The sequence below is a fragment of the Euzebyella saccharophila genome (assembly GCF_014855495.1).
Lineage (GTDB): Bacteria > Bacteroidota > Bacteroidia > Flavobacteriales > Flavobacteriaceae > Euzebyella > Euzebyella saccharophila.
Window position 1 is genome coordinate 230,687 of sequence record NZ_JACYFJ010000001.1, and the last position, 57,671, is coordinate 288,357.

Consider the following 57,671-nt stretch of genomic DNA (forward strand, 5'->3'; position numbering starts at 1 on the left):
GATACCAACTTTTCATGCCGCCATTATCGCTCATAAAAAGAATCATGGTAGTTTCTAAAAGTTCTGATGTTTTAAGAAACTTCATAACCTTACCAATATCATCATCTACATGGCCCATTGCCGCCGCAAACTTACGCCTGGATTCATTTTTAATATCGCTATATTGATTTATCCATTCCACTGGTTCTTGCAATGGAAAATGAGGTGCACTATAAGCTACTTGCGCAAAAAAAGGTTTATTTGTATCTCTTTGCTTTCGTAACCACTCTATGGTTTCAGTGCCTATTAAATCTGTAGCATGCCCTTCCTCATTAATAAACTGGCCATTTCTATGCCAGCTTGCATCCCCATTTTTGTACTCATGTGAATATTGGTCGATTTGGCCATGCAAAAAGCCGTAAGAATAGTCAAACCCGTAAGTTTGCGGACCATTTTCAGGTTTTAAACCTAAATGCCATTTACCAAATAGTGCCGTTTCATACCCTCTTTTGGATAAGGCCATGGGCAAAGTAATCAAATCACTTGGTAACGTTTTTTCACTTTTACCACTAATTGGGGCTAGAATACCCAATCTACTGGCCGGCATACCTGTAAGAAGAGCTGCCCTTGTGGGCGAACAAGTAGGAGCTACGTAAAATCGATTAAGAATTACACCGTCTTTGGCCAATTGGTCTATGTTGGGGGTATTAATTTCCGAACCATTGTAACCCACATCATTCCAACCCGCATCATCCAAAATAAAAAAGAGAATATTGGGAGGTATCGTTTTTACTGCCTCCGTCTCTTTCTCTTTTGGCTTACAGCCAATAATGATGAATGTAAAAAGGGTAAAGAGCCCAAGCACTCCACAGCTTGAAATCCTCACCCTTATTTTACTCTGGAAATTCACTTCTTAACTTTAGTTTTCTCCAAAGATGGGTCCGTCTGTCTTCACCTCATTTTCATAAAACTGAATGGCGCTATCGTTCATTTTAGGGAAACTGTTCTGTAGGAGAGCAATCATCTCCGCCCCAGCTAAAAGAACTGGTCCATAACCGTGGGCGGCGTATACATTAACTGGTCTGTAGTAGTAAAATGCAGGATCAAAACCCATTCCCGTTCCAACACAAGTTCCTTCAACCTGTCCTTTTTCATTCACTTTTTCGGTGATGGCGTTCCAAGCCAAGGTAACGGCAGGACCGTAGGCTTTGGCATCTACGTAGCCTCTATTGATGGCCCTAGCGATGGAATAAGTATAAATGGCACTTGCCGAAGTTTCCAAATAAGAATCGTTTCGATCTAAAAGCTGATGCCATAGCCCTTTCCCTGATTGCAATTTGGTGAGTCCGTCTATATGCTTTTTCAAAAGTGTTAATACCTCTTCCCTCCCCTTATGGTTTTCAGGAAGCACCTCTAACAGCTCCACCATGGTCATGATGGCCCAACCATTGGCACGGCCCCAGTAAAATTCCGGGTGCTGTTCACAATCTACAATGTAAGCGTGCATGAACAGCCCCTTTTCATGGTTGAACATGCGATTGGCAAATTGAAGTACCTGCTTTACGGCATCATCAAAATAGGTGTTGTCCCCGGAATATTTCCCCATTTGGGCCAAAGCTGGCACACTCATAAAAAGGTCATCTAACCAAAGAGAGTTTTTCATAGGTCTATTTCGTGCCAGAGTACCATCGCCCAACCGGTACTGTCCATTGCTTATATAGTCCATAAAGTTTTGAATGAGCGGATCCAAATCAGAAGTTGCCCCTTGTGCGGTAGCTTTGATCATGGCCGCACACACTGCTCCGGAATCGTCCAAGGCATGTGGGTGCAATACGCGCTTCATAGGATGTTTGGCATCCGGATTGTTCTTTTCAAAATCGGCGTAAAAAGGACGAATATCCGCCAAGAAATTCAGTCGATCGTTGGTGTATTTGGAATACTTTTGATCCCCGGTGTTTTCGGAGGCCAATAGCATCCCAGCGTAGGTAACCCCCCATTCATAACTGGTAAGCCTAAAATCACCAGATTGAAAGGAAGTTTCCTTGGCCTTTTTTATTTTTTTGTAATCTGAAATGACCGTGCCATTTTCATCTACTATCGCTGCAGGGGTCACGTCATTCAAATAAGTATATACACGGTCCAAAACCTTCGTTATTGTTTCCTTCGTGGGTACTTCATACGGAGTTTCGTAGTTGGGTTTCATTAAATGCAAGGGTGCCGTAACGTCATTTGCCGGTTGTTGGCCACGAAGTGGGAATGTTCCCAAAAATACGAGCAATAGCAGGAGGTGCGGATTGATAAAAAGTTTTTGGTAAGTGAGAGTTTGAGTTGTTTTTGTCATTTTTGAATAGTAGTAAAATTGATAATTGTATTAATAGACTACCTCCAATTCATGGGTTGATGAGTTAGTTAACCCTGGAATTCCGAGTAATCGATTACAATAATATGGGTTATTTTCATTATCCGTGTCTAAAATTGGGACTTTCTTACCGTTTACCAATAATGATTTTGGTTTATTCCTTGCATGTAGAAGTACCCTATACGTTAAAGCATCCGTCTTATAATTGCCCTCAGGCTTATCAATTTTAATTTTCATTGAATTCCCCGAATCCTTCATTTCCAATAAGCTAGTAGCAAATTCTCCTTTTAAATATCCATGGCTTCTACCATCATCATGATACAGTTTAAAACTACTTTTTGCACCTGGATACACGTGCAAGTCATATTTGGTAATTTCCTTTTCACCTACATAATTCATCACTTCTTGCATGGGTACCACTGCACCTGCTTTTATAAAAATGGGCATCTGGTCTATGGGAGACAACACACTTATATGTCTTTGCCCCTCAAAGGTTTCGCCTGTCCAATAATTTACCCATTGTCCCTTAGGCAAATAAACCACGCGTGTTTTTGCCCCTTTGGTGGTTACCGGGCATATCAGCAAATTATCTCCCAATAAATATTGATCCGTAATACCGTAGACATTTGGATCGTCCTGATAATCCAAAACCAGCGCTCGCATAATTGGTTTACCGGTCAAATGATTTTGATAGGCCGTACTGTAGAGGTAGGGAATCAACTGATAGCGGAGTTGGTCGTATTTTTTAAAAATGGTTTGCGCTTCCTCTCCATAATTCCATGGTTCCTTGTAGTTGGGATGCTCCATCCCGAACAAGTGGGCGATGGGACTCATCAATCCAAATTGGGTCCATCGAATGTATAGTTCAGGGTCTGCCACATGCTCAAAACCTCCCATACAATGGGACCAATTACCCACCCCGGAAAGACCAATATTCAATCCTGCTTTTATAACAGGTTCAAAATACTGCCATTCGCTGGGCCAGTCTCCGGCAAAAATGTAGGGATACCGCTGTATACCGGCATATCCTTCCCTAGTTTGGTTCATGCCACGCATTTGATTGTATTCAGAAAATTTTTCAAAAGGGGCTTTGGCATACGCTATGGGAAAGAGGTTGTGAAGGGCTTTTATTTCTTCTCCTTGCGGACCGGTTTTATCACTTTCGTTCGCCTTATGACCAAATGCACTTCCTTCATCGGTCTTTAAAAACATGGCACCTTGGTCGGCCACTCTCTTCACCCCGTTCTTCCACCACCAGTCCACGGATTGTTCATCAAAAAAATTAACAAACTCCCCTTGATTGTTCTCTTCTGGATAGACATACCCTTTTTTTCGAGCTTCATCCAAGAGCTTTAATTCCTTACCATTGTCAAATCGCGGTCGCAAGTGTAAACCCACCATATTCAAATTGAGGTCATATAAATCCTTGAACATGGATTCCGGGTCTTTAAAAGTTTCTCTCCATTCAAAGGAAGTGGCACCCGTACCTCCATTCTCCCCAAAAACGCGCCAAGTAGAATCTAAATGAAGTACATCTAGCGGAATATTCAACTCCCTGAACTTTTTTGCAAGTTTCACTACATAATCCGTGGAAGTTTCGGCTTCATGCCCCCACGTACCACCACTATAGGTTCCCACATGAAGGCCCATGGCAAATTTGGGCAATAGCGGAGATTTGCCGGTGATATTTGTATAGCCGTCCAGAATAGACGAAAAATCTGGACCATAAATAAAATAATAATCGAGCTCCCCGCCTTCGGCCGAGAAAGAATACCAATCTTGAGAGGTATAGCCCATGTCCCAATTGGTGGGGTGCGCATTATGAAAAAAGATTCCATAGCCCCTGGTACTCATAAAAAAAGGAACTGGTGAATAATTGGCCTGCAACACATCATAAGCACCCACAATATGGGGTCTTCCCTGTCCACGACCTACATTCAAACGCAACTTTTTACCTCGTCTATCCAAATAATCCATTCGCTCCCCAAAACCAAAAAAATGTTCATCTTCAAACAGCTTTTTGGATGAGAATACGACACCTTGATCTACAACCGAACCCAGATCGGAAGGTTGTTCAGAACTATCTGTATTAAGAATTTTCCCTTCTTTATCCCTTATGGTAATTGTAAATGGAGCTTTTTGAAGGTTAACAGTCAAACTGTTGGTGTTCAGAACAATTTCCGTATCGGATTCATTAATGGTGTAGTTCACTTTTGGCCATTCATATTTTACCACCATCCATGGTTCATTAGCTTCAAATTCACTGCTCCAACTGCTGCGAAAGCGAAGTATTTTCGAGGTACAGAATTCTACTTTCAAAGTAGCGTTATCGGTTTGGATTGTCACCACATTTCCCTCTTCCGATAGGATGCCTTTAAAATTACCGATCGAAGTTTGAGCTCCTATTCCAACAGAAAAAAATAGGGAGGTAATAAATAATATTCTTCTTAGCATTTGCATTTCTATATATTTATACTGGCCTAAAATTAAAGTAGCTACCCGGTTCTGGCATCCTGTTCCATACTGCTCATAGTATATAAAACAGCATAGCACAGGATGCCAAAATGGTTGTCACCTCTTATTTTTAGCCTTAATTCCCTGATATGAAAGTGAAACCGATTAGATTCAATTATAAAACATTTGTCCCAAAAGTGCAATCGATTGTATTGTGGACAGTAATTTTTTCTACTTTTTCCCTCTTTTCCCAACAAAATGAGGCAAACCCTTGGCCCGAAATAAATCAAACCCACAAACCATGGACGCGGTGGTGGTGGATGGGAAATGCGGTAGACAAGGAAAATATTCAACTTCAATTGGAAAAAATATCCAAAGCAGGCCTTGGAGGGGTTGAAATTCAACCTATTTACGGCGTAAAGGGAGAAGAACAAAATTATTTGGACTACCTATCTCCAACATGGCTGGCCAATTTGGACCATACCATAGAAACAGCCAAGAAATTAAATATGGGAGTAGATATGACCCTTGGTACCGGCTGGCCTTATGGCGGACCACAGGTCTCGACGGCCCATGCGGCCACAAAATTGGTTGTTGATAGCTTAAAAGTTCAAAAAGGAGAAAAAATACAATTGACCTTAATTCCGGAAAAGGAAAAGGACCGAAAAAATGCTCGATTGCTGAAAGTATTGGCCTTCAATGAAAATGGAGGTTTTGAAAACTTGACATCTTTAGTAGAAAATGACCAATTAAAGTGGAAGGCCAAAAAAAGAGATTACACCCTGTTTATGGTCTACGAAGGCAAGACCCGCCAACAAGTTAAAAGAGCAGCTCCGGGTGGTGCGGGCTTAACAGTTGATCATTATTCCAACAAGGCCTTTGAAGCGTATGTAAAGCCCTTTAACGAAGCCTTCTCCAAACACGGAAAAGAGCTCAGAACCATTTTCAATGACAGTTATGAAGTCTATGGAACTGATTTTACTCCAGCATTTTTTACGGAGTTTGAAAAGCGAAGAGGATATTCCCTGGAACCTTACCTCAACTATCTTTTTGATGGGGACAATGAAAAAGCCAACCGCATCCGAAGTGACTACAGGGAAACCCTTTCAGACTTATTGCTAACCGAGTTTGACCGCCCTTGGACGGCCTGGGCCAATAATAAAGGCTATCAAACACGGCTACAGGCCCATGGTTCCCCCGGAAATTTAATTGATATGTATGCTTCCGCGGATATCCCGGAATGCGAAACTTTTGGATCCATGCCCTATGATATTCATGGTTTCCGAAGGGAGATGGAAGATATAAGAGAAGGCGATGCCGATGCCGCCATGCTTAAATTTTCATCTTCCGCCGCACATATTGCAGGTAAGCCGTTGGTTTCTTCGGAGACTTTTACTTGGTTGCGGGATCATTTTAAAACCGCCTTGTCGCAAACCAAACCGGAAGCAGAGGACCTTTTGTTAAACGGTGTCAACCATATTTTTTTGCACGGGGCCACCTATTCCCCAGAAAGAGCGGAATGGCCTGGATGGAAGTTCTACGCATCCGTGAATTTTAACCATACCAATACCGTTTGGGAAGACGCACCAGCGCTCTTTTCGTATATCACAAATTGCCAAAGCCTGCTTCAGGAAGGAAGACCGGACAACGACGTGCTGCTCTATTGGCCTATTCATGACGTTTGGCAAAGCTATTTAAAGGCCTCTTTGTTCTTTCAGTTTAAAATCCACTCCTTGGATGAGTGGTTATTGGATACACCCTTTTACAAGACAAACAAGGATTTAACCGAAAAAGGTATTTCTACCGATTTTATTTCGGACCGGTTTATAGAAGAAGCTAAGGTTGTTGACCAACAAATTCAAATGCCGGGTGGCACTTATAAAAGCTTGGTCGTTCCCACTACTAAACATATGCCTTTATCCACGCTTCATAAACTCATTCAATTAAAGAAACAAGGGGCACATATTATCTTTAGGGGAGTGCCTGAAACCGTTCCAGGATTTTTGGACTATCAGAAAAAAACGAAAGAGTTGCAGCAGCTTCTTACCGACCACCAAATAAAGAAAACGGACGATTTTTTTACAGCACTCGAAAATTCAGGAGTTGAACCGGAACATTTGGTGGAAACCGGACTTAAATTCATTAGGCGAGATGTGAATGGCGAGAAAATCTATTATTTGGTAAATCATACATCCGAAGAAATTGACTCTTATATTCCTTTATCCACAAGAACGGATGAGGTGCTATTACTTGACCCCTTGACCAAAAAATTTGGCAAAGGACAATTACAAGAGAACGAAAACGGTATAAAAGTTAAAGTTCAAATACCCTCGGGAGGTTCTTTATTCCTAAAAACCGGACCAACGAGCAATACGCCCAACTGGACTTACTTTAAATCGATACAAGATAAACTTCCGCTGAAAGGCAATTGGAAATTAAGCTTTGTTAAAGGCGGGCCACAATTGCCTGATTCCGTCAACTTAGAATCACTATCCTCATGGACTGAAATATCAAAAGATGCAGCATTTTTCTCGGGAACGGGAAGGTATGAACTGGAATTCAATAATCCGGATGAATCCAAAAAAGACTGGCAATTGCATTTGGGTGATGTACGGGAAAGTGCCAAAATTTGGATCAATGGCATCTATAAAGGTACCCTTTGGGCCAACCCTTTTGTAATAAATATCGGTTCCTTAAAAAAAGGAACAAACACTATTAAAATAGAAGTCACCAATTTACCCGCCAATAGAATCCGGGCTAAAGAACTTCGGGGGGAAGAATGGAAAATATTCCACGAAATTAATATGGTGAACAAAGACTACAAAGAGTTTGATGCGACCCAATGGCAACCCATGCCTTCTGGTTTAACGGAAACTCCCTATTTGCAACCTCTTGCGAAAGAAACACTCAACTAACAACAACATATCATGAAAAAATTACTCTTAGGAACGCTCTTCCTGTTTTCCATGGCAAAAATGACCGCCCAACCTTTTGACCGAGAACAAGTCTTGGAAAAAATGGAACTCGCCAATGCCTATTTTATGCAGAAATGGCCCGATGTAGGCAAAACTATTATTACCAATAAAGAACGACCTAGCAATATTTGGACCCGTGGGGTCTACTATGAAGGTCTTATGGCACTGTACCAAATTTGGCCCAAGGAAGAATATTACCAATACGCCTATGATTGGGCGGAGTTTCACGAGTGGAGTTTTAGATACGGCACGGCTAACCGCAACGCAGATGATTATTGTGCGGCACAAACCTATATTGACCTTTACAATCTAGAGCCAAAACCGCATAAATTAAAACCTACAAGGTCTACCCTCAACATGCTTTTGAACACACCTCAAGTAGATGATTGGTGGTGGATAGACGCCCTGCAAATGGGCATGCCGGTGTTTGCAAAAATGGGCGTTTTGGAAAGTGACGAGCGGTATTATGAAAAGATGTACGCAATGTACATTTACACCCGAAATGAGCACGGGGAAAACGGACTTTACAATCCTGAGGACGGATTATGGTGGCGAGATGCCGATTTTGACCCTCCTTATAAAGAACCCAATGGGGAGGACTCCTACTGGAGCCGGGGCAACGGTTGGGTCATTGCCGCCTTGGCAAAGGTACTTTCTATCATTCCGGAAAGTGCACCCCACCGTGAACAATATATAGATGATTTCAAAGCCATGGCGCAAGCCTTGGTACCCATTCAAAGAAAGGATGGTTTTTGGAACGTAAGTCTACATGACCCCAAAAACTATGGGGGTAAAGAACTCTCGGGCACTGCTCTCTTTACCTATGCCATGGCCTATGGGGTAAACCAAGGTATTTTAGATAGGGAAACCTATCTACCAGTCATTAAAAAAGCTTGGAATGCCATGATCAAAGAGGGGCTGCACGACAACGGTTTTTTAGGTTATCTGCAATCTACTGGAAAGGAACCCAAAGACGGACAACCACTTTCTTATGACAAAGTTCCAGATTTTGAAGACTATGGATTGGGATGCTTTCTCCTGGCAGGAAGTGAAGTATATAAAATGAAATAGACTGTTTTCAAAATTCCAGAAGTATACTATTTTGTTATAGCCTTTGCAAGTGTTCACGGATTGCGGCTCAATCCGTATTTTTGTGGTTCGCAAATTTGTAAACCATGGATAAGGGATTCCCAAGACTTTTATACAAATACCTATTGGAATTGGGCATGACCGAAAATTCGGCTGCCTACCTCAATATGATTATCCTAACGGTAGGCGCCCTAATTTTAGCCGGACTTTTAGACATGATCATCTGGAAGGTCCTGCGCTCCATTTCGGTTCGATTGGCTCGCCAGTCCAAAACCAATTATGACAATTTTTTGGTCGCAAATAAAGTCCCGAGGTATGTAGCCCATTTTATTCCCTTGGCCCTCCTTTTCGAAATCTTGCAATTTGCCTTTATAGATTTTGAATATGCAGGGAACATCGTGTTCAAAATATTGAGCATCCTGTTCGTGTTTCTTACGTTATTTACAGTTAAAAGTATTTTTAGAAGTACCAATGATTACCTGAAAACAAAACCTAGGTTTAAGGACAAACCTATGGACAGCTATATTCAGGTGTTCATGATTTTCGCTTGGTTCATAGGAATTTTGACCATCATTGCGATACTTACCGGAGTAGAATTTATTAAATTCTTTACAGCCCTGGGTGCCGGATCGGCGGTAATCCTTTTGATCTTCAAGGATTCCATTCTAGGGTTGGTAGCGAGCATACAGGTGAGCATCAACGATATGGTGCGCATAGGTGACTGGATTACCTTTGAAAAATATGGCGCCGATGGCGATGTTATTGAGATTACCCTTGCCACGGTAAAAGTGCAGAATTTTGATAAGACCATTACCACCATACCTACCTACTCCTTGATTTCGGATTCATTTAAAAACTGGCGAGGCATGCAAGAATCGGGTGGAAGACGCATCAAACGCTCCTTGATCATTAGCCAGAAGAGTATTCGGTTTTTAACCGATGAAGATGTAGAAAACCTTAAAAAGATTCAGTTGATCGCGCCCTATCTCCATACCCGAAGCGAACAAATAACAGAACACAACACCAGCAACCAGATTGATAAAAGCTTGGCCATTAACGGTCGTAACCTCACCAATATCGGCGTTTTTAGAAAGTATATTAATCAGTATCTTGAAAACCATTCGGCAGTCAATAAAGATATGACCCTCATGGTGCGTCAATTGGCACCAACCACCCAAGGAATTCCCTTGGAGATTTATGCCTTTAGTTCCGATAAACGTTGGGAAAACTATGAATATATTATGGCCGATGTTTTTGATCATCTTATTTCGGCAATGCCTTATTTTAATTTGGAACTGTACGAAATTCCGGTGTCCGTAACGGCTATTCCTTCCACCTAAACCCTAAAAAATGAATATGACCACCACTCCTTTACATCAACTGCTTTTCTTTCTGGCTATACTTTGCTTTGTACCGGGCTCGGCCCAAGAAAGCATTATTCTCTGGCCGAACGGTGCCCCAGATGCTCTTGTGGATAACGACTTTAAGGAAGAAGTGCAATTTGACACTCAGGGTAAAGTGCGTGGCTACAGCAAAATTTCTAAAACAGAATTAAGCATCTATTTAGCCGAGGAAACCCTCAATACTGGAACGGCCGTTATTGTATGCCCCGGTGGTGGCTATTCTCATTTGGCCATTGAAAAGGAGGGGCATAAAGTGGCCCGTTGGTTCAATTCCTTGGGAATTTCGGCATTTGTTCTTAAATACCGGATGCCCAATGACCGTACCATGAAAAATAAGACCGTCGGTCCTTTGCAAGATGCTCAGGAAGCCATGCGAATGGTACGTTCCAAAGCAAAGGAATGGAATATAGACCCTGCTAAAATAGGAATTATGGGTTTCTCGGCCGGAGGTCATCTGGCTTCCACCCTATCTACCCATTTCGATGATAAGGTGTACACTTCCGACTATTCCGTAAGTGCGAGGCCCGATTTTTCGATTCTGGTCTATCCTGTGATTTCCATGGATGAGAAAATCACCCATATGGGTTCCCGAAAAAACTTATTGGGAGAAAACGCAAGTGCTGTAAATCTTAAAAAGTACTCCAATGAAAAGCAGGTAAACGCCCAAACACCTCCTACTTTTCTAATCCATACCACGGTAGATAAGGCCGTTCCCGTAGAGAACAGTATTAATTACTATTTGGCCTTAAAAAATCATGAGGTGGATGCCGAAATGCACCTGTACGAAAAAGGCAGGCACGGTATGGGCCTGGGCGTTGAGGGTACCAACCAATACTGGCCCAACGATTTGGAAAATTGGCTGAGGGCGCTCCAATACATTCCTGAAAAAGAAACGTATCTATTCTCCTATTTTAAGGGGAACGGGGAAGACGGTCTCCATTTTGCCCATAGTGAAGACGGTTACCAATGGGAAAGCTTAAAAAACGATGAATCGTTTTTAACACCTCTGGTGGGGAAGGATTCCCTAATGCGTGACCCTTGTATCATTAAAGGTGGTGATGGAAAATACCATATGGTCTGGACGGTGAGTTGGACGGACCGTGGCATCGGATACGCCAATTCCGAAGACCTTATTCACTGGTCTCAACAGCAATTTGTACCGGTTATGGCCCATGAACCCAAAGCCCGAAATACGTGGGCCCCGGAAATCACTTATGACCCCGCCACTGAAACCTATATGATCTATTGGGCCAGTACCATTGAGGGGAAATACCCGGAAACGCAATCGGACAAGGAAAGCGGATACAACCACCGCATGTACTACGTGACCACCAAAGATTTTAAAGAATTTAGCGACACCCAACTGCTGTATGAACCCGGTTTTAACGTCATTGACTCCAGCATCCAAAAATACGGCGACCAATTTGTAATGTTCTTAAAAGATGAAACCCGAGAACCTGCCGAGAAGAACATAAAAATCGCTTATGCCAACCAATTGACCGGCCCTTATAGTGCCGCCAGCGCGCCTATAACTGGAGATTATTGGGCGGAAGGCCCCACCGCAACTATGGTAGATGGACATTGGGTTGTATATTTTGACAAATACACAGACCACCAATACGGCGCGGTACGTTCCAAAGACCTAAAAACTTGGGAAGATATAAGTGACCAAATCAGTTTTCCGGAAGGCACCCGACACGGCACCGTATTAAAAGTGCCTCAAAATGTGGTGGATAAATTAAAGAGGGAGTGAAATTTAGACTATCAAAAGAAATAAATGAGAACTATCATTTTACTTTAGATCTCTTCTAATTGAAAATACTTCTATCTAGATAGGGTATGTTACCAATAGGGTTATTGTAATAACATCCGCCCTGGGCCATTTTTAGATTTTTCACATGAATTCCGATTAAAGCTGCTAACAATTTTGGTTACAGAATTTTAAGTATAATCTTTTTGGAGTTCAGCCCTTTATAAAACCATAGTTTAAAATACGGTATTTCAATTCATGAAGGAGCCCACTAAAAATACTCCAACAGTGCCACGACCCCATTATAGGAAATAATACATGCAAAAATCAAGGCCAACAACAGGCCCAGATTGATGATTTTTGGGGTTTGATGCCCTTTCATCAGTTCTTCTTTATTGATAAGAATCAAAATTCCAACAATAACCAAAGGAAGAACAAAAACATTGAAAACTTGCGACAATATCTGCATTTCCACGGGGTTGGACCCAAAAATAGGTACGATCAGGGCGAATAGACAGCCAATGGCGGTAATCCCCTTAAACTGTTTGGAACTGGTATCCAATGCACCGGATTGGTAATCGGAAATCAAAATTGGAACAATCAACAAAATAGGAAAGATGGAGAAAGGGACATGTATTGCCAGAAAATGTGAATCGCGATTTACCCTTGGCCGTGAAAGCCATTCAAGACACCGGTCTTAAGCATAGCCTTATAACAACAAGCGTATTGGATGCCCAAAACGAACTGGAGCAGACTATTCTCCAAGCCGCTAGTCGACTGGGAATTAAACATTACAGGACTGGTTGGTTATCCTATTCACAAGAAAAGCCGATTCTCGATCAAATGAATATCTTTAAAAGCAATTTGTAACATTGAACCAAATCAACAAAGAATTAGATATAAAAGGTTCTTATCAAAATCACTTTGGAAAACATGTAGGAGCCCCCATTTGGGATTCTTATGAATTGCTTAAAGACCTTACTTCTGAACACTTGGGAATGCAGTACGATATAAGACATGCGGTGGCTGAAGCAGGCGGAAGTTGGGAACTCGGTCTTCACCTAATTAAAGACCATATCAATACCATCGTTATAAAAGATTTTAAATGGGGACAAAAAAACGGGAAATGGAAACCTATCAATACCCCTTTAGGGGAAGGAATGGGGGATTTTAAACGCTACTTTTCATTACTCAAAAATATGGTATTAATGTACCTGTTTCATTGCACCTAGAATACGACCTAGGTGGTGCTGAACATGGTGACACAAAGCTGAGTATTGATCATAAGGAAGTTTTCAAGAGGATGAAAAAAGATTTAGTTTTTCTTAGAAAAACATGGGAAGAGGCCTCCTAGTGCTACCAAATAAGGCGCAATCTAGCCTAAAGTCAGGACAAGCTTGAAAAACAAAAAATCCGACACTTTACAGTATCGGATTTCTATTTAGCTCCCCCTCTTGGGCTCGAACCAAGGACCCTCTGATTAACAGTCAGATGCTCTAACCAACTGAGCTAAGGAGGAATATTATATATACCTTTTAATTAGTTTTTCGCTAATCTCAGAATATTTTATCAAATTTTGAAAATATTCTGCTTTTCAAAAGAACTTTTTCACTCTGCCTCTAACCTCCCGATAGCTATCGGGATGAGCTAAGGAGGAATTTCAATCACTTTAATCGCTTAAAGCGGGTGCAAATATAATCGTTTTTTTATTTGTGCCAAACAATTTTTTCAAACTATTTTCCGCTTAACCAGCGGTACAAATCATTTCCGTTGGCAAAGAGAATTAAAGCCAATAATAAAAAGAAACCTACCATTTGGGCATATTCCAAAAATTTATCGCTTGGCTTGCGTCCCGTCACCATCTCATACAGCAAAAACATCACGTGTCCGCCATCAAGTGCAGGTATAGGTAAAAGGTTTAGAACTGCCAACATAATGGATAAAAATGCAGTGGTACCCCAAAAGATTTCCCAATCCCATGTTTCCGGAAATAATCCTCCAATAGCTGCAAATCCTCCCACGCCTTTATAAGCGCCTGTATCTGGGTTAAAAATTTTCTTCAACTGTTTTAAGTAGCCCGTTACCGTATTGACTCCTTTGTCAAAACCCGCTGGAATGGCCTCCATGAAACTATACTTACGAGTCTCTATTTTAAAATATCCCATACGCTCATACTCCTTCATAGTGGCAGCAATGGCAATACCCAATTTGGCATCCTCATTTACCTGAGCCTGTAAGGTCTTGGTTTGCCCATTTTCACGCTTTACGGTAATACTCACTTCCTTACCCTTATAGGCTTCCAAGATAGGAACCACCTCATCCATATAAGAGGCACTCTGTCCATTAATGGACACAAGCACATCATTCTTTTGAAGGTCAATACCTTTGTTAGGAGAATCCGGTGCTACTTCTTGAACTATAAAAGGCTGGCGAAAACTCAAAAACCGGGCCTTTTCCTTATCATCGATCAAGGTGGAAATAAAATCGACCGGTATTTCACGTTCCATTACCTCCCCATCCCTTTCGATGGTGATACTGTTACCATTTACGATTTCAATAAAAACGGTGTTGAAATCCTCAATTTCATTGCCATCAACCGCTAAAATCTTATCTCCGGTTTTAATCCCTAGTTGGTCTCCAATTTCAGGAACTACCACCTGCACACCGTCCTTTAAGCTATCCGCAGGGATGATTTGGTCCCCATAGACAAATGCCATTCCAATATAGATGATAAACGCCAGGATAAAATTCACGGTTACCCCGCCAATCATAATGATAAGACGTTGCCATGCCGGTTTGCTTCTAAATTCCCATTCCTTGGGTTCTTCCTTCATAGCTTCGGTATCCATACTTTCGTCTATCATACCGGCTATTTTCACATAACCTCCCAACGGCAACCAACCAATACCATAAACGGTTTCGCCTATTTTCTTTTTAAAAAGGGAAAACTTGACATCAAAAAACAGGTAAAATTTCTCCACCCTTGTTTTAAAAAGTTTCGCCGGAACAAAATGTCCTAGTTCATGAAGAACGATCAACAGGGAGAGACTTAAAAAAAATTGAATGGTCTTGATCAGTATAGGATCCATCTAGGTTTTCTAAAATTAAACGCACAAAAGTAAGGTTTTACACCCTCTTAAAAAAAGAAAGTTGCCGCCCCATATCATTTTAAGAAACTTTTAGTAAGCCCCTTAACTATCGCATCTTGATAGCTTTGATGTACTAACGTATCTTTGCAAAAAAGATTATGCGCTCGTTTTTTGCCCAGTTCAAAATATTTGGTGCGGTTTTGTTGGTTCTATCGGCCGTAATCGTCTATTTATTCTATAATGCACTTCAGCCCAAAGAAATCCTAACTATTTACCAACCCTCTATGGTAAATCCGGAATTGGTGGATAGCACCTTACAATACAAAAAAAAATATCACACCATTGCAGATTTTTCACTTGTAAACCAAAATGGCGAAACGGTCACACAAAAAGAGTATGAGGATAAAATTTATGTGGCCGATTTTTTCTTTACCACTTGCCCTACCATCTGCCCTATCATGACCAAGAATATGGCGGAAATTCAAGAAAGAATTAAAAACGAAACAGACGTGATGCTGCTCTCACATTCGGTCACCCCTCAAATTGACTCCGTAGCACAACTTAAAAAATATGCGATTGAAAAGGGAGTAGATGACAGTATATGGAATTTGGTCACCGGAGACAAAAAGCAAATCTATAACTTGGCCCGAAAATCATATTTGGCCGTAAAGACCGATGGGGATGGTGGCCCTTATGACATGATCCACACAGAAAACTTTATTTTGGTAGACAAGGAAAAACGCATTCGCGGATTTTATGACGGAACAAAAGAGGAGGATGTGGAAAAACTAATGGCGGACCTTGAAATCTTAAAGTCCTCCTACCAAGAAGATTAAATAAAGCCCAATTTTAATTTAATACGCCTAGAAGTTTTTTGAAAAGGGCTTTTTTAAAGAGGTTTTCGACATTTTCGAGAATTTTACATTATTTTTGCCTTTAATTATAATCAATCTAAATAAGATTAATGGCGACGGTCGCAGAGTTAAAAAGAGGGCAGAAAGGGATAATTAGGGAGTTTGCTAATGATGTTTTGCCCATTAAACTCCTGGAGCTAGGATGCCTGCCGGGCAACGAAATAGAACTGGTTCAAATTGCCCCTCTCAACGATCCTATCTACGTTAACGTAAACGGTTGCCATTTGGCCATACGCAGGGAAACAGCACAACTAATCGAGTTAGATCTTATTCAAGAACAGACTGCCCTATGAGCAAACAAATTAACGTTGCCCTCATAGGGAATCCCAATACGGGTAAAACATCTGTATTCAATCAACTTACCGGTCTAAAACAAAAGGTGGGCAATTACCCCGGTATTACGGTTGAAAAGAAGGAAGGTATCTGCAAATTGCCTAGAGGTCTAAAGGCCCACATCCTGGATCTTCCCGGCACTTACAGTCTTAACACTACTTCATTGGACGAAAGTGTGGCCGTTGAATTGCTCCTCAATAAAAATGATAAGGACCACCCAGATGTTGCCGTAGTAATCAGTGATGTTGAAAACCTGAAAAGGAACCTTCTTCTATTTACCCAGATCAAAGACCTCAACATCCCAACAATTTTGGTCATCAATATGTCTGACCGAATGTCTCGAAAGGGCATTACCATAGACATTCCCTTACTAGAAGAAAAACTGAACACTAAAATTGCGCTCATGAGCACGCGCAAAGGCCTGGGACTGGACCGCCTGAAGGAACTGATTGCCGAATATGGAACCATTAAAGCGGAGAAGAGCTTGGATATTTCCGTCATAGAGCCGGAATATTTTCAAAAATTAAAAAAAACTTTTCCAAAAGAAGACCTTTACAAACTGTGGCTGGTGATTACGCAGGATGTCAACTTTATGCCGGTAGAAAAGAAACGTATTAATGAAGATGCCTCTTTTTCTATTAAAACGAAATCTGAATTAAAAAGACTGCAGCAAAAAGAAACCATTCTTAGGTATCAATATATTAATGGAGTTTTAAAGGAAACCTACAAAGTGGATACCGCTGCCGCCAAGGGATTTAGGGCTTCGCTCGATAGAATCCTAACCCACAAGGTTTTTGGCTACCTTATTTTCTTCATGATACTGTTGCTAATTTTCCAGGCCATCTATTCATGGAGCGAGCTTCCTATGGATTTTATTGACGAGCTATTCGCATCTGCCAGTGAATGGATAAAAAATACGTTACCACCCGGAATGCTAACGGATTTATTAGCCGAAGGCATTCTGGCAGGTATTGGGGGCGTAGTGATATTTATTCCCCAAATAGCCTTTTTGTTCTTTTTTATTTCCCTTTTGGAAGAATCCGGATATATGAGCCGTGTGGTCTTTTTAATGGACCGGGTCATGAAACCATTCGGTTTGAGCGGAAAAAGTGTGGTTCCCCTAATTTCGGGTACCGCTTGTGCTATTCCGGCCATTATGGCCACCAGAACCATTGAAAGTTGGAAAGAACGGTTGATCACCATATTGGTAACTCCGTTTACTACATGCTCCGCGCGGCTGCCCATATACTTAATCATCATTGCACTGATCATACCCGAAGGAACCTTTCTGGGCCTTGGTTACAAGCCTTTGACCCTCATGCTCCTTTATCTAATTGGTTTTGGGGCCGCGATACTTTCGGCAATGGTTTTGAACAAAATTCTGCAAATCAGAAGCCGACAATTTTTTGTCATTGAAATGCCCAATTACAAACTTCCCTTAGGTAAGAACGTAGCATACACGGTTTGGGAAAAAACAAAAAGTTTTGTGTTGGGAGCTGGTAAGATAATTTTAGCCATCTCCATAGTCCTGTGGTTTTTAGGGTCTAACGGATTTTCGGAAGATTTCCATAAAGCCGATGAAATTGTAGCGGAAAGGATAGAAACCCAAGGTCTCACAAGGTACAACCAAGAGAACCTTGCTACGACTCTTGCAAACTACAAATCCTCTTTAAACGACAGTGTTTCAGCTGGTATTTATAACATTTCCGAAAAGGCAATTACCGATTCTGTTCGAGTTAAAGAAGAATTACTATTTCAAAATGCCTTACATCAAGAAATAGCCAGCCATAAACTGGAAAACTCCTATATAGGGTTAATGGGAAAAGCCATTGAGCCCGTGGTTAGACCCTTAGGCTACGATTGGAAAATTGGCATTGCCGTACTCACCTCTTTTGCCGCTCGAGAGGTATTCGTCGGCACCTTGGCCACAATTTACAGTGTAGGTAGTGATGAAGAGGAAACTATAAAGAACAGAATGGCGGCAGAAATCAACCCTGCCACCGGAAAACCTTTGTTCAATTTGGCTTCGGGAATATCTCTATTGCTCTTTTATGCCTTTGCCATGCAGTGTATGAGCACCTTGGCAATTGTGAAAAGAGAAACGAATACGTGGAAATGGCCGGCCCTACAATTGGTATTCATGAGTGCTTTTGCGTATATTATAGCATTGGTCGCTTATCAATTTTTAAAATAATAGAAAACCATGTTTCAAACCATCATCACTTACTTTATTGTATTAATGGCCGTTGGTTATTTGGTTAAAAAATTCTTTCTACCTCGTTCTTTGTTTAGCGCCAACAAGGGGTCTAAGAAAGCTTGTGGACAAGATGATTGTGGCTGCAGTTGATAGCACCTCCTTGCTGCTAGAGAAACTCTAAGTTTCTGCTATTGAGTTAAAAAAAGAATAAATAGCTACTAATAAAATCCAAAAAATGGCGGTAGGTTCGCTTAACTTTTCTTTTTTTGAAAAGCGTAACCTTTAATTCCACTGTGCAAAAGCCATTTAATCTTTTACTTTTTCTATGCGCTCTGTCATCCTTCTCGCAGTCGTTAAGTTCCGTAATCGTAGATTCGGCCTCTAAAAAACCGGTGCCCTACGCCACTGTACAGCTCAACAATAGAGGAATGATCACCAATGAAGAAGGACGGTTTAAATTCTCATTGGACGCACAAATTCAACCAACAGATTCCCTTTTTATCTCTTGTATTGGCTACGAAAGCATGGGGAAGCCTATTCAGGAATTCAAGGATAGCCTGATTTATTTAAAACCGAAGGCCATTGAATTGCGAGAAGTTATCGTATCGAACAAAGAGTACACTCCCAAGGAAATCATAGAATTAGTTGAAGATCATATTGAAAAAAACTACTACACCAATTACACCAAAAAAAGGGTTTTCCTTCGCGAAACGTATCAAAATAGGGTCCTAAAGACTGAATATGAAATCAAAAAATCTAGCATTGAGGCCTTTAACCGAAATTTTCTAGACAGTGTCATCAACACCGTTCCCAAAGAAAATACCTATTACACCGAAATGTTGGGCGACTTGTATGGCGCCGATGATGCCGATGAACAAAAGCTAGACCTTATCAAAGCTTCGGAACTTTTTGATAAGAACAAAGACATTGACCTTGAAAAACTGGAAGAAAAGTTCAATGACATCGTCAAAAAGAATATTAAAACGGATTCCTACTTTAAACTAAAATCAGGTTTGTTCGGCGCCAAAATTGACCCTGAAGATATGGGCGATTTGTTTGAAGAAGAAATAGATTCTACCGATGCGGCCGCCCTGAACCAAAAACTGGAGGAAGAACGTAAACAAAAGGAAGACCGCAGAAAGTTTTTCTCCAAATACAAACGGCAAACCCTAGGCAACCTATTTGCCAACCTGCCTATTTTTGACGATTCTGATTATAACATTCTATTCAAACCAAGGCGTTACGAACTCACACTGGAAAACTTTACCTATTTGGGCGATCAGGCGGTGTATGTGATTAAATATGTACCTGACGGTTCGCCTGAATTTCAAGGTACGCTCTATATCAACTCAGACGACTTTGCCCTTATCCGAATGGATTTTGAAAACACCGAACCCCTTCGTGATTTTAGTCTTTTGGGGGTTTCCTTCAATGAATATCTCGCAAAGGGAAGCATCATCTTCGCGAAGGGAAGCGACCACAAATATCACTTACGCTACTACAATATTATTAAGGGGGTGCAGGCCGGTTTTAAACGCCCCTTGGCCATCATTGAAAAAAACAAAAACGTAAAAGGTCGTCGCAAACAAAACGAGCTAAAATTGAAAGTAGATGCTTCTTTTGGCAACATCAACCAATATGAATTGGTTGTTTTTGACGAGGAACCCATTAACGAAGAGCAATTTGAATACTTTAAAGAAAACAATAAAGTATTACCTACCTATATGCCCAATTACGACCCCAATTTCTGGAAGGGCTACAATATAATCGAACCCAACAAAGCCATTAAGGAATTTACCTCGGAAGTAGAATTTACCGATTAAATCAAATTACGAATTAAGTTGTAAAGCAAAAGTGCCCAACCGGCCACCAATAACAAACCGCCCAAGGGTGTGATGGGGCCCAAAAATTTCCATTTTTTGCCTTTGGCGCTGCTTAAGGTCAATCCGTAAATACTAAAGGAAAAAAGAATTACCCCAATAATGAAGCAGTAGACCATGGCTGCTTGATGGCCAGTATCCAAATTAAAATTGAACCCTACCATTAACAGAACCAAAGCATGGTACATTTGGTATTTTACTCCCGTTTCAAAGCTTTTTAGCTGATCTTTGGTAAAGATTTTTTTTAGGGCGTGGGCACCAAAAGCCCCAAAAATTACGGCCAAGAGACCAAAAAGAGCCCCAAATATTTGAGCGAGCAGAACCATCATTTATTTTTTTACAAAGATAGAAAGCAAAAAAAGACCGACCTCCATCAGAAATCGGTCTTTTAACAGAAAAATATTCCATTATTCTTCGTCGTAGAAAAACTGCTCTTTTACAATTTTACCATCTTTCACTTCGTAAACAGCTATTTCGGACATTTTTGAACGCTGCCCCGATGGTTTGTGAGTGGTATCCATATCGAATCTAACGGAAAACCAGTTATTGGCCACTAGCGGCTCTGAAACTTCGGTGTTGTGCACCTCAAAATTTTCTTGCCACCACTCCCCTTTTTTCTGTATTCCCTCAAAACCTTCCACATAGGCACCTTCGGCTTTTCCGTCATTTTCAATACTTACAATTTTAGGGCTATACAGTTCTTGATATGGTTTTTCAAAATCTCCTTGTTTGCACCATGACACTAATTTTGAAGCAATTTCACTTGTTTCCATCTGTTATTTTTTAATTGATTACAGTCTCAAGGTACATCATACTAGACTGATGCACAAAAAGCTCCGTAAAAATTTGATGTAAGTTTAAAGTACGAAGGCCAACTAATTTGGCTCAAGTGGTAGTTTACTTGATAACTGCTTAAAGAGTTGCTCGGTTTCCACCGAATCCTTCAGGTTAATGAAGATTTTGATAGAATCGTGGTGTACCAGCTTTATTTTGGAGTTCTCAATGTTGTCTGCAAAGACATATACTTTTTTGTCGGTAAGGGAATCTTTGAACTCCCTAAAGACACCTTTTTCCTTGGCAAAGGCCGAAAATCCGTTTAGGCGTTCCATTGGCGGGATGCGTTCTTCCAGCAAAACACTATCCAAATCAGAAAATTTAATTTTCTGGTAGTAAAATCCAGACATTACCCGGAAACCCTCATTATCCGTAGAGGTCCAATTTTTAAAGTGAAGCACGAACGCAAACAAACAGATAATTACGGTAATTACAGCTAAAATATTCCAAAACCAACCGCGGCCTTCTTTCATAGGGTCAACTTTCAAAGTGTTCTACAGGTACTATACAAACGTACAAAAGCCATTAAAATTTTTGTGTCCATAAAATAAATTCTAGCTGTTATTCAAGTCCGTTTTTAATGCATGTAGGTTCCCAATAGCCCAAAATCATTGACTATCTTCATATCAAATTTTGTAATACATATCATGGGCACCAAAACCGTTGAAGATAAAAGGCTAGAAGAACACTATTCAAAGAAAAAAGATTGGCTTAAATGGGGGCCGTATCTCAGTGAACGTCAATGGGGAACGGTTCGGGAAGATTATAGTGCCAATGGCGATGCGTGGAACTACCTTCCACACGACCATGCCCGCAGTAGAACCTACCGTTGGGGCGAAGATGGTATCGCAGGAATTTCAGATAGGTATTGCAATATTTGTTTTGCCATAGCCCTTTGGAATGGCAAAGACCCCATTTTAAAAGAACGCCTTTTTGGACTGACCGGCCCGGAAGGCAATCATGGCGAAGATGTTAAAGAGCTTTATTACTATTTGGAGAACACCCCCAGTCATTCGTACATGAAGCATTTGTACAAGTACCCACAGAATGAATTTCCATACGCCCAATTGGTTTCAGAAAACCAAAAGCGCGGCAAACACGAAACGGAATACGAACTGTTGGATACCGGACTCTTTGACAACAACGAGTATTTTGATGTATATACGGAATATGCCAAGGCTGGCGAAGAGGATACGCTCATCAAGATTTCCATTAGCAATCGAGGACCTCAAACGGCACCCATCAGCTTGCTACCAACCGTTTGGATACGAAATTTCTGGAGTTTTACGGGTATGAATGAAAAGCCCGTCATCAAAAAAATAGCGAATGCTAATACGGCAGGCGTTTTTGTGAAGCACGAATATGTAGGTGAATATCATTTGTATTTTGACACTCCCCAGAACTACCTTTTCACCGAAAACGAAACCAATACCGAGCGGGTTTTCAATGGTAAAAATGACCATCCGTTTAAGAAAGATCTCTTTCATGATGCAGTCGTCAATAATGATTTCTCTATGGCGGAAAAAAATACAGAAGGCACCAAATTTGCTCCTTTTTATCAAATGGAAGTTGCCTCCAGGGAAACCAAAACCATACAATTGCGGTTAAGCAAAAACTCCATTGACCAACCTTTTGATACCGATTTTGACCAGGCTTTTTCGGATAGGATTCAAGAATCGCAAGAATTTCTGGAAAACCTCACCCAAAATTCAACTCCTGAACAACGGGAAATACAAAAACAAGCTTTTGCGGGTCTACTGTGGACAAAACAATACTACAACTATGAAGTAGAGCAATGGCTCAACGGAGATCCGGGAAGCCATCCGCCACAAGAAAGAAAATGGGGAAGAAACAGCAGTTGGACCACTTTTAGAAACCACGACATTCTTTCGATGCCCGACGCTTGGGAATATCCTTGGTTTGCCGCTTGGGATTCCGCTTTTCACTGTGTGACCTTTTCCATGGTAGACCACGAATTCGCCAAAAAGCAATTGTTGCTCTTTACCAAGGAATGGTACATGGCGGCCAACGGACAAATTCCTGCCTACGAATGGAATTTCAGTGATGTGAATCCGCCGGTACAGGCATGGGCGGCCATTCAAATTTACCAAATGGAACTCCGTAAAACCGGTAAAGGCGATCTAGACTTCCTTAAACGAATGTTCAACAAACTGGCACTCAATTTCACATGGTGGGTGAACCGGGAAGATAGCCTCAACAATAATGTTTTTGAAGGTGGATTTTTAGGCTTGGATAATATTGGGGTTTTTGATCGCAGCAACGGAGTGCCCGGTGGAGGAGTATTGGAGCAAGTAGATGGCACCTCATGGATGGCGCTTTATTGTCTCAATATGTTGGAGATGGCCATAGAGATAGCTAAAGAGGATGCCAGTTTTGAAGATATGTGCATCAAATACTTCGGGCATTTTTGTTTTATAACGGAAGCCCTGAACAAAATATCCGAAGAAGCTGCCGGAGCCTGGGATGAAAACGACGGGTTTTTCTATGACACCCTTATTTTACCCAGTACCGAGCGTATCCCCATAAAAGTCCGGTCCATTTCAGGATTGTTGTCGCTCGCCGCCGTACTTAACGTTCGAAAAGAATCTTTAGAAAAGTTGCCAAGGTTTAAATCGAGTATGGGTTGGTATCGTAAATACCGCATGGAGAACAACAAATACCAAGTACTGGAAGAATATGAAGATGGCAAAGATGTGCTACTTTCCTTAGTTCCTCGAAAGCGATTGGATGTGCTTATGAGAAGTATTTTGGACGAAGCCGAATTTTTAAGCGACTACGGTATCCGTTCGTTATCAAAGGCTCATGAGGAAACGTACTCCATCAATATTAATGGCGCCGAATACTGTATCAATTACGAAACCGCTGAATCTACTACTGATTTGTTCGGGGGAAATTCCAACTGGCGCGGCCCCATTTGGATGCCTATGAACTACCTCTTCATTAGCACCTTTAAAGAATACCACAATCATTTTGAGAATAACCTGAAGTATGCCTACCCTTCCGGAAGTGACAATTACCTGAATTTAAAAGAAATTGCCTTTGAAATCAGCAAAAGGCTTATTTCTATTTTTAAAGAAGACGAAAACGGCAACCGACCTGTAAACGCACTGCACCAAGAAAAACATCAAGATAAATATTTCAAGGACCTCATTCTGTTCTTTGAGTATTTTGATGGGAATAACGGTCGTGGCGTGGGTGCCTCACATCAAACCGGATGGACGGCCCTTGTCGCCAATTTAATTGAGGAAATAAACAGGTAAAACTAACTCAAATTCAACTAACTGTCTTAATTAGAATAGCTATAAATTAATTGAAAAAATAGCACTTTAACAATGTAAATTTTATTACAGGTTTTTAAATTTTCTAATTTTAACTAACCATGGTCAAGTTAACTTGCATATTGAGCTCTTTTTTAATCCTTGCGCAAAGTCTTGGTTTTCATGCCAACGACTTAGCTGAATTGGATGAGCTTTTTAATCATGCAAAGTTCCACCAAGAAACTTACGGCGATAACTTTTTGGTTTTTATGGCCAAACACTATGGAGATTTAAAAGCGGAACACGAAAAAGAACATCGAGAAGAAAAGAAAGACCACGAAAAACTTCCCTTTCAGCATCATTGCCATAGTACAACCAGCAGTACTTACGTAATTCGTGATTTTAGCACAAACTTCCTTAAAATACAGGTTTTTGAAGTAGATGAAACCCATAATTTTTTCTACTCTAATTCTTACCACTCCTTGGAGGTGGATGAACCTTTTCAACCTCCTAGAGCAGCATAGTCATCACATAGTTACTTTTTGAATCGCCCACCCTTATAATCGGGTAAACAGCTATTTCTTACTTAATGGATTATGCATAATCATGCTCACAAAAATTGTAAATTTTAGTGTTCACAATAAACTCATTGTAATACTATTCACCCTCGTAGTAGTCGGTTACGGAACGTATGCCCTTACTCAAATACCTATTGGTGCCGTACCGGATATAACCAATAACCAAGTTCAGGTCATCACTACCTCCAGAAATCTTTCCACACAGGATATGGAGCAATTTATTACCTATCCCGTAGAACTTGAGATGTCCAACCTTCCCGGAGTGGAAGAAATAAGGTCTGTGACCAAATTTGGATTATCGGTGGTCACCATCGTATTTCAAGACGAGATGGGCACCTATCTCCCTCGGCAGCTCATTGCGGAAAAAATCAAATCTGCCGAAGAAAAAATACCTGTTGGTTTTGGTTCGCCGGAAATGGGGCCCATCACCACAGGTTTGGGCGAGATTTATCAGTACACTCTAGAAATAGACCCTGCTTATAAAGGTCAATATGATGTTACGGAACTTCGTACCATTCAAGATTGGGTGGTTAGAAGACAACTTTCGGGAATACCCGGAGTGGTAGAGGTAAATACTTGGGGTGGTTATTTAAAGCAATATGAGGTTGCCATCAAAACTGAAAAACTAACTGCCATGGATATTATGGCCCATGATGTTTTTTTGGCACTTGAAAAAAATAATAATGTAGCAGGTGGCGGTTACATTGAAAAAGAAAACGAAGCCTATTTTATAAGGGGAGAGGGACTTACCAAGAATCTGAAAGATATTGAAAATATAGTGGTAACCGTTAAGAACGGACTACCCGTCTTAATAAAAGATGTGGCCGATGTGGGCTTTGGTAGTGCAACGCGTTTTGGGGCCATCACCGGTAATGGGGAAGGTGAAAAGGTTCTCGGCCAAATAATGATGTTGAAAGATGCCGACTCTAAAAAAGTTATTGATGCCGTAACGGAAAGGATTGAGAATATTTCAGGTGCGCTGCCAAAGGGAGTCTACATCAATCCTGTATTGGATCGTAGTGACCTCATTGCAAAAACCACATTTACCATTACTGAAAATCTGGTTCTGGGTTTTCTTATCGTCATTTTTATTGTGGTTCTGCTCTTAGGAAATTTTCGGTCCGGTTTGGTAGTGGCATCCGTTATACCGCTATGCTTGCTTTTTGCTCTCTCGCTAATGTACATTTTTGGCGTTGATGCCAACTTAATGAGTCTGGGCGCCATAGATTTTGGTATTATTATAGACGGAGCAGTGATTATTGTGGAGTTCATTGCATTTCAAATAGCATCGAAAAGCTCTGAACTATGTCATTTATCAAAGAAAGAACTACAAACCCGTAAAGATGCTATTACGGTAAAGAGCGCTTCCAAAATGATGAACTCTGCGATTTTCGGTCAACTGATTATCTTAATCGTATTTATCCCAATCCTTTCTTTGAGCGGAGTGGAAGGTAAAATGTTCAAACCCATGGCTCTAACCTTCAGTTTTGCACTCTTGGGCGCAATGGTTTTTTGCTTTACTTATGTACCGGCAATTGCATCGCTTATTTTAAAACCTTCAAAACAGCTAGCTGATGGGACCACATCTAAAAAGAAGGGGGTTTCAGTGAGATTGGTCACTTGGCTAAATAACACCTACGACCCTATTATTGATTGGGCACTAAACAGCAAAAAGCTAGTTCTGGCGTTGGCCTCTATACTTCTTGCACTAAGCATTTATATTTTTTCTACGATGGGTGGCGAATTCGTACCCACCTTGGACGAAGGAGACTTTGTTATTCAACCGGTATTAAAAACGGGAACCTCTCTTCAGAAGACCATTGAAACAACCACGAAGATCGAGGAAATACTTTTGAAAGAATTTCCTGAAGTAAATCAAGTGGTCACACGTATTGGAGCGGCCGAAGTGCCTACCGACCCAATGTCAATGGAAGAAAGCGATGTAATTATTTCACTAAAACCGGAAAACGAATGGACCACTGCGGAAACCAAAGACGAGTTGGCCAACAAATTCAAGGAAGCACTATCCGTTATTCCAGGAATTGGAATTGAATTTACCCAACCGATTGAGATGCGGTTTAATGAGCTTATAACCGGTGTTCGTTCCGATATTGCCATTAAAATTTTTGGAGAAAATCTGGAAATCCTCAGTAAAAAAGGAAATGAAATAAAAAACCTAATAAAAGACGTGCCCGGGGCATCGGATATTACCGTGGAGAAAATTGTGGGACTTCCCCAGATGAATGTAAAATATGACAGGAAAAAAATTGCACTCTACGGACTCAATATTAAGGATTTAAATGACATGATCTCCATGGGGTTCGCGGGAAGGACCGTAGGGAGTATGTTCGAGGGAGAAAAAAAGTTCGATTTGGTAGTTAGGTTACACAAAGACAATAGAACGGAAATGGAGCACCTTAAAAACCTCTATGTAGACACCCCAAATGGTTTTAAAGTTCCCTTGAACGAAATTGCCGAAATCTCCTACCAAAAAGGGGCCGCGAAAATTTCAAGGGATGATACCCGTAGGAGGATTGTTGTTGGAATTAATGTTCGCAACCGAGACCTGCAATCCGTTGTAAACGATGTGCAAGAACTTATTTACAACAACATCCAGTTACCAACGGGATATAACATTTCATATGGGGGTCAATTTGAAAATCTACAAAGTGCCAAAGCAAGACTTTTAATTGCGGTACCCATTGCGCTTATCTTAATTTTTATCCTTTTGTATTTCGCATTCAAATCGGTCAAAGAGGCATTACTTATTTACTCGGCAATTCCCTTAGCCGCCGTTGGGGGCATTCTTTTTCTATGGATGAGGGGCATGCCGTTTAGTATTTCTGCAGGGGTAGGCTTTATAGCTCTTTTTGGTATTGCCGTACTGAACGGTATTGTGTTGATCGAACATTTTAAAGAACTACAAGAACAACATTTCACAAGTATGGAAAAATTAATAAAACAAGGAGCAAAGGACCGTCTGAGGGCCGTTTTGTTGACCGCTTCTGCCGCTGCCTTAGGATTTCTACCCATGGCCGTTTCTACCAACGCCGGAGCGGAGGTTCAAAGACCTTTGGCAACCGTGGTAATTGGCGGACTTATAAGTTCCACCTTACTTACCTTGTTGGTACTTCCTGTTCTCTATTCCCTTTTTAAAAACGGTAAGAAACTCAATTTAAAGGTAGGTAATCAAAGTAAAATTAGGATATTGTCAAATGTGTGTTTAGGAATTTCTACCATCTCTTATTCCCAAGAAACACCCATAAATTTAGAGGGGCTTATCCAAATAGCCTTTGAAAATAACTCCGGATTCAAAGCTGCACAATTGAAAAAGGAAAAATCGAAGACGCTTTTGGTAAATGCTTTCGACTTCGATAAAACAGAAATATACTATCATTACGATCAAAACAACCTAAGTGTTGGAAACTTGCCCCTGAATGTTTGGGGCATACAGCAAAATTTTTTGTTCCCAACGGTATATTTTAGTAAAAAATCTGTTCTTAAAAAAGAGTTACACCTTTCTGAAAAAGAATTTGAAATTCGAAAAAAACTCCTAAAAAAAGATGTTTCGGTTGCCTATTACAATTTTTTATATCAAACCGAAAAAGAAGCCATCTACCGGGCTTTAGATAGCCTGTATACCGATTTTGCCCGTATGGCCAAACGTAGGTTTGAACTTGGCGAAACCAATTATTTGGAGAAAATCACTGCATCAGCCAAACGAAGGAGAATTCAAGTAGCACTTGAAAAAACTAAGAAAGATGTAACCGTAGCCTATTCTACAATCTTAGGCTTGATTCAAACAACGGACTCCGTAAAAATTATGGTAACTCCAGCGGAAAAAATCGGATTAAAGCTAATTTATCCAGAGAAAACCATAGAATCAAGCTATTATCAATCCTTAGCGGAAAAGGCACGAGCCGAAAAAAAACTTGAAAGCCATAAATTGTTACCGGATTTGACCTTTAATTATTTTCAGGGAAGCAACAGTGCATTGAGCAGTCCGCTTTACGGCTATCAAGTAGGGGTCAAAATACCTTTACTATTTTCTGGTAATAAATCCAGAATTAAAGCTGCAATGCTTTCAGAATTAAAAACACAGGAAGAATCCAAGGAATATCAAAAAAACCTATCTGTAAAGCACAGCAACCTTTTAAAGGAACATGAAAAATATGCCCAAACACTAGAATACTTCAAAGAAGAAGGAATTACCCTCTCCGAAGAGATATTAAAAACGGCCACCATTTCTTTTAAAAACGGGGAAATAGATTTTTTTCAATACATACAGAGTTTGGAGAACGCATATGAAATACAATTAGAGTATTTGGAAAATCTTAACCTGTACAACCAGACAACACTTGAAATCAATCACCTTAGCCTTGAGTTTTAATAACACATACCATGAAAAACATAGTATTAATTATCTCCGCCACCCTTCTAACCGCCTGCGGAAATACCGATAAAAATAACGCAAACAACAATGCGGAAGCCCCGCATTCATCAAATAGTTTTATTAAAGTTAGCCAAGACCAATTTAACAACGGAAAGATGAAATTGGGTACCATAGAAACCAGGCCCTTTCTTGAAACTGTTGAGGTAAATGGTATGATAGACGTGCCGCCAGAAAATAAGGCAGTCGTAAGCGCTACCATGGGAGGTTATATCAAAAGCACCCCTCTTCTAATAGGAAATCGAGTTAAAAAAGGCCAACTACTTGCCACTATCGAAAACCCCGATTTTATCAAACTACAACAAGAATATCTAGAAGCTAAGGAGCAATTGACTTATTTGAAAAACGAATTCGAAAGACAAACGGCCCTAAAGACCGAAAATATTACTTCGGAGAAAAAATTTTTAAGAGCAGAGAGTGAGTATAAAACTACTATGGCAAGGTATGCTAGCCTTAAAAAACAACTGGCCATGATAAATATTTCCGCGGCTGAAGTTGAAAAAGGAAACATATCTACTGTCGTTTCCATCTATTCGCCTATTAATGGAAGTGTCACCCAAATATACGTAAGTAAGGGATCTTATATTTCCCCAGCTTCCCCTATTCTAGAAGTCATCAATAATGAACATATTCATCTGGAGCTTTCCGTTTTCGAAAAGGATATCATGAAAATAAAAAAGGGTCAGGAAATTCAATTCCGTATTCCGGAAGCTTCTGACTCCGTATTTCTGGGCGAAGTTTATCTAATCGGTACTTCTATTGATCCAAACAGGACAATTAAAGTTCACGGCCATTTAAAGAATGAGGCCAAAAACCAATTCTTGACCGGTATGTTCGTCACTTCTAAAATTGTGATAGGTAGCACGGAGAAATACGCGCTACCCTCAGAAGCAATAGTCTCCTTTGAAGATAAATCTTACATATTACAACTAGAAAAAAAAGAGAACGAGGTTTACTATTTTAAACAGACAGAAATAGCGCCCGGAAACCTTCATAAAAATTATACATCAATCACCAATTACCACCAATTACCAAGCGAATCGTACTATTTAACAAAGGGAGCCTATGACCTCATAGGAGAATAGATGGTGAAGCTAAAATGAATATTTTATAGATGATGACCTAACCAAGTCCAACATCCAATGTCATCATGATGATAAATCCGCCTACAAAACCCATAGTGGCAATGTCCGTATATTTATCCTGTTGGGTTTCGGGGATGACCTCCTCTACCACCACAAAAAGCATAGCACCGGCAGCAAATGAAAGCGCATAAGGTAAAATAGGTTCGAAAGTTAGAACGGCCCAAGCCCCAAGAACTGCGGCTATAGGTTCAACGATGGCGGAAGCCTGTCCGTACAAAAAGCTTTTCGTACGGCTCAAACCATGTCTACGTAAGGGCATGGCCACAGCAAAGCCTTCCGGAAAGTTTTGAAGTCCGATACCTAAGGCTAGGGCTACCGCACCTCCAATGGACGCCCCGTCAAAACCGGCGGCCACACCTCCAAAAAGCACTCCTACCGCCAAACCTTCAGGAATGTTGTGCAAGGTAATGGCCAAGGTTAAAAGGGTGGTTCGCCTCCAAGGTGTTTTTACCCCTTCGGCTTCACTTTCCTTAAAATTGATATGCAAATGTGGAAGAATCTTGTCCAGTGCAAAAATAAAGGCTGCGCCTAACAAAAAGCCGACCGCCGCCGGAATCACCTTTACAAAACCTTCCCCGGGACTCATCTCAATACCCGGTGCCAAAAGACTCCAAAAACTGGCGGCTACCATCACTCCACCGGTAAATCCCAACATTCCATCCAGTACGGCTCGGTTCATCGTCTTAAAGGCAAATACCAAGGACGCCCCCAATGCTGTAAGTCCCCAAGTGAAAACGGTAGCATAGAATGCTGCCAGAACGGGGTCTATAGATTCAAAATAATCAATTACCTGCTGTATCATTATTCCGTAATTTTTAAATATAAATTGGATGCAATCTGCTGGGAGATATGAATATCCCTATCTCCAATTCTAATATGCAAAGAACCGTCAAACTCCTCTTTGTCCATCACCAAAACCGCATCTCCCAAGGCAATGTTATTTTTGTCGAGAAATTTTAGAAAAGGCGCTGAAGAATCCTTCACCCCCACGCAAACACCACTTTTACCAATAGGCACTTCGCTCAACAACTTTTTAATGGCTTTTTTGAATTCCCCTTTTTTAGAAGGAATGGGATCACCGTGGGGATCCACTTCAGGATATCCTAAAAGCTTATCTAAACTATCGGTCAGTTTTTCGCTTTTTATATGCTCTAGCTGCTCTGCCACCTCATGGACTTCATCCCAGGAAAAATCAAGCTTTTCCACTAAAAAAACTTCCCACAGACGGTGTTTTCGCACCAAGGTAAGTGCCGTTTTTTGCCCATGTTCGGTAAGGCTAACACCTTTGTAAGGTTTATAGTTGACCAAGCCCTTTTCCGACAACTTTTTGACCATATCGGTTACCGATGAAGGTTTGGTATCCATCTCTTCTGCCACTGAATTGGTGGAAACTGTTGTGTTTTCACCTTTCCCTATGTGATAAATCGCTTTTATATAGTCTTCCTCTGAAAGCGTCATAGTATTTTTTAAGAATACACAAAAATACATTTTTATAACTAAAAACAAATTTTTAGTTTTGTCTAAATTTAATTTTATATCTATTTAAATATTTATTTTGCTCACACAAAATTTTAGATTTATCATACTCTTCTTCAATATATTAATCGGATATTCGCTTTACGCCCAAAACGGTCAATTGAGCGGAACTTTAACCGATGGTGATTTTCCCGTGCCCTACGCCAATATTTATTTACATGGAACCGATTTTGGAACGGCCTCCGATGAAAATGGAAGTTTTTTAATCCCAGACATTCCCGAAGGAAACTACACCCTAAAAATAAAAGTGTTGGGCTACCAGCCTTATTCCAGTAGCATTAACATACAATCGGGGAAAACGAAGAACCTCAACATACTTCTTCAAGAATCATCGGAACAACTGGAAGAAACGGTGGTTACCGGCACCTTAAAAGCCGTCAGTCGATCGGAAAGTCCGGTACCGGTTGAAGTCTACAGCCCCACCTTTTTAAAAAAGAATCCCACCGCAAGCATTTTTGAGGCTCTTCAAAATGTAAATGGTGTTCGCCCACAAATCAACTGTAACGTGTGCAACACAGGTGATATACATATTAACGGATTGGAAGGGCCCTACACTTTGGTTCTTATAGACGGAATGCCCATTGTTAGTGGCTTGGGAACGGTATATGGTCTATCGGGCATTCCCAACTCCCTCATTGAGCAGATAGAGGTCGTGAAAGGGCCAGCGTCTAGCCTTTACGGGAGTGAAGCCGTTGGCGGACTTATCAATATTATTACCAAAAATAGCTTGGACGCGCCCGACTTTTTTGCAGATGCTTTTACCACGAGTTGGGGAGAATATAATTTAGATGTGGGAGCTAAAATTCCAGTTGGCAATAAAACGGATGTTCTCTTGGGCGTGAACTATTTTAAATACGATGAGCTAATCGATAATAACAATGACAACTTTACCGATTTAACACTTCAAGATAGAATTTCGGTATTTCAAAAATGGAATTTTAAAAGGGACAAATCCCGCATCTTTTCCCTTGCCGGAAGGTATTTCTATGAAGACCGATGGGGAGGCGAGTTGCAATGGACCCCAGAGTTCAGGGGTGGGGACGAAATCTATGGTGAAAGTATTTACACCAGCCGATGGGAAGTTTTAGGAAAGTACCAGTTACCTCTTGAAGAAAAAATGCTGCTTTCCTTTTCCTATAACGACCACAAGCAAAACTCAGTTTATGGAGACACCCCTTATATTGCCGACCAACGAATAGGTTTCGCACAATTGACATGGGATAAAAAAATAAAATCCCACGATTTATTATTTGGGGCGGCCGCTAGGTACAATTATTACGACGATAATACGGCCGCTACTGTAGAAGAAGATGAAGTTGTAATTCCCAGTCTTTTTGTACAAGATGAAATGCAATTGGCGCAAAAGCACTCTCTATTGCTGGGTATGCGCTATGATTATGATGAAAGGCACGGTAACATTTTCACCCCCAGAATGGCTTATCGCTGGAAATTGAACGAAAATGATATTCTAAGATTTAATGCCGGTACCGGTTTTAGGGTCGTCAATTTATTTACCGAAGACCATGCCGCTTTAACAGGAGCCCGCGAAGTGGTGGTTACCGAAGAACTGAATCCTGAACGATCTATCAATTTCAATCTGAACTATCTCAAAAAATTCTATGGCGATAACGGAACTTTTATGGGGTTGGATGCATCCGTATTCTACACTTCATTTAGCAACGCCATTTTACCAGATTACGACACCGACCCTAATAAAATTATTTATGACAATCTAGATGGAAAATCGGTTTCTCAAGGTGTAAGCCTCAATTTAGATGTTGTTTTCCCCAGCAGTTTTAAAATTATGGCCGGCGCTACTTTACAAGATGTTAGCCAAACCGAAGATGGTAATAAACAAAGGCAGATTCTGACCGAAAGATTTACAGGCACTTGGGGCTTATTTTATGATATTAGGCCCATTCATCTATCCATTGATTATACAGGGAACCTTTACGGACCCATGCGACTACCCCTATTAGGAGAACAAGACCCCAGACCAGAATACAGCCCTACCTGGAGCATACAAAACATACAATTCACCTACAAAGGAATTGAAAATATTGAACTTTACGGAGGTATAAAAAACCTTCTGGATTGGACACCCAATAGAGGCACCCCCTTTTTAATTGCCCGCGCCAACGACCCTTTTGACAGAGATGTTACCCTTGACAACAATGGTGACGTGGTCGCAACGGCGAACAACCCGAACGCCTTAACCTTTGACCCCTCTTATGTTTACGGACCCAACCAAGGCATCAGGGCTTTTTTTGGATTACGATACCGTCTCGATTGAACAACGATATTATAATTATATATGTACATTTAGACTACTTTCTAGAAGCCTAAATGTCAAACCAAACTATTCACTACGATTATATCATTATTGGAGCCGGAGCTGCCGGCCTTATGTTGGCCAAGGCAATGAGCCAGGATTCCTTTTTTGATAATTCAAGCATCCTATTGTTAGATAAAGATTCAAAAACAACGAATGACCGTACGTGGTGTTTTTGGGAAAAGGGAAAAGGTCCGTTTGACCACTTGGTAAGCAAAGAATGGAAGCACATTCATTTTTCAGGAAAAGGGTTTTCAAAAGATTACAAAATTGCCCCCTTCACCTATAAAATGGTGAAAGGGCTTGATTTTTATGAGGATGCGCTGAACTATATTTCCACTAAAAACAATATCCGCTTCAAGGTAGAAGAAGTACTTTCTATTGAAGATAAGAATGAATTTGCCTTTATAACAACATCAAAGCAAACCTACAGTAGCAAAAGGGTTTTTAATAGTATGTTCTCCTATGATAGGGCGAACCAACAAACAACATACCCTGTACTTCAACAACATTTTCTAGGTTGGAAAATTAGAACAGACCAAGCGGTATTTGATAAAGATAAGGCCACCTACATGGATTTTTCCGTTCCTCAAAAAGGAAATACCCGGTTTATGTATATGCTCCCTTTTTCGAGCAATGAGGCTTTGGTAGAATATACATTATTCAGCAAAGATTTGTTATCGGAAGCCGAATACAAAGATGCTTTGCAAACCTATATTTCAGAAGATTTACAAATCAAAAATTTTGAAATTGTAGATACAGAGTATGGAAGCATTCCCATGACCTGCTACCCTTTCTCAAAAAATAACAGTCGGCATATATATCATATTGGCACCGCGGGCGGTTGGGCCAAGCCTAGCACAGGATATGCCTTTATGAGTACCGCAAGAAAAATTCCCAAATTAATCCATCACTTAAAAACAGATAAGTCCTTAAATATCCTCAAATTTAAGAACCGCTTCTGGTACTACGACTTGATTTTACTTGATGTTTTGGCCAAAAACAATTCACAAGGTCATTCCATTTTCACCTCTATTTTCAGAAAAAGAAGTCCTCAATTGCTCTTTAACTTTTTAGACGAAAACACTTCCCTAAAAGAAGAGCTCTATTTTATTTGGAGCTGCCCTAAATGGCTTTTTACCAAATATTTAGCAAAGAGATTAGGAATCACCAAAAAATCCTAAGCAAAATTTAAATAAGCCGCATTTACAAGGCGAGCAAAACATTTTTAACAACTTTTTATTGTTTTTAACGAATATTGGCTACATTTAGCCCCGATATAACTTAAGAAACTCAATTAATATGAACTACCAACCTAACCTAAGTAGGGAAAGGTATGTGCGTTTTCTACGCCACTTTTTCACCCTCCTATTATTTCTTGGGGGAACAAAATTCTCTATCGCCCTAGCTCAATCAACCATAGAAGGAACTGTTACAGATGCGGCAGGAACCCCTTTGCCCGGTGTGAGTGTGGTAATCGATGGCACTACACAAGGTGTCTCAACAGATTTTGACGGAAACTATTCAATTAATGTAGAAAGCTCAGATGCAGTCTTGATTTTCTCATACATCGGTTTTGTTTCTCAAACGATTTCGACCGATGGACGCTCGAGCATAGACATTCAAATGCAAGAAGATGTAGCCAACTTAGACGAAGTCGTAGTTGTTGGTTATGGTACTCAAAAAAGAGCTACCGTATCTGGATCTGTTGCCTCTGTTAAAGGGGAAGAACTAACCAAATCTCCTACCGTGAACCTGACCAACTCGCTTTCTGGTCGAGTAGCAGGTCTATTTGTCAACCAGCCAAGTGCTGAGCCGGGCTATGACAATGCAACTATAAGAATAAGAGGTACCAACACCTACAATAATACTGGCGCATTAGTGGTTGTAGATGGTATTCCTGACAGAGATGGAGGGTTAGGTCGAATTAATCCAGCTGATATCGAGAGTATTTCTGTTCTTAAAGATGCGTCAGCTGCTATTTATGGAGCTCGTGCGGCTAACGGGGTAATCTTGGTAACCACCAAACGCGGAAGATCGGGTAAACCAAAAATCACCTATTCCTCCATGCAGGGTTGGGCAACGCCAACGGTAATTCCAGAAATGGCCAATGCCGCCCAATATGCCGAACTTAGAAATGAGCTTGATATAATCTATAACGTGCCAACAAATGAATGGGAGGCGGCTGCAAATGCCTATAACACCACCGGCACCTATACTAGATTGAACGGAACCGAACGAAGTGCTGTATACTCCCCAGAGGATATAGAGCTTTTTAAAAATGGCACCGATCCATGGGGGCACCCTGATACCGATTGGTTTGACGAGACCTTCAAAAGAGGATCGTCCCAAGAAAAACACACCATGCAGCTAACCGGCGGAAGTGAAAACTTTAACTATTTCAGTTCTTTGGGCTACCTAAAACAGGATGCCTATTATAAAAACTCCGCCACCGGTTATGAACAGTATGACCTACGTGTAAACTTGGACGCCAAGATCAGTGAGGGCATACAACTTAAAATAGGAGTTTTAGGCAGAGAAGAAATTAGGAATTTTCCAACGGAACCCGCCAGCGCCGTATTTAGAATGTTGACTCGCGGTAGGCCCACGGAGCCTGCCTATTGGCCCAATGGCTTCCCTGGTCCGGATATTGAGAACGGCCAACAACCCGTAGTAATAACTACCAGCCAAACAGGTTATGATAAGGACACTCGGGATTTCTTTCAATCCAATGCCACCCTGGATATTAAAATTCCATGGGTAGAAGGCCTTAAATTTCAAACTACCGCAGCCATAGACAAAAGCTTTTTAAATCGAAAGGTATGGAGGACACCATGGAACCTATATACTTGGGATGGGGTAAACAGGGACGAATCTGGCCTTACCCCAGTTCAAAGGGGTCCTGCCGAGCCTAGATTAACCCAATATTCACAAAATCGCTTGAATATACTTTTAGGTGCCAACCTTCAATACGAAAAATCTTTTGGAAACCATAACCTTCTAATTCTAGCTGGAACCAACAAAGAGACCAAAACTTACGAGGGCTTTGAGGCCTTCAGACGATATTTCATTTCCCCTTCGATTCAAGATTTATTTGCAGGGGGAACCAATGAACAAAATATCGACGGCTCTTCCGATAGAGCTTCTAGGTTAAACTATTTCGGCCGCGTTGGTTATGACTTCTCGGAAAAATATTTAATGGAATTTCTTTGGAGGTATGATGGATCCTATCTTTTCCCCGAGGATACCCGTTATGGATTCTTCCCAGGTTTCAGCGCCGGTTGGGTCATAACCAAAGAAAATTGGTTTGACGGCATGAATAGCGACTCCTATCTTAACCACCTAAAGCTTCGTGCGTCTTGGGGACAGTTAGGTAACGATAAGTTTGATGATAGTGAATTCCCCGCCAACCAGTTCTTGGCCACCTATGGCTTTGGAACATACGTAGTTAACAACTCTTTGGTTACTACTCTAAGTGAATCCAGGGTGCCTAATACAGGCATTACTTGGGAGGTAGCCACCAACATCAACGTTGGTCTTGACGCCCGCTTTATCAAAAACAAATTGAACTTAGAATTCGATTGGTTCCTAAACAAGAGAACGGATATCCTTACCACGCCATCTGCATCCTTGCCTGCACTTTCTGGTATTTCCCCTCCACGGCAAAATTTCGGTGAAGTGGAAAACAAAGGTTTCGACTTTATTTTAGGCTGGAACGATTTTATTGGTGAAGAATTTTCTTATGGGGTTACCATAAATGCGGGATATGCCAAAAACAAGATCATCTTCAATGATGAGGCCGAAGGCTCCCCCGAATGGCAACGTGTTACGGGCCGCATGATTGGAGCCGAATTGATTTATGGTTATGATGGTGTATTCGCTACCCAAGAAGATATAGACAACGAACCATTGGATTATTCTGCCATAAATAGTAATCTCCGCCCTGGTGACATGAAATACTTGGATTACGATGGGGACGGTAGAATAACCCCAGATGACCGTTACAGAAACGATAAAAATGTCTATCCTACTTTACAGGGAGGCATTAACCTTACAGCCAGTTATAAAAACTTTGACATCAGCATGTTGTTTCAAGGAGCTTGGGGCGGAGAGTTGTTCTTCAACTTTAACGAGGCAGGAACCATTGGAAATTACCTAGTAAGAGATTATAACAATAGATGGTCACCAAACAATCCTAGCAGTGTTCATCCACGAATTTCGGATAGGGGAGACCAATATTATAGCAATGGCAATACTTATTGGAGGCAGGATACGGACTATATGCGTTTGAAGAATTTTGAATTGGGCTATAATTTCCCATCTGAGATTATTGACCATGTTGGCCTAAGCAATCTTAGGTTCTATTTAAACGGCTCCAACCTATTTACTTGGACAGATGCCCTTTTTGACCCTGAAGGTTTGAACACCAGTGGAAGGGACTATCCAGTTTCCAAAATCTTTAGTGCCGGTTTTTCTGTATCATTCTAAAAAACTAAGATAAAATGAAAATTATTCAAAATATAAAAAGATGGCAGCTCGTAATTTTAGCATTGCCTTTTGCCTTGAGCTGTAATGATGATTTTACGAGCATTACACCTCTCAGCGACGTTTCTGAAGAAAGTGTTTGGTCCGATGCAGGGCTTGCCGAGGCAACAGTGACTGGAGCGTATAACGGGCTTGGTGCCGGCGGTTTAGATGAACAAATGTTGGCTTCCTTGACTGATGAGGCTCTTTTTACTCATCCAGATAGAGGAATTAATACTATTAATGAATCCCGTTCCAACTCCGCAGAAACTGGCTGGATCAATAACACGTGGGATTGGAACAATATGTACGGGTATATTAGGGATGTAAATCTGGCGATTACCAACTTAAGCACGGGGCAAATAGAGGATACGGATCTGGTAAATCGCCTTTTAGGTGAATCCTATTTCCTTAGGGCCTATTACTATCATCAATTACTTAGATTTTATGGTGGTATTCCCCTAATTGACGAACCTCTGCAATTAGATTCTGATTATAACATTCCTAGAAACACTTTTGAGGAATGTGTCAATTTCATTGTGTCAGACTGTGAGAGAGCATTTGATTTACTTGATGGTCGCGAAATGGAGTCAGGCAGAGCTAACCCTACAGTCGCTTTAGCCCTTAAAGCTCGTATTTTACTCTATGCCGCAAGTGACCTGCATGACTATCCCACAGCATCTGCCAATTCAACAACACTTGCAAGCTACTCCAACCCCGAGTTAATCGCATACACTTCTGGAGACCAACAACAAAGGTGGGTTTTAGCTCGAGATGCCGTAAAAGAAGCCCTGGATTATTCCAGCACTGGTTATAGGCTAGATTTGAACGCGCCGGTATCCCTGGAAGAAGGAGTGCAGAACTATTCAGACATATATTTGGCCAGAAATGGAGGGGAAACGGACATTATTTGGGAACGTCAATATGTCGAAATCAGTGGCCCCGGACGGCGAATAGGCTTATTTAACGGTCCTAACGGATACCATAACTGGGCCGGCAATGCACCCTTACAAAACTTGGTCGATGATTATGCCATGAGCGATGGTTCCGAATTTGATTGGGACAATCCAGAACATGCTAGCACACCTTATGAAAATAGGGAAGCTCGGTTTTATGCCACCATTCTTTATGATGGTGCCGATTGGAAGCCGAGGCCTTCCGATGTTGCCGAACGTGACCCTGCCAACCAAATCCAGACTGGAAAATACGAAGTAAATGGATCGGGCGCTGTTGAAGAAATTTTTGGATTAGACACTCGTGAAGGTCCTGTAGAAGACTGGAACGGTACCCGTACCGGTTACTATACCAAAAAGTTTATCAACCCAGATCCTGCTTTTGTCGACCAATTTGATTTTCAAACCATACCTTGGCCTTTCTTTAGGGAAACGGAACTGGTCTTGAACTACGTAGAAACCCTTTTGGAAACAGGTGACGAAGGGGAAGCCATTAATTGGCTGAACAAAATTAGGTTTAGGGTAGGCCTTCCTGCGGTTACCGCTACGGGAGACGAGCTTGTAGACGTTTATAGAAACGAAAGAAGACTAGAACTAGTTTACGAAGAACACAGGTACCACGATGCTAGAAGATGGATGATTGCCCCTGAAACATTTGGAGCACCTGCCGTAGCCACTACAATCGATGCTGATTTGAAGCCCGGTGCCACTGTCTCTATATATAAGTATGACAAGGACAACTATGATTATAAATATACTTCTGAAGATATTTTATTTGAAAATCGCTTTTGGTTGGATAAAACATATTACGTACCAATCAGAATTGCCGAATTGAACGCCAATACCGCTTTAATTCAGAATCCTGGTTATGATTAATTTTAGTTTATAGTATATAATTACGGCCCTAGTTCATTGAACGTAGGGTCGTTTTTTTAATGCCCCTTCTCTTTTTGTAGATTTACCTTATTACTTTCAAGAGCACCTGTTGATGAAGTCAATTAATCGAAACATATCTAAAATTTGTGAATCATATCGATTCACCCTCTACATCTCTTTTTTACTAATCTTTTTAATGACTAGTTGTGAGAAAACTTATGAGCTCTCTGGAAAAAATGCTTCTACTGAACGAATTTTTACCAAGCTTAATTCAAACGAGACTGGAATTGATTTTTCAAATCTTTTAGACGAAGACATTCGATATAATGGCCTGCAGTATGAATATTTTTATAATGGTGGGGGTGTAGCCGTGTCTGATTTCAACAATGATGGGTTAAAAGATATATTCTTTGTTTCGACCATTAACCAGCATAAATTGTTCTTGAATAAAGGGGATTTAAACTTTGAAGATGTATCTCACATGACCGGCATTCTTAATCAACAGCACTTCTCCACAGGCGTCACTGTTGTTGACATCAATAATGATGGTTGGATGGATATCTACCTATCTAATTCGGGAAAATTTAAAAATCCAAAAACCAGAAGAAACAGGCTATATATAAATACAGGTGCCAAAAACAAAGAAGGGATACCTATTTTTAAAGAGGAAGCTAAAAATTACGGCCTTGACAGTTCAGATTGTTCTACCCAAGCCTCTTTTTTTGATTATGATAAAGATGGTGACCTTGATATGTTTCTTCTCAACCACAGTCCCAGCCCTTACCCAGAAGATAAATCTTTGCTTGAGTTATCACAAACAGATGGAGGAGTCGCCAACAACCGCCTCTACAGAAACGATAACGGACGTTTTATAGATATTAGTAATGAAGCAGGTATCATACAGAACCGCTTGTCTTACGGGTTAGGAATCTCAATAAGCGATATAAACAACGACACCTGGCCAGACATTTATGTAGCCAATGATTTTACGGGTAAAGACTTGCTCTATATAAATAATCAAGATGGCACTTTTGTAGAAAGAATTAACGAAGCCACAAATCATATATCCTTTTTCTCAATGGGTAATGATATTGCCGATATCAATAATGATGGTTGGATGGATATGATGGTGGTAGACATGATGGGCGCTAACAATTATGACATTAAAACCAGTATGAGCGGTATGAACCCTGCACGTTTCTACGAAACGGTAAATTCAGGGCAACATTATCAATACATGTACAACACCCTACAACTTAACTCAGGCTACCTTCAAGAAAATGGGGTGCCAATTTTCTCAGACATTGCTCAATTGACTGGGGTATCGAATACAGATTGGAGCTGGGCTCCCCTGTTTTTTGATATGGATAATGATGGACATAAAGACCTTTTTGTGTCGAACGGTATCAAAAGAGACTTTAGAAACAATGATTTTGTAAACTACGTCAACAAAAAGCAAGACTCTATACGCCAAGCCAAAAGCATGGATGTTAAAGATTACATCTCCGATGTGATGCTAAAAATGCCTACTAGAAAAAAAGAAAACTATTTTTTTAGAAACTCAGGTAATTTAGAATTTACCCAAATGAATAAGGTATGGGGCGACAGTATAGAGACCAGTTCCAATGGTACGATATATGCTGACCTTGACAATGATGGCGATTTAGAACTCATCGTCAACAATACAGATGACCCGGCCTATATTCTTAAGAACAATTCAAGGGAGCTTGGCCTTGCACACTATTTGACTATTGCCTTCAATGGGCCAGATGGTAATCGAGATGGAATTGGCACCAGGGTAACCGTCCATTCCTCGGCAGGAAAGCAAACCCAAGAATTATATTTTTCAAAAGGTTTTATGTCGGCAAAGGATAGAGAGCTTCATTTTGGACTTGGTAACGATGAAACGGCATCGGTAGAAATTCTTTGGCCAGATAACACTAGACAACTCTACCCAAATGTCAAGATTGACAAAACAATGGTAATTGATTATAAAAATTCCGAGGCCAGGACGGCCTATGAAGAAACCGTGGTCGACTCAACACTCTTCATCAAACAAAACATAGAAGGCCTTGAATACAAGCACGTAGAAAATTCATTCGATGATTTTAAACGAGAGAGTTTACTTCCTCACAAAATGTCAAATGAAGGGCCTGCTCTGTCTGTAGGAGATATCAACGGCGACGGTCTGGAAGATGTTTTCGTCGGTGGGGCGATAGGGCAAGCTAGTGCACTTTTCACGCAAAATTCCGATGGTAGTTTTACCAAAGTCTTAACTACAGCCTTTGAAGACACCTCTATGTATGAAGATGTTTCTTCGTTACTTTTCGATGCCGATCAAGACGGTGATCTTGACCTGTATGTTACTAGCGGAGGTAATGAATATTCAGAAGGCTCACCCTATCTTGAAGACAGGTTGTACATAAACTACGGTAAGGGTCAATTCAAATTAAATAAAAATGCCCTACCAGTTATCTCAAACAGCAACTCCTGCGTTAAGCCTGTTGATTTCGATAAAGATGGTGACCTGGATCTATTTATTGGAGGCCGACAAATTCCAGGGAAATACCCAGCTCCAGCAAGGAGTTACATATTAATCAACAAAAGCTCTAAAGACCATATTAAATTTACTGTAAGTGATTTTACGAAAAATGATGTATGGAATGTTTTAGGCATGGTGACCGATGCTGTTTGGACGGATCTAAATGGAGATGGCTTTTCCGATTTGGTTGTATGTGGCGAGTGGATGCCCATTCGAATTTTTGAGAACATTCAAGGTAAAAACCTTGAGGAAAAGACTAATCAATATGGCCTTACCAATACCAATGGTTGGTGGTATAGCCTAATAGCAAAAGATTTTGATAAAGATGGTGATATAGACATTATAGGTGGCAATCTTGGTCTTAATTATAAGTACAAAGCCACCTACAAGGCTCCTTTTGAAGTCTTTGCCGATGATTTCGACACATCAGGCTCCAACGACATCGTACTAAGTTATTACGACGATGAGAATTTAGTACCATTGCGTGGCCGCGAATGTTCTTCGAACCAAATGCCCTTCATAAAAAAGAAATTTCCAACTTATGATTCCTTCGGGAAAGCTGCGATAGATGACATTTTCAATAAAAATCAATTAGAAAGTTCGCTCAACCTAAAGGCTTATACCTTTGCCACCTCTTATCTTGAGAACAATGGAGGAAAATTTGAGGTCATGAAGATGCCAGTAGACGCACAACTATCGTCGGTAAATGAAATAATAGCTGAAGACTTTGACGATGACGGCCACTTGGATCTTTTAATGGCCGGTAACCTATATGCCTCTGAGGTGGAAACACCTAGAAACGATGCACTATTATCTTTGTTTATGAAAGGTCTAGGTAATGGTCAATTTGAACCATTATCAGCAGGAGATAGCGGATTAATGACAAAGGGAAGCGTCAAGGGCGTTCAACTGATAAACGTGAATGGAAACAAAATGGTGGTATTTGCCATAAACGATGATACTTTAGAAATTTTCGGTATTCGTTAAACCTCCCTAACCATCAAGCTCTCGCCAAAAAACCTTAATAGTTCTTTCTTTTGCTGAGATATAGATAGGGATTCAAGTACTTGAAATGCATTCTTGGAATATCTTAAAATCTCCTTCTTCGTAATTTCTGCAGAACCGCTTTTGATAAAAATTTCCTTTATGGTATTTATTTTTTCAATCGGATTTTTTGGCTCTATGGAATAGAGGTCAATTAATTCCTTACGCTGTTTTTCACTACCCATTTCCAAAGCTTTCAGGTATAAAAAAGTCTTCTTATTCTCTATGATGTCCCCACCCACCTGTTTACCAAATGTATCAGGGTTTCCAAAAGCGTCAAGATAATCATCCTGTAACTGAAAAGCGAGACCCAAATTAAGACCAAATGAATAGATGGCATCCTTTTCCTCATCGGAAGCATTGGCGACCACAGCACCCATTTTTAAAGCCGCTGCAATCAGAACAGCTGTCTTATATTCAATCATTTTCAAATATTCCGGAATGGTAACATCTTCTCTAGATTCAAAATCGATATCATATTGCTGACCCTCACAGACCTTTAGGGCTGTCTCACTAAACAGCTCGGCCAAACTCCTAAAAACTTGGGGAGGGTAATTTTCAAATAATTGATAGGCCTTGATTAACATAGCATCACCGGAAAGAATACCTGTATTTATATCCCACTTTTCGTGTACGGTAATCTTTCCCCTTCTTAACGGAGCTGCATCCATAATATCATCATGAACCAAGGAAAAGTTATGAAAAACCTCCACTGCCAATGCTGCATTAAAAGCATCCTTATAGCTTCCATTAAAAATATCTGTGGACATTAATGTAAGAACAGGGCGTAGCCGCTTTCCTCCCAATCCTAAAATATATGTTATAGGAGCGTATAGATTTTTAGGCTCCTTGGTTTCAATTTCACTATTTAAATAAGTTAGAAATTCTTCTCTATAAAAGTCGATGGAATGCATAAAGTCGATTTTCATCAAAAATACATCCATTTTAGAAACAAATGGACCTCCTTTACTACTGATAAAAAAAATAAGAAGGAAAAAATGCAATAGATTTTAAAAGCTTCGTCTTAAAGGGTGAAGTATGGTTTAAGACCCATCCATTTCATGAGTGCAGAAACAGACAACTATACTAAACTATCTACGTTTTTTAGTGATGAATATCGCTCTCTAAGAGCGTATGCAAAATCGCGTATAGATGACACTACTGATCGAGATGCCGATGATATCATTCAAGACGTTGCCGTTAATGTTTTTTCCAGAGCCAATAGTGCATTACCCATAGAAAACATAGCTGCCTTTGTCTACCGTTCCGTAAGAAATAGAATTGTGGACATCATGAGAAGTGGCAAGAAAGAAAGGGCCATGGAAGAGGAATCCGAAAAAAATCTTCTACAACTAGGTGAAGAATTGTACCGAGATACAGAACAGACCTATACTGATGAATTGACGAAGCGCCTAAAAGCAGAAATAGAAAACTTAAAACAACCTTACAGGGAAATAATAATTGCAATAGATTTTGAGGGATACAGTTACAAAGAAATTTCTTTGGAGACCGGTATACCCCTAGGCACTTTAATGTCCAGAAGACATCGAGCATTGTCCTTATTGCTTAAAGCATTGGAAAGTAAAAAAGAAAAGTACACTAAAATTTAGGATATGAAAGATTATGTAGAACATCAAGTTAAATCAAATTTTGAAAGGGTGGTAAAGAAAATCGTGAAGTTAATTTTCATCATCATTCTTATCATTTTATTATTTCTACTCTTTGGATACGGGTTCATGTATCTATGGAATTGGCTAATGCCAGATATTTTCGGGCTCACCACCGTCAATTATTGGCAAGCGGTAGGGATTCTCCTCATGGCCAAAATTCTTTTTGGAGGTTTTGGTGACCATAAATCAGAAAAAAAAGGGAAAAAAAAGGGAAAAAAATGTAGAACGGGAAAAGGCTTCAATTTTAAGAGCGACTTTTCTAAATGGAAACATTATGAAAGTTTTTGGCAAGAAGAAGGGGAAGAGGCCTATAACGCCTACGTAGAAAGAAAAGCGAAAGAGAGGAATAGCCCGGAATAAACCATCAAGTTAAAAAAACGTAAAACTTAAGAAACTTTTTGTGTTTTTAAAGTTTCCTGATTTATCTTTGCCGCCGATTATGATGGAAAAGATTTTAGAAAAAGCGACAGATATGTTTCTCAACTATGGTTTTAAAAGCGTAACCATGGATGATTTAGCTCAGGAAATGGGTATTAGTAAAAAAACCATCTATGCCCATTTTGAGAACAAGACCAAACTTGTAACGGAATGTACCAACAGACTTTTTGTTATTATCTCAGGTGGTATAGACGGCATTTGTTCCTTGAACAAAAATCCCATTGAAGAGTTGTACGAGATTAAAAAGTTTGTCATGCAGTTTTTAAAGGATGAAAAATCATCACCTCAATATCAACTTCAAAAGTACTATCCTAAGATTTTCGCGACCATGCGTGAAAAGCAATATGACAAAATGAAAAGTTGTGTGGTAGACAACATTGAAAGAGGCCTTGAACAGGGTATATACCGTGAAAATCTTAATGTAGAATTTATATCAAGAATTTATTATGCTGGCGGGCTTACTATTAAAGACCATGCCCTTTTTCCGCCAGATAAGTTTTCCCAATCCCAATTAATGGATGATTTTTTAGAATATCACCTCCGCGGAATTGTAACGCCAAAGGGCAGAAAGATACTAAATACAATAATCAACTCTAATGAAGAATAGAATGCAAAAGCTAATTCTAAACCTCCTCATTTTAACTTTGCCTTTTATCACATTGGCTCAAGAACAGCAAGTGGAGCAAACCTATAGTTTTACCCTGGACGAGGCTATTGCCTTTGCCCTGGAAAATAATTACAGTGCCATTAACTCTGATAGGGACTTAAGAGATGCCCAAAAACAAAAATGGGAAACCATTGCAGAAGGCTTACCTCAAGTTAATGGATCGGTTAGTTATCAAAACCAATTAAAACAGCCCGTATCGCTTTTACCGGCCGAGCTAGCTGGAGGAGAACCTGGAACATTTATTCCTGTGGTTTTTGGGCAACCCCAGCAAATGACCGCAACTGCCACCTTGACCCAGAAAATCTTTGATGGATCTTACATTGTAGGTGTTCAAGCGACCAAGGCATTTTTGGAGTACAGTGCCAATAACAACGAAAAAACCGACCAAGATGTGCGCAAAGCGGTTGTAGAAGCCTACGGTAACGTTCTTTTGGCGAGAGAAAGTGTTTCCATTTTTGAAAAGAACAAGTCCAATTTAGAAGACAATCTTTTTGAGACGCAAAAACTTTTTGAAAACGGATTGAGTGATGAGGAAAGCGTAGAACAATTGCAAATCACCTTATCCTCTGTAGAAAATCAACTAAAAAATGCCATTAGGTTAGAGAACATAACCTTACAGATGCTGAATGTAGTTATGGGTATTGCCATTGATGCTCCTACAAAATTAGAAGATACTTTGGACAATCTAACGGAGCAGCAAATAGATTTCTCCCTTATGGAAACCGAGTTCAACATCGAGAACAATGTGGATTATAAAATAGCATTGAATCTTACAGACCAAAGGTTCTTTGAACTAAAACTTGCCAAAAGTAGAGCCCTACCAACGCTAAATTCATTTATTAACTATGGCAGTTCTTCCTTTGCGGATAAATTCACTTTTTTTGATAGCGACCAAGATTGGTTTGATTCCTCGGTTTTGGGTCTCGATCTAAGTATCCCCATTTTTAGTTCCGGAAAAAGGAGCGCTAGCACCGCAAGGGCAAAAATTGCTTTGGAAAAGGCCCAGACCCAATTATCAGAAGCGGAAGAGCAAATTCGCCTCCAACTGGAATCTGCCAAAAGTGAGTACATTCTTTCCATTGAGGAATACAATACGGCAAAGCAAAATTTAGGCTTGGCAGAACGTATAGAAAACAAAAACCAAATTAAATATACGGAAGGTTTGGCCAGTAGTTTTGAACTACGCCAAGCCCAGACCCAATTATATGATGCCCAGCAAGGCTTCCTTCAATCCATGGTGGAAGTCATCAATAAAAAAACGGCATTGGAACTCATATTGAACGACCCGCAAAATTAACTTAGAAACAACAACCTCATTTAAGATGAAAAAAGTCATATACTTAGTAACCGTTTTATTGGTTGCCGCCTGCGGCAGCAAAGAACAGTCCGTAGAAAGTCTTATCGGGCAAGGAGATTTGGAGTCTTTGCGAGCAAAGAAAAGTGAACTATCTGCACAGCAAAAGCAGATGGAGGCCCAATTAAGAATGCTTGATTCTGCTATTGCAACCAAAGCCGGGGTGGAAAAACTTCCGTTGGTAAATACCATCTTGGCGGAAAGTAAAAAGTTCGACCACTATTTGGAACTACAAGGAGATGTTAGCACCAAACAGAATGTACTTATATACCCTGAAATGTCAGGAACACTGCAACGTGTTTACGTAAAAGAGGGACAAAAGGTAAGTAAAGGACAAACCTTGGCCGTGATTGATGACGGGGGTATGGGCAGCCAATTGGCCCAGCTTAAAACCCAAGCTCAGCTTGCGCAGACCACTTACGAAAGAAGAAAGCGTCTTTGGGACCAAAAAATAGGTTCTGAGATTGAATATCTGGCCGCCAAAACGGAGTATGAGGCTACTCAAGATGCCATCAGACAGGCTGAAAGCCAATTGGGAAAATCGACCATAAGAGCACCTTTTAGCGGAATTATAGATGATGTCATTAAAGATCAAGGTACGGTTGTTTCTCCTGGGCCGGGCTCGGAGGTCTTCAGAATTGTGAACCTTAGCGATATGTATATTGAAGTAGATGTTCCGGAGACTTACTTAGGGGCTATCTCAGAAGGCAAGGACGCACTGGTGTATTTTCCTGTTTTGGGAGATAGCATTACCACAAAAATCCGTCAGACAGGTAATTTTATCAATCCAGCTAATCGCTCGTTCAGTGTAGAAATCCCAGTTCCTAATAAGGAAGGAACTATTAAACCCAACCTTACGGCAAAGGTGAACCTTAATGATTACACTAGCGACAACGCTATTTTAATCCCTTCAAGCATTATTTCCGAAAACGCAGAGGGCGAGCAATATGTTTTTGTCGCCGATGAACCAAATGCTGAAGGTGAAGCGGTCGTGAACAGAACGATTATTACCACTGGAAAAACCCAGAACGGGAAGGTTGAAGTTACAAGCGGACTTAAAGATGGTGACCAGATCATACAGGAAGGTGCCAGAAGTGTAAAGGACGGCCAGAAAGTAAAAATCAAAAACTAAACATCGATGAGCAAGATAAAAAAGAACGCCGATAAGGAATTTAAATTATCGTCATGGGCCGTCGATAATCCTTCGGTTATCTATGTGATGATCGGTATTTTCCTATGGCTTGGTTTTTCGGCCTATATGGCCATGCCTAGGGAAGATTTCCCCGAAATCGTGGAGACAAAAATTTACATTAGCACCCCCTACCCCGGAAATACAGCCGAGGATATTGAACGTTTAATCACGGATCCACTGGAAGACCGACTCAAAAATGTGAGTAATGTGGTGGAGATTGTTTCCACTTCTCAAGAAGATTATGCCATTATTACGGTTGAGTTTGATGAGGAAATTACGGTTGAGCAGGCGAAACAGAAGGTCAAAGATGAAGTAGATACGGAGAAAGCCAGTGAAGACTGGCCTACGTTTAATGGCGCCAAGGTAGAACCGAATGTGTTTGACCTTAACTTTTCCGAGGAAGTTCCGATTATGAATATCAACTTTACGGGAGATTATCCGGTTCAGAAGCTGAAGGAATTCGCTGAGCATCTACAAGATGAAATAGAAGACCTTCCTGAAATCAAACAGGCGGATATTAGAGGTGCCCAAGAAAAAGAGGTAGAGGTTGCCGTGGACATTTATAAAATGATGGCGGCCAAGGTCAACTTTCAAAATGTGCTGGATGCCATTGGCAATGGAAACATGACCATGTCCGCAGGCAACTTAAAAGCTAGTGGACAAAGACGTACCATTAGAATTTTAGGCGAAATTGAACAACCTAAAGAACTTCAAAATTTTGTGGTCAAGTCCGAAAACGGAGCTGTTTATTTAAAGGATATTGCCACCGTAACTTTTGACGAAGAGGACAAAACCACCTTTGCCCGTGAGTTTGGGGAAAATGTAGTGATGTTAGATGTTAAGAAAAGAGCCGGTAGAAACGCTATTTCAGCAGCAGACCAGATAAAGGCCATCGTAAAGCAGGAACTGGCAGATTATTATCCGCCCGATTTACATATTTCCATCGCCAACGATTCATCCACAAGAACATTGAACCAAGTTGATGATTTGGTGAACAATATCATCTTCGGTATCATCTTAGTGGTAACGGTGCTGATGTTCTTTTTAGGATTTAGAAATGCACTTTTTGTTGGTTTTGCCATCCCCATGTCCATGTTCATGTCTTTTGTAATCCTAAATATGTTAGGTTATACGCTTAACACCATGATTCTTTTTGGAATGATCATGGGGCTGGGTATGTTGGTGGATAATGGTATTGTGGTTGTAGAGAATGTTTACCGTTTGATGGACGAGGGAATGTCAAGAACCGAAGCCGCAAAAAAAGGGATTGGTGAAATTGCCTTCCCTATTATCATATCTACCGCTACTACGGTTGCTGCTTTCGTTCCTTTAGGTTTATGGCCGGGTATTTTTGGGCAGTTTATGATTTACTTTCCCATTACGTTATCGGTGGTGTTGGGCTCTTCGCTTTTCGTGGCAATTTTCATGAACTCCATGTTGGTATCTCAATTTATGAGTACCGAGGAAAAGGAACTTACCAAAAAACAATTGATCAGGGTAACCCTAATTTTAGGAGGATTTGGTCTACTCATACTTCTTGTTGGAGGTGCCTTAAGAGGTTTGGGAACCGTTCTTATCATTACGGCCCTAATGTTCTGGGTGTATAAATATGCCATAAAGGGAGCCGCCGTGAGGTTCCAGAAAAACACCATGTCCCGTTTTGAGAACTGGTATGAAAAGCGCTTAAAACATGCGTTAAGAGGCCGAAATGTTTATTGGTATTTTGGACTTACCTTTTTAATGCTTATTGGGGTATTCATGTTGTTCGGAGCTTCATTGGGAAGCGGCAGAACCAAAGTGGAATTCTTCCCAGACAACAAACCCAATGAAATCTATGTGTACATAGAATATCCCCAAGGCACGGCCATTGAAAAGACCAATGAAATCACTAAGGATATTGAAGACCGGGCCTATGAAGTAATGGATTCACCTGAATACAAACAAAATGGCGAAAACTTTATGGTAGCTTCTGCGGTTTCCGTGGTGGGTGAAGGTGCCGGAAACCCGCTAACAGACGGTGGCTCTTCAGCTGAGATGCCCCATAAGGGTAAGGTAACGGTCAATTTTAGTGAGTTTAAGTTCAGAAATGGAATCAATACGGAAGACATTCGTGCCAGGGTGCAATCTGCTTTGGAAGGTATTTATCCTGGGGTGGCCATCTCCGTTGAGAAAGATGCCAATGGTCCCCCAGCAGGGTATCCCATCAACATCGAGTTAGAAGGTAAAGATTACGATGAACTCATCAATACGGCAGAAGACATTAGAAACTTTATCAATACCAAGAATATTGCCGGAATTGAAGAGTTGAAAATTGATGTGAACAAGGGCAAGCCTTCTATGCAGGTGATGGTAGACCGGGAAAAAGCTGGTGAGCTAGGTGTTGCCGTTGGACAAGTGGGAAATCAATTAAGAAGATCCATTTTTGGTGAAAAAGCGGGTGTCTACAAAGAGGATGGTGAGGATTATGACATTAATGTCCGCTTTAATGAAGACTTAAGGTACAACAAGAGTGCTCTTTTTAATCAGAATATCATTTTTAGGGATATTGCCACTGGTCAGGTGAAAGAAATTCCAATTTCAGCGGTAGCTACCGAAAAGAACACTTCTGCCTATAGTGCCATTAAGCACCGAGACGGGGAACGCGTAGTAACCGTTTACTCAGGGTTAAAACCAGGATTTACCGATGCTGGTGCTATTGTTGCCGAAATCCAAAAGGAAATGGAAGATTTTAAAGGTGTCCCAGAGAGTATTAAAATTGATTATACCGGTCAGCTGGAAGAGCAGAACAAACAGCAGATGTTCCTTATAGGAGCCTTTTTCTCTGGCCTGGGATTGATTATGCTAATTCTTATCTTCCAATTTGGCGGAATTTCCAAGCCTTTGATTATCATGATCGCCATTTTCCTAAGTTTCATTGGGGTATTTGGCGGACTGATGCTCACAGGTTGGTCTTTTGTAATCATGATGACCATGATGGGTATCATCTCTTTGGCCGGTATTGTAGTGAACAATGGAGTGGTATTATTGGATTACACCCAGATATTGGTAGACAGGAAAAAAGTAAAGTTAGGAATGGACGATAGCGACCTGTTATCCTTGGAAGAAGCTACTGCCGCTATAGTTCAAGGTGGTAAAGCAAGGTTGCGACCCGTGATTCTTACGGCAATTACAACAGTTTTAGGTTTAATTCCGTTGGCGATAGGTCTTAATATTGATTTCTTTTCGCTCTTCTCGGAGTTCAACCCTAAAATTTATATCGGCGGGGATAACGTTATATTTTGGGGGCCTTTGGCTTGGACCGTAATCTTCGGGTTATTGGTGGCCACGTTCCTTACCTTGATTATTGTACCGGTATTGTTCAATATTGTGTACAGAATTAAGGTTTGGCTTAGAAGCAAGACCTCAAAAGAGCCTACGAAAGAAGAAATAACTGAAGAAGCACTCGCGTAAACTTAACCGATAATGATTACAAAGCCCCCTACTAAAGGGGGCTTATATTTTTTATTTATCGGCCTCAATATTGATGGCCTTCATACTACGTTTTATCTTAGGTTCTTTGGGATAATAGAGTCGGTCAAAAATAGAGGCAGCTACGAGTCCGGCCATAAAAGCACAGAGAATTGATACTATCCAATCATCAAAATTGAATTCTTGCATATTTCTAAATCGAAGAAACATAACTCCTAGAGTTACCGTTCCTACCCAAAACCAATAAACTTCCTTTTTTCTATTGGATAGATAGTAATTTCTGAAAGGCAGCTTGTGAAAGAAAATCCATAAGGCAATTGCTCCGACCAAACTAAAAGCATATTGAAGAATATGATAAAGAGGCACATCTTTAAAGGGCATTTCCAAAAATGGAATCCATTCTACAAAAACTCCGTGATGGTGCGTAAATGCATCCCAGAAGAGGTGTCCGAAATTTCCAAGGATAATCGACCCAATTACTTTTAAGTAGTTTTTCTTGAAATAACCGTTCCAATCAAACAATAGAAATGGACGTAAGCGCTTTTCGAAATAAAGGGGCAAATTTAGAATCAGGCTCTTTCTTACCAAATTATGGTATAGAAATAGCAATAAAATGGAAAGGGGCAAATTAAGCCAAAGCATGGGCCATAAACTGTGACCGTAAATGACATGGGCTTTCATCAACAAAATAAATTCAAAATCTGGAATCATACTGCCCATGATAAGTCCGGATGCCGAAAAATATCTGTTCTTCAGTAATGGAATAATCAACGCGGGATGTGAACCGGTAAAAGGCATAACAAACTTCCTATTAAATTTTCCTGGGTGGAATGTACTTTAATAGACAACGTTATATGTAGCCCAAATGTTATGTTAGAATTAAAAATTTGTAGCTAGGCAATTAGATATTATTTACTTCTAACGATTTGATAGTAAAAGAAAAAGCCCGATGAAAACATCGGGCGTAATACTAAAAAAAATTACTTCTTACTTATTCTCGTTGGCCGGAACGGGAATGGCAGAAGGAACATTATCCGTTGAACGATCATTTGGTAAATCTGAAAGTCTACCAAATCGTCTCATATCAATCCATCGATGGCCTTCTCCAAAAAGAGAATAACGTCTATTATACAAAATCTCGTCTTCAAGTGCCGCTGGAGTGGTCGCACCTGTGTAAGCAGGCAAACCTGCAGCTGTTCGTAAAACATCCAAGGCCGCAACAGCTTCTCCAGGATTGGTTTGCATATTCGCCTCCGCATATAATAATATCAGTTCTTCATTTCTCAATACTGGTATGTTATCAACGTTACTTCCATAAAGTGCCACGTCATGGGTGCCTAAAAGTCCGGTAGCCTCTCGAGGTTCATCTCGCTCTACCACCTTTTCCAGGCGAGTATCGCCATCTTGCACATCAGTTACAAAACTTGAATGTGCTACCCTAACATTTGCAGTTTGATTTAAAGCAATGAATAAGGGATTGGCAATATCTTGCCCACTTAAAGAAAAGGTGTGGTATATTCCACCATCTAAATCTCCGGCCAAATCAAAAAAAGATGCATCGAGTGCAGCTAAGGTCGTCGTATAATCTCCTTGATAAGCGGAAACTCTTGCCATCAAAGCTCTATTGAATTGCAAAAAAGTCTGAGGAGTATCAAAACCAGAATAACCAGAGGAAAGACCAAAAGCAAATGAATCTCCTGCACTACCCAATTCACCTGCAGCCGAATCTAGAAGTTCGGCAATGGATGACAATGCAGCGCTCCTATCCAAAAAGGCTCCGAGATTCTCGGAATCGGAAACATCGACGCGAATTCCATTATCATGCTGATTATCACTCAACATTAAGAGTTCATACGCTTTTAAGGTATTTAACACGCCTCTTGCCCCCGCAATTTCGGCTGCAGAAAAATCGGCTGTGGTATTGTCCAATCCTTCCAATATCAAGTTGATATTCTTTACCGTTGCATATCTGGCACCCCAAGGTGTTGTTACGTAAAAAGTATTGTTGTCAAGGTTACCTACGACCACATCACCTTCATACCTTGGATCTGATGACGTAAAGTAATAGTATTCCCTACCAAAAATGCTTTTGACATCATTATGGGTTGATAGGCCTACCCGCATATCAGATAGTACCCCAGAAACCGCCTGAGTAAGTTCTCCCCGAGAAATATCATCGGAAATAGAAGAGGTACTTGCGCCATTTAAACTCTCGCCTCCATCCAATTCACAGGAAACAAGAACAAATGATATCACAACCATTAAAATTCTTATTGCTTTTATAATTTTCATTTTGCAAATTTTTTATGTTAGAACTGCACTGAAATATGCATCATATATCTTTTTGAAGAAGGAAAAGGTGTAACCTCAACCCCGGTAGACAAGCCGTTACCACCAAAGTTAGAAACCTCTGGATCATAGCTATTGTAATCAAAAATATTAATGATATTATTACCCGAAAAACCAACCTTTACATCTGATATCACATCACCAAACCAATCTGTCAAGTGCTTTGAAGGCACTTTGTAATACAATCCTATTTCCCTTAACCTAAGGTAAGAGGCATCTTCTACAAATGGAGTAGCATTACCAGCAAAAATTCCATTATTCACACGGTAAACACCATTGGGAATAGTACCTCCCGGGTCTAAACTGATTTCGTCATAATCGGCACTTGTTCCTCCAAAATCCGAAAGTAATTTGGTCAGATTTACGTTGTCGCCACCTTTTTTCCAATGCCATAAAAAAGAAAGTGAAAAATGCTTATAATTAATATTGTTAAAAAGGGAAGTTTGAAAATCAGGTTCGGCATCACCTAATTGAACCAAGTCACCATCAACATTGGTTCCCACAATTTGGGTAACACTTTTACCCTCCTCAATTCTAAAGGTTCCTAAACCTGTTCCAAATCCTCCGGTATTGTATGCAGGTATATCCATACGAACCATTTCAGAGGTGTTTTTCCACCAGTTCAAGGTCGCATCCCAGCTAAAGTCTTCTTTATTTACTATGGACGCGTTCAAGGCTATCTCTACACCAGTATTTTCCAATTCACCTGCATTCTCCCACTTAGTGGAGAAACCGGTAGAAGGTTCAGAGTTGGCAAGTAGAAGTAAGTCATCAACCCTTTTTTGGTACCAAGTAAATTCTAGCCCTAACCGTTCATCCAAAATCCCCATATCAAAACCGATTTCCAGTTCCTTCTGTCTTTCAGGGGATATTTCCGGATTACCTTGGGTTAAAGGAACTACAATACCTACATTGCCATCTACCAGAGTACTTTGATAAACCGTGTATAAAGAGCCAAAAGCGGCAAAAGTACCAGCTTCACCGTAAGCAGCCCTAAGCTTTAAACGATTCATAAAACTATTATCTCCCCAAAAACCGAAATTGTTCAAGTTGGCAGCGAGTGAAGCCTTGGGATAATAGAAAAATTTATTGATGTCACCATTGTTGGTTGATTTATCACCTCTAAGACCAATAGTACCAATTAGTTTGTCTTGGTAGTTTACGGTCTCCTGCACAAAGAAGCCCATGTCCTCTTGTTCCAACCTGTTTTGATTTACATTTTGATTTGCTCCTTGATCCACATTGGTCTCGGATGCAATTAGGTCAGATGCTACTACACTTACGGTGTTTCTACTAAAATGTTCATTTGTGGCACCTACTTGGGTATTGAATGACAAGTCATTGTCCGTAAAATAATTATGAACCAAGAAAGCAGAATAGTTGGCATTCTTATTATTAGTGTTCGTAATTGCCGACACACCGTTTACACCACCTTGGTCAGGTCTTTGAAACTGAAGTTCTTTGGGAAAAATGACTTTGGCTTCCATATTATAGGAGTCCACACCTGCTCTAGTAACCAGTTTTAAATTGGAATTTTCCTTCGTATAAAGGTTTACGTCCAAAGACCCTCCTAAAATAAAACGATTGACCCTTTCACTATTGGTCATTAAATCCCTAGTTTGCAAGGGGTTTGATGAGTTGTTAGGATGATCAGGGTAATTGCCGTTTGCATCGGGCAAAAGATAATCCCAAGGTCTTGTGCTTGTTAAAGCCACACCAATGGTAGTACCACTATTATCATTGTTAAAGAACCCTCTATCGGCTACAGAACTTATATAATTGGAGTTGAGGGACAGTTTAATGTTATTATTAAAATTGTGCTCAACATTCAACCTAAACGAAGTCTTTTTATATCCGGTGTTCTTAACTATTCCATCTTCATCATTATTGGTAATACCTGCAAAAAATGTCGTTTTATCATTACCTCCCGAAGCACTTAAATTAGTGTTACTTATTAATCCTTCCTCTCCAAATATCTCTTCTTCATAATCCCGTAATCTCCCAGAAGAAAGGGCAGCA

General features: G+C 40.5%; 39 protein-coding genes and 1 tRNA gene (2 of these 40 running past the window's edge). 25 read left to right on the forward strand and 15 right to left on the reverse strand.

Annotated features, from left to right (window positions below):
* The 3 genes in view from IL355_RS00915 to IL355_RS00925 are tightly spaced (at most 30 nt apart) and all read right to left on the reverse strand, a layout consistent with a single transcriptional unit that may run on beyond the window.
* Positions 1–889, reverse strand: partial view of a sulfatase-like hydrolase/transferase gene (locus tag IL355_RS00915; protein WP_192460337.1) — the 5' portion only. The gene continues 494 nt to the left of window position 1, outside the view; the window shows 889 of its 1,383 coding nt (coding positions 1–889); it begins with the start codon at positions 887–889; the stop codon falls past the left edge of the window.
* A gap of 9 nt (positions 890–898) precedes the next feature.
* Positions 899–2,320: a glycoside hydrolase family 88/105 protein gene (locus IL355_RS00920; protein ID WP_192460338.1), complete on the reverse strand. Its 1,422-nt coding sequence runs from the start codon at positions 2,318–2,320 to the stop codon at positions 899–901.
* 30 nt (positions 2,321–2,350) lie between these two features.
* The gene (locus IL355_RS00925; RefSeq protein WP_225621073.1) at positions 2,351–4,792 is read right to left on the reverse strand and encodes a glycoside hydrolase family 31 protein; all 2,442 of its coding nucleotides are present in this window, start codon (positions 4,790–4,792) and stop codon (positions 2,351–2,353) included.
* A gap of 149 nt (positions 4,793–4,941) precedes the next feature.
* Here IL355_RS00925 and IL355_RS00930 point away from each other — a divergent pair, with 149 nt between their 5' ends.
* From IL355_RS00930 to IL355_RS00945, 4 genes are all read left to right on the forward strand, one after another.
* A complete protein-coding gene (locus tag IL355_RS00930) occupies positions 4,942–7,707 on the forward strand; it encodes a glycosyl hydrolase (RefSeq protein WP_192460340.1) in 2,766 nt (921 codons plus the stop codon).
* A 12-nt stretch (positions 7,708–7,719) separates the two neighbouring features.
* Entirely contained in the window at positions 7,720–8,838 is a 1,119-nt protein-coding gene (locus IL355_RS00935) for a glycoside hydrolase family 88/105 protein (RefSeq protein WP_192460341.1), read from the forward strand.
* 104 nt (positions 8,839–8,942) lie between these two features.
* Positions 8,943–10,196, forward strand: coding sequence for a mechanosensitive ion channel family protein (locus IL355_RS00940; protein ID WP_192460342.1), 1,254 nt, complete (start codon positions 8,943–8,945; stop codon positions 10,194–10,196).
* 10 nt (positions 10,197–10,206) lie between these two features.
* Positions 10,207–12,012, forward strand: a complete 1,806-nt coding sequence (locus IL355_RS00945; RefSeq protein WP_225621074.1) for a prolyl oligopeptidase family serine peptidase — start codon at positions 10,207–10,209, stop codon at positions 12,010–12,012.
* 268 nt (positions 12,013–12,280) lie between these two features.
* Here the strand turns inward: IL355_RS00945 and IL355_RS00950 are convergent, their stop codons facing one another.
* On the reverse strand, positions 12,281–12,598 hold the full coding sequence (locus IL355_RS00950) for a divalent metal cation transporter (RefSeq protein ID WP_225621075.1): 318 nt from the start codon (positions 12,596–12,598) through the stop codon (positions 12,281–12,283).
* 59 nt (positions 12,599–12,657) lie between these two features.
* Between IL355_RS00950 and IL355_RS00955 the strand changes: the two genes are divergently transcribed.
* Positions 12,658–12,879: a hypothetical protein gene (locus IL355_RS00955; protein ID WP_192460343.1), complete on the forward strand. Its 222-nt coding sequence runs from the start codon at positions 12,658–12,660 to the stop codon at positions 12,877–12,879.
* A 2-nt stretch (positions 12,880–12,881) separates the two neighbouring features.
* The gene (locus tag IL355_RS00960) at positions 12,882–13,241 is read left to right on the forward strand and encodes a sugar phosphate isomerase/epimerase family protein (protein WP_192460344.1); all 360 of its coding nucleotides are present in this window, start codon (positions 12,882–12,884) and stop codon (positions 13,239–13,241) included.
* A 213-nt stretch (positions 13,242–13,454) separates the two neighbouring features.
* On the opposite strand, the gene IL355_RS00965 is transcribed toward IL355_RS00960, so the two are convergent.
* Positions 13,455–13,528: transfer RNA gene (locus tag IL355_RS00965), tRNA-Asn, on the reverse strand.
* Positions 13,529–13,742: 214 nt separating this feature from the next.
* Positions 13,743–15,098, reverse strand: coding sequence for an RIP metalloprotease RseP (rseP, locus tag IL355_RS00970; protein WP_192460345.1), 1,356 nt, complete (start codon positions 15,096–15,098; stop codon positions 13,743–13,745).
* Positions 15,099–15,256: 158 nt separating this feature from the next.
* Here rseP and IL355_RS00975 point away from each other — a divergent pair, with 158 nt between their 5' ends.
* From IL355_RS00975 to IL355_RS00990, 4 genes are all read left to right on the forward strand, one after another.
* Complete coding sequence (locus tag IL355_RS00975; protein WP_192460346.1) at positions 15,257–15,934, forward strand: SCO family protein; 678 nt, start codon at positions 15,257–15,259, stop codon at positions 15,932–15,934.
* 128 nt (positions 15,935–16,062) lie between these two features.
* A complete protein-coding gene (locus tag IL355_RS00980; RefSeq protein WP_192460347.1) occupies positions 16,063–16,305 on the forward strand; it encodes a FeoA family protein in 243 nt (80 codons plus the stop codon).
* On the forward strand, positions 16,302–18,539 hold the full coding sequence (feoB, locus tag IL355_RS00985; protein WP_192460348.1) for a ferrous iron transport protein B: 2,238 nt from the start codon (positions 16,302–16,304) through the stop codon (positions 18,537–18,539). Before IL355_RS00980 ends, feoB begins: the two co-directional genes overlap by 4 nt.
* A gap of 269 nt (positions 18,540–18,808) precedes the next feature.
* Positions 18,809–20,365, forward strand: a complete 1,557-nt coding sequence (locus IL355_RS00990) for a carboxypeptidase-like regulatory domain-containing protein (protein ID WP_192460349.1) — start codon at positions 18,809–18,811, stop codon at positions 20,363–20,365.
* On the opposite strand, the gene IL355_RS00995 is transcribed toward IL355_RS00990, so the two are convergent.
* The 3 genes from IL355_RS00995 to IL355_RS01005 form a co-directional block, all read right to left on the reverse strand.
* Positions 20,362–20,748: a DUF423 domain-containing protein gene (locus tag IL355_RS00995; protein WP_192461311.1), complete on the reverse strand. Its 387-nt coding sequence runs from the start codon at positions 20,746–20,748 to the stop codon at positions 20,362–20,364. The genes IL355_RS00990 and IL355_RS00995 overlap by 4 nt on opposite strands.
* A gap of 81 nt (positions 20,749–20,829) precedes the next feature.
* On the reverse strand, positions 20,830–21,195 hold the full coding sequence (locus IL355_RS01000) for a nuclear transport factor 2 family protein (RefSeq protein WP_192460350.1): 366 nt from the start codon (positions 21,193–21,195) through the stop codon (positions 20,830–20,832).
* A 102-nt stretch (positions 21,196–21,297) separates the two neighbouring features.
* Complete coding sequence (locus tag IL355_RS01005) at positions 21,298–21,729, reverse strand: hypothetical protein (RefSeq protein WP_192460351.1); 432 nt, start codon at positions 21,727–21,729, stop codon at positions 21,298–21,300.
* Positions 21,730–21,903: 174 nt separating this feature from the next.
* Here IL355_RS01005 and IL355_RS01010 point away from each other — a divergent pair, with 174 nt between their 5' ends.
* From IL355_RS01010 to IL355_RS01025, 4 genes are all read left to right on the forward strand, one after another.
* On the forward strand, positions 21,904–24,537 hold the full coding sequence (locus tag IL355_RS01010; RefSeq protein WP_192460352.1) for an MGH1-like glycoside hydrolase domain-containing protein: 2,634 nt from the start codon (positions 21,904–21,906) through the stop codon (positions 24,535–24,537).
* A 119-nt stretch (positions 24,538–24,656) separates the two neighbouring features.
* Entirely contained in the window at positions 24,657–25,058 is a 402-nt protein-coding gene (locus tag IL355_RS01015) for a hypothetical protein (protein ID WP_192460353.1), read from the forward strand.
* Between the two features lie 82 nt (positions 25,059–25,140).
* The gene (locus IL355_RS01020) at positions 25,141–29,502 is read left to right on the forward strand and encodes a CusA/CzcA family heavy metal efflux RND transporter (protein WP_192460354.1); all 4,362 of its coding nucleotides are present in this window, start codon (positions 25,141–25,143) and stop codon (positions 29,500–29,502) included.
* Positions 29,503–29,513: 11 nt separating this feature from the next.
* Entirely contained in the window at positions 29,514–30,647 is a 1,134-nt protein-coding gene (locus tag IL355_RS01025) for an efflux RND transporter periplasmic adaptor subunit (protein ID WP_192460355.1), read from the forward strand.
* Positions 30,648–30,684: 37 nt separating this feature from the next.
* Here the strand turns inward: IL355_RS01025 and IL355_RS01030 are convergent, their stop codons facing one another.
* Complete coding sequence (locus IL355_RS01030) at positions 30,685–31,509, reverse strand: ZIP family metal transporter (RefSeq protein ID WP_225621076.1); 825 nt, start codon at positions 31,507–31,509, stop codon at positions 30,685–30,687.
* Positions 31,509–32,165, reverse strand: a complete 657-nt coding sequence (locus tag IL355_RS01035) for a metal-dependent transcriptional regulator (RefSeq protein ID WP_192460356.1) — start codon at positions 32,163–32,165, stop codon at positions 31,509–31,511. The genes IL355_RS01030 and IL355_RS01035 overlap by 1 nt, the downstream gene beginning before the upstream one ends.
* A gap of 94 nt (positions 32,166–32,259) precedes the next feature.
* On the opposite strand from IL355_RS01035, the gene IL355_RS01040 reads away from it, so the two are divergent.
* From IL355_RS01040 to IL355_RS01060, 5 genes are all read left to right on the forward strand, one after another.
* On the forward strand, positions 32,260–34,536 hold the full coding sequence (locus IL355_RS01040; RefSeq protein ID WP_380081205.1) for a TonB-dependent receptor: 2,277 nt from the start codon (positions 32,260–32,262) through the stop codon (positions 34,534–34,536).
* Between the two features lie 53 nt (positions 34,537–34,589).
* Positions 34,590–35,759, forward strand: coding sequence for a lycopene cyclase family protein (locus IL355_RS01045; protein ID WP_192460357.1), 1,170 nt, complete (start codon positions 34,590–34,592; stop codon positions 35,757–35,759).
* Positions 35,760–35,877: 118 nt separating this feature from the next.
* Positions 35,878–39,063 (forward strand): SusC/RagA family TonB-linked outer membrane protein, encoded by a 3,186-nt coding sequence (locus IL355_RS01050; RefSeq protein ID WP_192460358.1) that lies wholly within the window; start codon positions 35,878–35,880, stop codon positions 39,061–39,063.
* 14 nt (positions 39,064–39,077) lie between these two features.
* Positions 39,078–40,928, forward strand: coding sequence for a RagB/SusD family nutrient uptake outer membrane protein (locus IL355_RS01055; RefSeq protein WP_192460359.1), 1,851 nt, complete (start codon positions 39,078–39,080; stop codon positions 40,926–40,928).
* Between the two features lie 196 nt (positions 40,929–41,124).
* On the forward strand, positions 41,125–44,457 hold the full coding sequence (locus tag IL355_RS01060; protein WP_192460360.1) for a VCBS repeat-containing protein: 3,333 nt from the start codon (positions 41,125–41,127) through the stop codon (positions 44,455–44,457).
* Here IL355_RS01060 and IL355_RS01065 read toward each other — a convergent pair.
* Positions 44,454–45,428 (reverse strand): polyprenyl synthetase family protein, encoded by a 975-nt coding sequence (locus tag IL355_RS01065; RefSeq protein WP_192461314.1) that lies wholly within the window; start codon positions 45,426–45,428, stop codon positions 44,454–44,456. The genes IL355_RS01060 and IL355_RS01065 overlap by 4 nt on opposite strands.
* A 147-nt stretch (positions 45,429–45,575) precedes the next feature.
* Here IL355_RS01065 and IL355_RS01070 point away from each other — a divergent pair, with 147 nt between their 5' ends.
* The 6 genes from IL355_RS01070 (at position 45,576) to IL355_RS01095 (ending at position 53,285) form a co-directional block, all read left to right on the forward strand.
* Entirely contained in the window at positions 45,576–46,124 is a 549-nt protein-coding gene (locus IL355_RS01070) for an RNA polymerase sigma factor (RefSeq protein WP_192460361.1), read from the forward strand.
* A 3-nt stretch (positions 46,125–46,127) separates the two neighbouring features.
* The gene (locus IL355_RS01075; RefSeq protein ID WP_192460362.1) at positions 46,128–46,544 is read left to right on the forward strand and encodes a hypothetical protein; all 417 of its coding nucleotides are present in this window, start codon (positions 46,128–46,130) and stop codon (positions 46,542–46,544) included.
* A gap of 79 nt (positions 46,545–46,623) precedes the next feature.
* Complete coding sequence (locus tag IL355_RS01080; protein ID WP_192460363.1) at positions 46,624–47,229, forward strand: TetR/AcrR family transcriptional regulator; 606 nt, start codon at positions 46,624–46,626, stop codon at positions 47,227–47,229.
* Positions 47,219–48,586 carry a TolC family protein gene (locus IL355_RS01085; protein WP_225621078.1) on the forward strand — a complete coding sequence of 456 codons (1,368 nt, stop codon included), beginning with the start codon at positions 47,219–47,221 and terminating at the stop codon, positions 48,584–48,586. Before IL355_RS01080 ends, IL355_RS01085 begins: the two co-directional genes overlap by 11 nt.
* A gap of 25 nt (positions 48,587–48,611) precedes the next feature.
* The gene (locus tag IL355_RS01090) at positions 48,612–49,775 is read left to right on the forward strand and encodes an efflux RND transporter periplasmic adaptor subunit (protein WP_192460364.1); all 1,164 of its coding nucleotides are present in this window, start codon (positions 48,612–48,614) and stop codon (positions 49,773–49,775) included.
* A 6-nt stretch (positions 49,776–49,781) separates the two neighbouring features.
* Positions 49,782–53,285 (forward strand): efflux RND transporter permease subunit, encoded by a 3,504-nt coding sequence (locus tag IL355_RS01095; RefSeq protein WP_192460365.1) that lies wholly within the window; start codon positions 49,782–49,784, stop codon positions 53,283–53,285.
* 51 nt (positions 53,286–53,336) lie between these two features.
* Here the strand turns inward: IL355_RS01095 and IL355_RS01100 are convergent, their stop codons facing one another.
* The 3 genes from IL355_RS01100 to IL355_RS01110 all read right to left on the reverse strand — a co-directional run.
* Entirely contained in the window at positions 53,337–54,101 is a 765-nt protein-coding gene (locus IL355_RS01100; protein WP_192460366.1) for a DUF4184 family protein, read from the reverse strand.
* Positions 54,102–54,290: 189 nt separating this feature from the next.
* Entirely contained in the window at positions 54,291–55,595 is a 1,305-nt protein-coding gene (locus tag IL355_RS01105) for a RagB/SusD family nutrient uptake outer membrane protein (protein ID WP_192460367.1), read from the reverse strand.
* A 17-nt stretch (positions 55,596–55,612) separates the two neighbouring features.
* Positions 55,613–57,671: the 3' portion of a SusC/RagA family TonB-linked outer membrane protein gene (locus IL355_RS01110; protein ID WP_225621079.1), read on the reverse strand. It continues 911 nt past the right edge of the window; the window shows 2,059 of its 2,970 coding nt (coding positions 912–2,970); its start codon lies off the right edge, out of view — the gene reads right to left on this strand; it ends in the stop codon at positions 55,613–55,615.

What these genes read in the sequence shown, in the direction of transcription:
- IL355_RS00920 (WP_192460338.1), bottom strand. Translation starts at nt 2,320, where the DNA reads ATGACAAAAACAACTCAAACTCTCACTTACCAAAAACTTTTTATCAAT.
- IL355_RS00925 (WP_225621073.1), bottom strand. Translation starts at nt 4,792, where the DNA reads ATGCTAAGAAGAATATTATTTATTACCTCCCTATTTTTTTCTGTTGGA.
- IL355_RS00930 (WP_192460340.1), top strand. Translation starts at nt 4,942, where the DNA reads ATGAAAGTGAAACCGATTAGATTCAATTATAAAACATTTGTCCCAAAA.
- IL355_RS00935 (WP_192460341.1), top strand. Translation starts at nt 7,720, where the DNA reads ATGAAAAAATTACTCTTAGGAACGCTCTTCCTGTTTTCCATGGCAAAA.
- IL355_RS00940 (WP_192460342.1), top strand. Translation starts at nt 8,943, where the DNA reads ATGGATAAGGGATTCCCAAGACTTTTATACAAATACCTATTGGAATTG.
- IL355_RS00945 (WP_225621074.1), top strand. Translation starts at nt 10,207, where the DNA reads ATGAATATGACCACCACTCCTTTACATCAACTGCTTTTCTTTCTGGCT.
- rseP (WP_192460345.1), bottom strand. Translation starts at nt 15,098, where the DNA reads ATGGATCCTATACTGATCAAGACCATTCAATTTTTTTTAAGTCTCTCC.
- IL355_RS00975 (WP_192460346.1), top strand. Translation starts at nt 15,257, where the DNA reads ATGCGCTCGTTTTTTGCCCAGTTCAAAATATTTGGTGCGGTTTTGTTG.
- IL355_RS00980 (WP_192460347.1), top strand. Translation starts at nt 16,063, where the DNA reads ATGGCGACGGTCGCAGAGTTAAAAAGAGGGCAGAAAGGGATAATTAGG.
- feoB (WP_192460348.1), top strand. Translation starts at nt 16,302, where the DNA reads ATGAGCAAACAAATTAACGTTGCCCTCATAGGGAATCCCAATACGGGT.
- IL355_RS00995 (WP_192461311.1), bottom strand. Translation starts at nt 20,748, where the DNA reads ATGGTTCTGCTCGCTCAAATATTTGGGGCTCTTTTTGGTCTCTTGGCC.
- IL355_RS01000 (WP_192460350.1), bottom strand. Translation starts at nt 21,195, where the DNA reads ATGGAAACAAGTGAAATTGCTTCAAAATTAGTGTCATGGTGCAAACAA.
- IL355_RS01005 (WP_192460351.1), bottom strand. Translation starts at nt 21,729, where the DNA reads ATGAAAGAAGGCCGCGGTTGGTTTTGGAATATTTTAGCTGTAATTACC.
- IL355_RS01010 (WP_192460352.1), top strand. Translation starts at nt 21,904, where the DNA reads ATGGGCACCAAAACCGTTGAAGATAAAAGGCTAGAAGAACACTATTCA.
- IL355_RS01015 (WP_192460353.1), top strand. Translation starts at nt 24,657, where the DNA reads ATGGTCAAGTTAACTTGCATATTGAGCTCTTTTTTAATCCTTGCGCAA.
- IL355_RS01020 (WP_192460354.1), top strand. Translation starts at nt 25,141, where the DNA reads ATGCTCACAAAAATTGTAAATTTTAGTGTTCACAATAAACTCATTGTA.
- IL355_RS01025 (WP_192460355.1), top strand. Translation starts at nt 29,514, where the DNA reads ATGAAAAACATAGTATTAATTATCTCCGCCACCCTTCTAACCGCCTGC.
- IL355_RS01030 (WP_225621076.1), bottom strand. Translation starts at nt 31,509, where the DNA reads ATGATACAGCAGGTAATTGATTATTTTGAATCTATAGACCCCGTTCTG.
- IL355_RS01035 (WP_192460356.1), bottom strand. Translation starts at nt 32,165, where the DNA reads ATGACGCTTTCAGAGGAAGACTATATAAAAGCGATTTATCACATAGGG.
- IL355_RS01045 (WP_192460357.1), top strand. Translation starts at nt 34,590, where the DNA reads ATGTCAAACCAAACTATTCACTACGATTATATCATTATTGGAGCCGGA.
- IL355_RS01050 (WP_192460358.1), top strand. Translation starts at nt 35,878, where the DNA reads ATGAACTACCAACCTAACCTAAGTAGGGAAAGGTATGTGCGTTTTCTA.
- IL355_RS01055 (WP_192460359.1), top strand. Translation starts at nt 39,078, where the DNA reads ATGAAAATTATTCAAAATATAAAAAGATGGCAGCTCGTAATTTTAGCA.
- IL355_RS01060 (WP_192460360.1), top strand. Translation starts at nt 41,125, where the DNA reads ATGACTAGTTGTGAGAAAACTTATGAGCTCTCTGGAAAAAATGCTTCT.
- IL355_RS01065 (WP_192461314.1), bottom strand. Translation starts at nt 45,428, where the DNA reads ATGCATTCCATCGACTTTTATAGAGAAGAATTTCTAACTTATTTAAAT.
- IL355_RS01070 (WP_192460361.1), top strand. Translation starts at nt 45,576, where the DNA reads ATGAGTGCAGAAACAGACAACTATACTAAACTATCTACGTTTTTTAGT.
- IL355_RS01075 (WP_192460362.1), top strand. Translation starts at nt 46,128, where the DNA reads ATGAAAGATTATGTAGAACATCAAGTTAAATCAAATTTTGAAAGGGTG.
- IL355_RS01080 (WP_192460363.1), top strand. Translation starts at nt 46,624, where the DNA reads ATGATGGAAAAGATTTTAGAAAAAGCGACAGATATGTTTCTCAACTAT.
- IL355_RS01085 (WP_225621078.1), top strand. Translation starts at nt 47,219, where the DNA reads ATGAAGAATAGAATGCAAAAGCTAATTCTAAACCTCCTCATTTTAACT.
- IL355_RS01090 (WP_192460364.1), top strand. Translation starts at nt 48,612, where the DNA reads ATGAAAAAAGTCATATACTTAGTAACCGTTTTATTGGTTGCCGCCTGC.
- IL355_RS01095 (WP_192460365.1), top strand. Translation starts at nt 49,782, where the DNA reads ATGAGCAAGATAAAAAAGAACGCCGATAAGGAATTTAAATTATCGTCA.
- IL355_RS01100 (WP_192460366.1), bottom strand. Translation starts at nt 54,101, where the DNA reads ATGCCTTTTACCGGTTCACATCCCGCGTTGATTATTCCATTACTGAAG.
- IL355_RS01105 (WP_192460367.1), bottom strand. Translation starts at nt 55,595, where the DNA reads ATGAAAATTATAAAAGCAATAAGAATTTTAATGGTTGTGATATCATTT.